55 protein-coding genes and 1 pseudogene (1 of these 56 cut by a window edge) are annotated in these 57,671 nt (G+C 44.9%); 50 read left to right on the top strand and 6 right to left on the bottom strand.

Features of this window, described 5'->3' with window-relative positions:
* Window positions 1-26: 26 nt before the first annotated feature.
* From iolM to P22_RS05805, 18 genes and pseudogenes are all read left to right on the top strand, one after another.
* Window positions 27-1,199 carry a scyllo-inosose 3-dehydrogenase gene (gene iolM / locus P22_RS05885; protein WP_054259288.1) on the top strand — a complete coding sequence of 391 codons (1,173 nt, stop codon included), beginning with the start codon at window positions 27-29 and terminating at the stop codon, window positions 1,197-1,199.
* 137 nt (window positions 1,200-1,336) lie between these two features.
* The gene (gene iolN, locus P22_RS05880) at window positions 1,337-2,296 is read left to right on the top strand and encodes a 3-dehydro-scyllo-inosose hydrolase (RefSeq protein ID WP_054259287.1); all 960 of its coding nucleotides are present in this window, start codon (window positions 1,337-1,339) and stop codon (window positions 2,294-2,296) included.
* A 79-nt stretch (window positions 2,297-2,375) separates the two neighbouring features.
* Window positions 2,376-3,449 (top strand): zinc-dependent alcohol dehydrogenase, encoded by a 1,074-nt coding sequence (locus tag P22_RS05875; RefSeq protein ID WP_054259286.1) that lies wholly within the window; start codon window positions 2,376-2,378, stop codon window positions 3,447-3,449.
* Window positions 3,450-3,557: 108 nt separating this feature from the next.
* Entirely contained in the window at window positions 3,558-4,379 is an 822-nt protein-coding gene (locus P22_RS05870; protein WP_054259285.1) for a sugar phosphate isomerase/epimerase family protein, read from the top strand.
* A gap of 67 nt (window positions 4,380-4,446) precedes the next feature.
* Window positions 4,447-6,213, top strand: coding sequence for a sugar porter family MFS transporter (locus P22_RS21105; RefSeq protein WP_069972764.1), 1,767 nt, complete (start codon window positions 4,447-4,449; stop codon window positions 6,211-6,213).
* Window positions 6,214-6,284: 71 nt separating this feature from the next.
* Window positions 6,285-7,555: pseudogene (locus tag P22_RS21540) on the top strand (sugar porter family MFS transporter).
* Between the two features lie 28 nt (window positions 7,556-7,583).
* Complete coding sequence (locus tag P22_RS05855; protein ID WP_054259284.1) at window positions 7,584-8,411, top strand: sugar phosphate isomerase/epimerase family protein; 828 nt, start codon at window positions 7,584-7,586, stop codon at window positions 8,409-8,411.
* A 43-nt stretch (window positions 8,412-8,454) separates the two neighbouring features.
* On the top strand, window positions 8,455-9,474 hold the full coding sequence (iolG, locus tag P22_RS05850) for an inositol 2-dehydrogenase (protein ID WP_082378414.1): 1,020 nt from the start codon (window positions 8,455-8,457) through the stop codon (window positions 9,472-9,474).
* Window positions 9,475-9,505: 31 nt separating this feature from the next.
* On the top strand, window positions 9,506-10,285 hold the full coding sequence (locus P22_RS05845) for a DeoR/GlpR family DNA-binding transcription regulator (protein ID WP_172675810.1): 780 nt from the start codon (window positions 9,506-9,508) through the stop codon (window positions 10,283-10,285).
* Between the two features lie 96 nt (window positions 10,286-10,381).
* Window positions 10,382-11,533, top strand: a complete 1,152-nt coding sequence (locus P22_RS05840; protein ID WP_054259283.1) for an iron-containing alcohol dehydrogenase — start codon at window positions 10,382-10,384, stop codon at window positions 11,531-11,533.
* Window positions 11,534-11,584: 51 nt separating this feature from the next.
* Window positions 11,585-11,779 (top strand): class II fructose-bisphosphate aldolase, encoded by a 195-nt coding sequence (locus P22_RS21350; RefSeq protein ID WP_255351781.1) that lies wholly within the window; start codon window positions 11,585-11,587, stop codon window positions 11,777-11,779.
* 2 nt (window positions 11,780-11,781) lie between these two features.
* Window positions 11,782-12,432: a class II fructose-bisphosphate aldolase gene (locus tag P22_RS05835; protein WP_255351780.1), complete on the top strand. Its 651-nt coding sequence runs from the start codon at window positions 11,782-11,784 to the stop codon at window positions 12,430-12,432.
* 15 nt (window positions 12,433-12,447) lie between these two features.
* Window positions 12,448-13,479 (top strand): 5-dehydro-2-deoxygluconokinase, encoded by a 1,032-nt coding sequence (gene iolC / locus P22_RS05830; protein ID WP_054259282.1) that lies wholly within the window; start codon window positions 12,448-12,450, stop codon window positions 13,477-13,479.
* Window positions 13,480-13,890: 411 nt separating this feature from the next.
* The gene (locus P22_RS05825) at window positions 13,891-14,934 is read left to right on the top strand and encodes an ABC transporter substrate-binding protein (protein ID WP_054259281.1); all 1,044 of its coding nucleotides are present in this window, start codon (window positions 13,891-13,893) and stop codon (window positions 14,932-14,934) included.
* Window positions 14,935-14,939: 5 nt separating this feature from the next.
* Window positions 14,940-15,725 (top strand): ABC transporter permease subunit, encoded by a 786-nt coding sequence (locus P22_RS05820; RefSeq protein ID WP_235814562.1) that lies wholly within the window; start codon window positions 14,940-14,942, stop codon window positions 15,723-15,725.
* A 12-nt stretch (window positions 15,726-15,737) separates the two neighbouring features.
* Window positions 15,738-16,508: an ABC transporter ATP-binding protein gene (locus P22_RS05815; protein ID WP_054259279.1), complete on the top strand. Its 771-nt coding sequence runs from the start codon at window positions 15,738-15,740 to the stop codon at window positions 16,506-16,508.
* Between the two features lie 24 nt (window positions 16,509-16,532).
* A complete protein-coding gene (locus P22_RS05810) occupies window positions 16,533-17,708 on the top strand; it encodes a mandelate racemase/muconate lactonizing enzyme family protein (RefSeq protein WP_054259278.1) in 1,176 nt (391 codons plus the stop codon).
* Window positions 17,709-17,748: 40 nt separating this feature from the next.
* On the top strand, window positions 17,749-18,402 hold the full coding sequence (locus P22_RS05805) for a DUF1847 domain-containing protein (RefSeq protein ID WP_054259277.1): 654 nt from the start codon (window positions 17,749-17,751) through the stop codon (window positions 18,400-18,402).
* Between the two features lie 443 nt (window positions 18,403-18,845).
* Here the strand turns inward: P22_RS05805 and P22_RS05800 are convergent, their stop codons facing one another.
* Window positions 18,846-19,808: an AEC family transporter gene (locus P22_RS05800; RefSeq protein WP_054259276.1), complete on the bottom strand. Its 963-nt coding sequence runs from the start codon at window positions 19,806-19,808 to the stop codon at window positions 18,846-18,848.
* A gap of 298 nt (window positions 19,809-20,106) precedes the next feature.
* Here P22_RS05800 and P22_RS05795 point away from each other — a divergent pair, with 298 nt between their 5' ends.
* The 23 genes from P22_RS05795 to P22_RS05685 all read left to right on the top strand — a co-directional run bounded on the left by P22_RS05795 (window position 20,107) and on the right by P22_RS05685 (window position 42,727).
* A complete protein-coding gene (locus tag P22_RS05795) occupies window positions 20,107-20,547 on the top strand; it encodes an RrF2 family transcriptional regulator (RefSeq protein ID WP_054259333.1) in 441 nt (146 codons plus the stop codon).
* Entirely contained in the window at window positions 20,540-21,742 is a 1,203-nt protein-coding gene (gene nifS, locus P22_RS05790) for a cysteine desulfurase NifS (protein WP_054259275.1), read from the top strand. The genes P22_RS05795 and nifS overlap by 8 nt, the downstream gene beginning before the upstream one ends.
* On the top strand, window positions 21,732-22,163 hold the full coding sequence (gene nifU / locus P22_RS05785; protein WP_054259274.1) for a Fe-S cluster assembly scaffold protein NifU: 432 nt from the start codon (window positions 21,732-21,734) through the stop codon (window positions 22,161-22,163). Before nifS ends, nifU begins: the two co-directional genes overlap by 11 nt.
* 367 nt (window positions 22,164-22,530) lie before the next feature.
* The gene (gene rfbF, locus P22_RS05780; RefSeq protein WP_054259273.1) at window positions 22,531-23,313 is read left to right on the top strand and encodes a glucose-1-phosphate cytidylyltransferase; all 783 of its coding nucleotides are present in this window, start codon (window positions 22,531-22,533) and stop codon (window positions 23,311-23,313) included.
* Complete coding sequence (rfbG, locus tag P22_RS05775) at window positions 23,310-24,386, top strand: CDP-glucose 4,6-dehydratase (RefSeq protein WP_054259272.1); 1,077 nt, start codon at window positions 23,310-23,312, stop codon at window positions 24,384-24,386. The genes rfbF and rfbG overlap by 4 nt, the downstream gene beginning before the upstream one ends.
* A gap of 48 nt (window positions 24,387-24,434) precedes the next feature.
* Window positions 24,435-25,664 carry a class I SAM-dependent methyltransferase gene (locus P22_RS05770; RefSeq protein ID WP_054259271.1) on the top strand — a complete coding sequence of 410 codons (1,230 nt, stop codon included), beginning with the start codon at window positions 24,435-24,437 and terminating at the stop codon, window positions 25,662-25,664.
* Entirely contained in the window at window positions 25,665-26,195 is a 531-nt protein-coding gene (gene rfbC / locus P22_RS05765; RefSeq protein WP_054259270.1) for a dTDP-4-dehydrorhamnose 3,5-epimerase, read from the top strand. It begins immediately after the preceding gene.
* A complete protein-coding gene (locus P22_RS05760) occupies window positions 26,192-27,133 on the top strand; it encodes an NAD-dependent epimerase/dehydratase family protein (protein ID WP_216598031.1) in 942 nt (313 codons plus the stop codon). Before rfbC ends, P22_RS05760 begins: the two co-directional genes overlap by 4 nt.
* Entirely contained in the window at window positions 27,130-28,317 is a 1,188-nt protein-coding gene (locus P22_RS05755; protein WP_054259268.1) for a class I SAM-dependent methyltransferase, read from the top strand. The genes P22_RS05760 and P22_RS05755 overlap by 4 nt, the downstream gene beginning before the upstream one ends.
* Window positions 28,314-29,084: a cephalosporin hydroxylase family protein gene (locus P22_RS05750; RefSeq protein WP_054259267.1), complete on the top strand. Its 771-nt coding sequence runs from the start codon at window positions 28,314-28,316 to the stop codon at window positions 29,082-29,084. Before P22_RS05755 ends, P22_RS05750 begins: the two co-directional genes overlap by 4 nt.
* A 55-nt stretch (window positions 29,085-29,139) precedes the next feature.
* Window positions 29,140-30,045, top strand: coding sequence for a glycosyltransferase family 2 protein (locus tag P22_RS05745; protein ID WP_054259266.1), 906 nt, complete (start codon window positions 29,140-29,142; stop codon window positions 30,043-30,045).
* Between the two features lie 112 nt (window positions 30,046-30,157).
* Window positions 30,158-30,991: an FkbM family methyltransferase gene (locus P22_RS05740; RefSeq protein WP_054259265.1), complete on the top strand. Its 834-nt coding sequence runs from the start codon at window positions 30,158-30,160 to the stop codon at window positions 30,989-30,991.
* Window positions 30,992-31,009: 18 nt separating this feature from the next.
* Window positions 31,010-33,010 (top strand): glycosyltransferase family 4 protein, encoded by a 2,001-nt coding sequence (locus tag P22_RS05735; RefSeq protein ID WP_054259264.1) that lies wholly within the window; start codon window positions 31,010-31,012, stop codon window positions 33,008-33,010.
* Window positions 33,011-33,066: 56 nt separating this feature from the next.
* Complete coding sequence (locus P22_RS05730) at window positions 33,067-33,876, top strand: methyltransferase domain-containing protein (protein ID WP_054259263.1); 810 nt, start codon at window positions 33,067-33,069, stop codon at window positions 33,874-33,876.
* A gap of 269 nt (window positions 33,877-34,145) precedes the next feature.
* The gene (locus tag P22_RS05725; RefSeq protein ID WP_054259262.1) at window positions 34,146-35,135 is read left to right on the top strand and encodes a Gfo/Idh/MocA family protein; all 990 of its coding nucleotides are present in this window, start codon (window positions 34,146-34,148) and stop codon (window positions 35,133-35,135) included.
* Window positions 35,136-35,166: 31 nt separating this feature from the next.
* Complete coding sequence (locus P22_RS05720; protein WP_054259261.1) at window positions 35,167-36,087, top strand: GNAT family N-acetyltransferase; 921 nt, start codon at window positions 35,167-35,169, stop codon at window positions 36,085-36,087.
* 11 nt (window positions 36,088-36,098) lie between these two features.
* Window positions 36,099-37,061, top strand: coding sequence for a CgeB family protein (locus tag P22_RS05715; protein ID WP_054259260.1), 963 nt, complete (start codon window positions 36,099-36,101; stop codon window positions 37,059-37,061).
* 10 nt (window positions 37,062-37,071) lie between these two features.
* Entirely contained in the window at window positions 37,072-37,917 is an 846-nt protein-coding gene (locus P22_RS05710) for a UDP-3-O-acyl-N-acetylglucosamine deacetylase (protein ID WP_054259259.1), read from the top strand.
* Window positions 37,918-39,000, top strand: a complete 1,083-nt coding sequence (locus P22_RS05705) for a DegT/DnrJ/EryC1/StrS family aminotransferase (RefSeq protein WP_054259258.1) — start codon at window positions 37,918-37,920, stop codon at window positions 38,998-39,000.
* 12 nt (window positions 39,001-39,012) lie between these two features.
* Window positions 39,013-39,699, top strand: a complete 687-nt coding sequence (locus tag P22_RS05700; protein ID WP_054259257.1) for a WbqC family protein — start codon at window positions 39,013-39,015, stop codon at window positions 39,697-39,699.
* Window positions 39,696-40,721 carry an ATP-grasp domain-containing protein gene (locus P22_RS05695; RefSeq protein WP_054259256.1) on the top strand — a complete coding sequence of 342 codons (1,026 nt, stop codon included), beginning with the start codon at window positions 39,696-39,698 and terminating at the stop codon, window positions 40,719-40,721. Before P22_RS05700 ends, P22_RS05695 begins: the two co-directional genes overlap by 4 nt.
* A gap of 300 nt (window positions 40,722-41,021) precedes the next feature.
* Complete coding sequence (locus tag P22_RS05690) at window positions 41,022-41,519, top strand: cation:proton antiporter regulatory subunit (protein ID WP_054259255.1); 498 nt, start codon at window positions 41,022-41,024, stop codon at window positions 41,517-41,519.
* Between the two features lie 2 nt (window positions 41,520-41,521).
* Complete coding sequence (locus tag P22_RS05685; RefSeq protein ID WP_054259254.1) at window positions 41,522-42,727, top strand: cation:proton antiporter; 1,206 nt, start codon at window positions 41,522-41,524, stop codon at window positions 42,725-42,727.
* Between the two features lie 69 nt (window positions 42,728-42,796).
* Here P22_RS05685 and P22_RS05680 read toward each other — a convergent pair whose 3' ends face one another.
* Window positions 42,797-43,558 (bottom strand): DeoR/GlpR family DNA-binding transcription regulator, encoded by a 762-nt coding sequence (locus P22_RS05680; RefSeq protein ID WP_054259253.1) that lies wholly within the window; start codon window positions 43,556-43,558, stop codon window positions 42,797-42,799.
* A gap of 217 nt (window positions 43,559-43,775) precedes the next feature.
* Here P22_RS05680 and P22_RS05675 point away from each other — a divergent pair, with 217 nt between their 5' ends.
* Complete coding sequence (locus P22_RS05675) at window positions 43,776-44,678, top strand: glycyl-radical enzyme activating protein (RefSeq protein ID WP_054259252.1); 903 nt, start codon at window positions 43,776-43,778, stop codon at window positions 44,676-44,678.
* A 25-nt stretch (window positions 44,679-44,703) separates the two neighbouring features.
* Complete coding sequence (locus P22_RS05670; RefSeq protein ID WP_054259332.1) at window positions 44,704-47,112, top strand: glycyl radical protein; 2,409 nt, start codon at window positions 44,704-44,706, stop codon at window positions 47,110-47,112.
* 144 nt (window positions 47,113-47,256) lie between these two features.
* On the opposite strand, the gene P22_RS21535 is transcribed toward P22_RS05670, so the two are convergent.
* The 3 genes from P22_RS21535 to P22_RS20410 form a co-directional block, all read right to left on the bottom strand.
* Window positions 47,257-47,712: an MATE family efflux transporter gene (locus P22_RS21535; protein WP_072169780.1), complete on the bottom strand. Its 456-nt coding sequence runs from the start codon at window positions 47,710-47,712 to the stop codon at window positions 47,257-47,259.
* 17 nt (window positions 47,713-47,729) lie between these two features.
* A complete protein-coding gene (locus tag P22_RS05660; RefSeq protein WP_054259250.1) occupies window positions 47,730-48,590 on the bottom strand; it encodes an MATE family efflux transporter in 861 nt (286 codons plus the stop codon).
* Between the two features lie 122 nt (window positions 48,591-48,712).
* Window positions 48,713-48,862 carry a hypothetical protein gene (locus P22_RS20410; RefSeq protein WP_156318864.1) on the bottom strand — a complete coding sequence of 50 codons (150 nt, stop codon included), beginning with the start codon at window positions 48,860-48,862 and terminating at the stop codon, window positions 48,713-48,715.
* 409 nt (window positions 48,863-49,271) lie between these two features.
* Between P22_RS20410 and P22_RS05655 the strand changes: the two genes are divergently transcribed.
* From P22_RS05655 to P22_RS05640, 4 genes are read left to right on the top strand one after another with little or no spacing between them, the layout of a single operon-like run.
* Window positions 49,272-50,033 carry a DeoR/GlpR family DNA-binding transcription regulator gene (locus P22_RS05655; RefSeq protein WP_054259249.1) on the top strand — a complete coding sequence of 254 codons (762 nt, stop codon included), beginning with the start codon at window positions 49,272-49,274 and terminating at the stop codon, window positions 50,031-50,033.
* 22 nt (window positions 50,034-50,055) lie between these two features.
* Window positions 50,056-50,805 (top strand): N-acetylmannosamine-6-phosphate 2-epimerase, encoded by a 750-nt coding sequence (locus P22_RS05650; protein ID WP_054259248.1) that lies wholly within the window; start codon window positions 50,056-50,058, stop codon window positions 50,803-50,805.
* A gap of 1 nt (window position 50,806) precedes the next feature.
* Entirely contained in the window at window positions 50,807-52,378 is a 1,572-nt protein-coding gene (locus P22_RS05645) for a pyruvate formate lyase family protein (protein WP_054259247.1), read from the top strand.
* On the top strand, window positions 52,362-53,042 hold the full coding sequence (locus P22_RS05640; RefSeq protein ID WP_054259246.1) for a glycyl-radical enzyme activating protein: 681 nt from the start codon (window positions 52,362-52,364) through the stop codon (window positions 53,040-53,042). The genes P22_RS05645 and P22_RS05640 overlap by 17 nt, the downstream gene beginning before the upstream one ends.
* Before the next feature lie 158 nt (window positions 53,043-53,200).
* On the opposite strand, the gene P22_RS05635 is transcribed toward P22_RS05640, so the two are convergent.
* Complete coding sequence (locus P22_RS05635; RefSeq protein ID WP_054259245.1) at window positions 53,201-53,950, bottom strand: PHP domain-containing protein; 750 nt, start codon at window positions 53,948-53,950, stop codon at window positions 53,201-53,203.
* 165 nt (window positions 53,951-54,115) lie between these two features.
* Here P22_RS05635 and P22_RS05630 point away from each other — a divergent pair, with 165 nt between their 5' ends.
* The 3 genes from P22_RS05630 to P22_RS05620 all read left to right on the top strand — a co-directional run.
* Window positions 54,116-54,946, top strand: a complete 831-nt coding sequence (locus tag P22_RS05630; RefSeq protein ID WP_054259244.1) for a MurR/RpiR family transcriptional regulator — start codon at window positions 54,116-54,118, stop codon at window positions 54,944-54,946.
* Between the two features lie 180 nt (window positions 54,947-55,126).
* Window positions 55,127-56,149, top strand: a complete 1,023-nt coding sequence (locus P22_RS05625; protein ID WP_054259243.1) for an ABC transporter substrate-binding protein — start codon at window positions 55,127-55,129, stop codon at window positions 56,147-56,149.
* Window positions 56,150-56,171: 22 nt separating this feature from the next.
* Window positions 56,172-57,671: the 5' portion of an ABC transporter permease gene (locus tag P22_RS05620; protein ID WP_054259242.1), read on the top strand. 216 nt of this gene lie beyond the right edge of the window; only the first 1,500 of its 1,716 coding nucleotides appear in the window; it begins with the start codon at window positions 56,172-56,174; its stop codon lies off the right edge, out of view.

Genomic DNA, 57,671 nt, shown 5'->3' with positions numbered 1-57,671 from the left:
GCAGGACATGAAAAGGAGGATACAACATGAGAGCTTTCTATGTGGAAGCAGACTGGGCTCCAAGGCCCGGTTATCAGCTTTCCGAACGCGAGCTGAGTACTAAACGGGCATTAAGAGGCAATTCCATCTGGAAAAATATTAAGGGGGCGGTGATTGATCGCCCTATGCCGAAAGGCAACGATGATCAAGTATTGATCAAAGTCGGGGTGGCCGGTATCTGCGGGACGGACGTCCATCTGCTGCGCCGGGATGAGGAGGGTTATTCCAAATATGACGGTCATTCCAAGTATCCGATTATTACCGGCCATGAGTTTTCCGGGGAAATCGTTGAGGTGGGGGAAAACGTTAAAAAACTGAAAGCCGGCGATCTGGTCGGTGTGGAATCCATGCATTGGTGTGGCGAATGTGACGCTTGCCGCCGGGGGATGTTCAACCAGTGTAAGGAATTGGATGAACCGGGACTTACCTATGACGGTGGTTTTGCCGAATATGCTGCTGTAAGGGCCAAGTATTGTTATCCGCTTAATGACATTGTCAGTTATTATGGCGATAAAATGACGGCCTTTGAGCTGGGTGCCATGATTGAACCGACCGGTGTGGCGTACAACGGCTTGTTTGTGCGCGGCGGCGGTATCCGTCCGGGCGGTCATGTGGTGGTATTCGGGGCAGGGCCAATCGGGCTTGCGGCGATTTCGCTGATGAAAACGGCCGGTGCGGCCAAATTGATCTGTTTTGAAAGTATTCCGGAACGGATTGAGCTGGCGAAACAATGTGGTGCCGACGCAGTTTACAATCCGCTGGAGTTTACATCGCCGGACGAGCAGGCACAGCTGCTCCTGGATCTCACTAATGGAGCGGGAATTTCCCTCTTTGCCGAATGCGCGGGAGCTACGAAATTCACCTATCCGGTAATGGGGAAGGCACTGGCCATCGGCGGTAAAACCGTGCAAATCGGGCATACCATCGGCATCACGCCGGTTGATATTTATAACTGGCAATGGAATGCAGCTACCATCAGCGGTTCCAACGGGCAATCCGGTCAGGGGATTTATCCGGATGTCATTGCCCTGATGGCGTCAGGACGTATTGATATGCGCAAAATGGTTACAGGACGCTATCATCTGGAAGATATTGAGGAAGGAATGAAGATTACGGCTGGTAAGGTTTTGGTTTCGACTGCGTATGAAAAGCGGAATTAGGAAAGTGACTGTTTAGCGATTAAGATTGGACGATACAAAAAGTCACCGGTCAGGGAGAAAGACGCTATACAGAGGCCAGCCGGAGTGCAAGATCATAAAAAATAAAATAGACAAATAATGCTAGGAGGAATGTAATTATGTCAAAATGGCAGATACCTGCAAAAGGTGGCAACATGGAAGCGGACAATGGAATCTACTACCAGAACATGACGAACCGGGAGGTGGAAGAACGGCTGAAACAGAACGACGTTATTTTGATTCCGGTCGGTTCCACGGAAAATCATGGACCGAATTCTCCGTACGGTGAGGACACCTATCTGGATACCCGTCTTTGCGAACAGGTAGCCAAGGCAACCGGTTGTACGGTGGCGCAGCCCATTTGGTACGGCTCCCATCCCTATCATCATCTGGGGATGCCCGGCACCATCATGATACCGGAAGAAACGCTGGCAGATTACCTTTGCTATGTCTTCGCCGGCTTCTGGAATACCGGTTTTCGCAAGATGATTGTCGTTAACGGCCATGGTCAGGATTATGTGATTCCCCTGGCTATTCATAAATTTGGCAAGAAATTTCAGGTTCCCGGTATTATCCTGTATGTTCATTTCTGGAATTGTGCTAAGGAACAGCTTGATGTCAAAGACAATGGCGGTCCCTATAATACACCGTTTATTCATGCCGATGAGGTGGAACAATCCTGGTCACTGGCATTATTCCCGGAATTCTGCAAGCAGGAATATGCTGTTGCCACTAAACCGGCACCGATGCTGCCGCCGGGACATATCAACAATTCCGCCGAACGCGGCGTGGGCCCGATCAAATGGTACAATGCTTTCGGTTCGGTAGGTATGGAGTGCATCTGCACGCCGGAAGGGGTGATCGGTGACCCTAAACTGGCCGATGCCGAAAAGGCCCGTAAAGGGGTGGAAAGGACCCTGGACTATCTGGAAAAACTGGTAAAGGATATTTTGACAACCTATCCGGCCGGCGAACTTCCGCCTATTGAAAAAGTGACCCAGCGTAAGCGCGAGGACATTGAAGCCGTTATTAAAGGACCGGCGAAGGGCGGCCGCCACATTTACACATTGACTTATTAATACCGGAATTTCTTATTGGTTTACCTTGTCAAAAGCCTGACCTATTTATAAATTTTAAGATTAAGAGGAGATATAAATCATGAAAAAACGTCCAACGAAGTGTAAAGCAGCTTTTATGTACGGCCCTGAAGATCTGAGAATTGAGGATTTGGAGCTGCCGCCGCTGCAACCCAACCAAGTGTTGATCAAACTTAAAGCCTGCGGCATCTGCGGTTCCGACGTGGAATGCTATGAAGGCAAATCCGCCGAGGGCCGTTACGATATAGCACCGTATGTGCCAGGACATGAATGGGCCGGGCAGGTTGCCGAAATCGGCAGTGCTGTAACTTCAGTAAAGGAAGGCAATAAAGTGGTTGGTGACTGCGTATTGCCCTGCAATAATTGCGCCAATTGCAAAGATGGCAAAATGCCTTCCGCCTGCCTGAATATGCGGGAGCTTGGCTTCCGGCCGGATTCTCCCGGCGGTTGGGGCGAATATATGATTCTGGAAGAGCAATATACCCATGCAATCCCTGATGATTGGGACTATGAGCTGGGTGCCTGGGTGGAAACTTTTAATGTCGGCTATTGGGGAGTATGGGGCAACGGTTGCAGTCCCGATGCTTCCGACGATATTGCCATCATCGGTGCCGGGCCGATCGGTATGTGTGCGGCTATGGTGTGTGCGACTTCCGGAGCAAATGTGATCGCCATTGATCCTTTGGAAAAAAGACGCCAGAATATCTTGCATTATGGCGCGAATCAGGTGGTTGACCCGACTGCCGGCAATGTGGAAGAAAAACTAAAAGAACTAACCAACGGCCGTGGTCCGTCCGTCGTCATTGAATGCTCGGGAAATGACATCGGGATCGCCTCGTTGTTTGATATTGCCGGCCATTCTGCCCGGGTCGGTGTGGTAGGGCACTCCATCGGGCGTAAAGTTCCTGTGGAAATCGGCAAAACCATCTGGAAAACGCTGCGCCTTTCCGGTTCAGGCGGTACAAACAAGTGGTTTCCCAGAACGATTCGTTTTATGTCCCGCATTAAAGACAAATATGATTTTGCCGCCTTAAATTCCCATCATTTTGATTTTTTCGATTTAGACAAAGCCATGGATCTTGCCTGCCACCATAAGGATATTGCCCGTAAAGTTATGCTGACCTTTAAGGACTAGGTGTCTGCTTTACCTGGTTTGACAATAAACGGAAAGGGTGGCCGCTAGCTGTCGCCTTTTCCGTCTGTTAACTGGAGCAAACTGTTGAGAGAAAGGAGTAGTGGGAGCATGAAACCTTGGAGACTTGCCGTATCCTCCGCCGATGAAGCACCGGCTACCGCCCCGATTTTACTGCACGGTGATATTTGCAGCAATTTACGGGCGGCAGCCAGTTTAGGCTATGATGCGATTGAAGTCCATACCAGAGAAGACGCGGCTTTGGATTATCCGGCAATTGAACAAACGATGCACGAATGGGGCACGAAAGTTTGTATGGTGATAACGGGGCGGTTAAATACGGAAGGACGCTGTAATTTAATTGATGATACGCCGTATGTTGTCAGGGCTGCGATGGACGGCATGAAACAGTATATCGATATGGCGCAACAGCTTCACGCCGACTTGGTAATCGGCTGGGTTAAAGGCAATATTCCGCCCGGTGGCAAGCGCGGCAAATATCTGGACCGGCTGGCAAAAAATTTAAGAGAACTTGCCGGTTACGGAGGCGAGCGCAATGTAAAGCTGAATCTTGAAGTGATTAACCGCTATGAAGTCAATTTGTTTACGACAGCGGCTGAAACTATGGAATTTCTGGAGCACTATCAAATCGAAAACTGCTATGTCCATTTGGATACCTTCCATATGGGGATTAGTGAATGCGATCCGGCGGCGGCGATCCGGCGGTGTAAGGGCAAATTGGGGTATATGCACCTTGCCGATAATTCCCGTTGTTATCCGGGAAGTGGCCAGCTTGATTTTCAGAAAATTCTGGGATCATTAAGTGAAATTGCCTATAACGGGTATCTGTCCGTAGAATGTTTGCCGGAGCCTGATGGTTGGACCGCCGCAGAAAGAGCCGCCGCTTATTTGAAAAATTTACTTGAAAAGTAAGTCTGACCGAAAATAGCTGAAATTAAGCGCTTTACGCGTTTGCGTAGAATAGAAAGGATGGAATTCTATGAATAAGCGAAGTCTGTTTATCGGTATGATTTACTTTTTCGGTGCATTGGGTGGTCTGCTGTTTGGTTTTGATACAGGCGTAATTTCCGGCGCTCTTCTTTATATCACAAATGATTTTCAGCTTACGCCTTTTTCAGAGGGGTTGGTGGTCGGCGGGCTGCTAATCGGCGCGGCAATCGGGGCCGGCTTTTGCGGTATGCTTTCTGATAAAATCGGCCGGAAGAGATCTATTATTCTCTTAGGTGTACTCTTTACGATTGGCGCCTGGGGAACGGCCTTTGCCCCCGAGGTTACGACACTGGTGTTATTTCGGGTGGAATTGGGCATTGCTGTCGGCGGGGCGTCAACGCTGGTGCCGTTATATTTGTCGGAGATGGCACCGGCCGTCATGCGCGGCCGCATTGCCGCATTGAATACAGTCATGTGCGGCATTGGGCTATTATCGGCGTACCTTGTAAATTATTATTACTCAAGTACGGGAAATTGGCACTATATGCTTGCTTGGGCGGTTCTCCCTTCTGTCGTATTAGTGGCGGGCATGTTTTTTGTTCCGGAAAGTCCGCGTTGGCTGTTAAAAAATAAAGGATTGCAGCAGGCTCGAAAAGTATTGGCTTTAACCCGGGGCGAAGATATGGTAGACGCAGAAATTGAAATGATCCAGCATATTAACAAACAAAAAGAAGGTACTTTCCGGGAACTGTTTCAACCTAGCGTGTTTCCTATTGTCCTGATCGGCATCGGCGTGGCTGTAGGCCAGCAGGTCATAGGAACCAATACTATATTTTATTATGCGCCGACCGTGCTGGCCAAAGCCGGTTCCGGTTCTTCCTCGGCAATCCTGGGAACCATTATGCTGGGTGTGGCGAACCTTATTTTTACCATTGTCGGGATTCTTCTTGTCGATAAAATCGGACGCCGGCTGCCGCTGATGCTTGGCAATATCGGCATGTCGCTGGCATTGGTTTTATTAGGAGTTGGCGTAAACTTTTTCAGTGCACCAGCTTGGTTTTTAACCGTTTGCCTGGGGCTGTTTATGATGTCGTATTCAGCTAGCTGGGGGATGATTGCCTGGATTGTACTGGCGGAAATTTTGCCGTTGCGGATCCGTGGTAGGGCGATGGGAGTTGCCGGCATTATTCATTGGTGCTCTAATTTTGCGGTGTCGTTTACTTTTCCGTTGCTGCTTGCGTCCCTCGGTATCGGCTATGTCTATTTTATGTATGCCGCGATAGGGATCATTGCCTTTCTCTTTGTATATAAATATGTCCCGGAAACCAATGGAAAAACACTGGAAGAAATTGAGCTGGAACTTGCCCAAAAATATGGCCCGGCAGCGGGTGAAGCTTTTGCCGCCACGGATACACAGGCCTGTGCCTGGCAAGAGCCGTTAGGTAAGCCCGAACACGTCAAGTATGAAAGTACAATCACTGAAATTGGAAAATTCACCCTGGATTTTCTGAAAAATGAGAAAAAAGTGATTTTGTTCAATGGTGATGAGGTGCCGCCTGAATTGGTCAACATGGTTGTACAACATACGGAGAGCTGTCTACATGAAAGCATACGGGTCGGGGATGCGTTCACCATAGGAAATCAGCAATATACGGTTGCAGCTATTGGCACTATAGCTTTACATTCATTGCGGGAAAAAGGACACTGTACCTTGGTGTTTTCAGGAAAAAACAAAGTGGAGCTGCCGGGACAAATTGTCCTTTCGGGAAAATTAGAACCCCGGTTTATGGTTGGTGATACGATATGGTGCTCTTAACCAGCAATATGCAGCTGCAGCCTGGCTAAAGTTACATGGCGACAGTAATAAAAAAGGAGACGATAAACCTCATGGACAATCTAAGCTGCCCAAACGGGACTCTCCCGGAATCGAGTCAAGTATTACAGCCAAATAAACGCACCCCCAAAGTATTTTTAAGGATTATCACTATGGTGTCGACGCTGGGGGGCCTGCTCTTCGGGTATAACACCGGCGTGGTCAACGGCGCCTTAGTATATATGGCGCGTCCGGATCAATTAAACCTTACCCCGTTTATGGAAGGGGTTTGGGCGTAGGCAGCGCATCGGTTACAGTGCCGACTTATTTAGTGGAAATGTCGCCGGCCGAACACCGGGGCCGGATGGTTACGCAAAATGAATTGATGATTGTAACCGGGCAATTTCTAGGGTTTCTCATCAATGCAATTATGGGGACTGCATTCGGGTCCTACGGGAATATCTGGCGCTACATGCTGTCGGTTGCGTCCCTGCCGGCCGTGGTTTTGTAGCTGGGCATGCTGACCATGCCGGAAAGCCCGCGCTGGCTGCTGTCAAAAGGAAAGGTGAGCGAGGCGCTGCAGGTATTAAAACGCGTGCGGGACGAAGCGCATACCGTTGCCGAATTTAATGAAATGCAGGACCATATCGCCGCTGAAGCGCATCTGAAGAAAGCCACCATAAAAGATTTTGCAGCACCCTGGATTCGCCGGCTGTTATTCATTGGGATCGGTGTCGGGATTGTCCAGCAGATTACGGGGGTAAATTCGATTAACTATTATGGAACGCAAATTCTGCGCGAAGCCGGTTTTAATACGCAGGCTGCTTTAATTGCCAATACAGCAAATGGCATCATTTCCGTAACGGCAACGTTGGTCGGCATGTGGCTGCTGGGAAAATTCGGCCGGCGGGCAATCTTTCTGACCGGGTTGACCGTCACCAGCATTGTGCAATGTTTTATTGGAATTTTTTCGATGACATTGTCTGAGCAAGCCTTTTTTCCTTACCTTATTCTTTCACTGACAGTTACCTTCATGGCCTTTCAACAAGGCTGCAGCGCACCGGTCACCTGGCTTATCATGTCGGAAATATTCCCATTGCGTTTGCGGGGACTGGGCATGGGCACGGTAGTATTCTTTTCGTGGATAGCTAATTTTACAGTCGGCTTATCTTTCCCGGTTTTGCTGGCCAGCGTTGGTTTGTCAAAGACTTTCTTTATATTTGCCATTTGCGGATTACTGGCCGTTATCTTTGTTGCCAAATGGGTTCCGGAAACCAAAGGGCGCTCTCTCGAACAGTTGGAACAGAGCTTCAAGAATTATAAAAAGTCTGAAGCTACCAATTGAAATTAAAAGTTAGGAGATGAACAGGGCTGTGAAACTTGGTATGAATGAGGCCACTTGTAAAGAAAATTCCACCTTGGAGCAAGACCTGAGACTTTGCGAAAAGTATCATTATAGCTACATCGAGATTCGCCTGGATATGTTGAAAGCTTATTTGCAGCATCATTCCATAGCAGAGCTGCAGCATTTTTTTGCCAATAGCAAAGTCAAACCCTATGCTTTTAACTCTATCGAGGATATTAACTTTTGTACCGAAGAACAATGGGCAAAGGTAGTCGAGTTATTTACTTTTGCCTGTGAGATGGGGCGGAAAATTGACAATCCCTATCTCATTGTTGTTCCCACGATGAGCGATGCCATGCTGAAAAAGACTGATAGGGAAATATTTGAAGATAGTTTAAAGGTATTGCGAAAGTTGTCCGATATCGCCAAACCGTATGGAGTGAAACTGGCTTTTGAACCGATCGGCAATCCCCGCTGGTGCGTACGGAATTTAGAGCAGTGCATGGCTATCATTGATGCCGTAGACCGGCAGAATGTAGGAGTGGCATTGGATGCTTTCAATCTTTTTCTCTACAATAAACTGCAGAACATAGATGCCATCGATCTGGTTCCGGCAGAAAAAATTTTTGTTTATCATATTGACGACAGCGAAGATCTGCCGCTGTCGGTGTTGGATCATTGTCATCGGCTGTTCCCCGGTGACGGGGTTATCCCACTGGGGGAAATCACCCGGAGGCTTCATAAGAAAGGCTATGACGGTGTTGCATCGGTAGAACTTTTCCGGCCGGAATACTGGGCGATGGACCCGGATGATGTTTTTCGGCTGGCTGCAGAAAAGACGCGCAATTTTTTATGAGCGGTAATGTGGTTATACATTATTTTTAAAGGAGGAGAAAATTATGTCGGAAATAGTAAAAATAGGTATTATCGGTACGGGAAGGATTGGTAAATTGCATGGTAACAACTTGGCGTTTGCAGTGCCTAACGCCAAACTGGAAGCCGTTGCCGATTTGTATATGAATGAGGAGATGCGCGCTTGGGCGCAGGGGTTAGGGGTGAAAAAAGTGTACAATAACCCCGCACAAATTTTTAATGATCCGGAAATTGATGCCGTCTTTATATGCTCGTCCTCGGAGGCCCACGCCGATTTAATCATTCAGGCGGCAGCGGCTCAAAAGCATATTTTTTGTGAAAAACCGCTTCATACCGATGCAACGAAAATTCAGTCCGCGCTGAATGCTGTTGAAAAAGCAGGCGTAAAACTCCAGGTGGGTTTTGTGCGCCGCTTTGATCACAATCATAAAAAAGTCAGGGATATTGTAGCTTCCGGCCGGTTAGGAAAGCCGCACATTATTAAAGTGACTTCCCGGGATCCGGAACAGCAGCCAATGGAATATATTCGTAACTCAGGCGGAATTTTTCTTGACATGACCATCCATGATTTTGATATGGTGCGCTATCTTTCCGGCAGTGAGGTGACCGAAGTTACTGCGATCGGCACCGTAAAAATTGACGACCGTATTAGCGAATTCAATGATGTGGATACGGCCATCGTGATGCTCAAATTTGCCAATGGTGCGATCGGTGTTATTGAAAATAGCCGGGCAGCCCGTTATGGCTATGATCAACGCGTCGAAGTACATTGTGATAAAGGCTGTGTGCAGGACTATAATGACCTCATTGATACGGCCATGATCAGTACAAAAGAGGGAGTTTATACCGAAAAACCAAAATGGTTTTTCCTGGAACGTTATAACGAAGCCTTTATTGCGGAAGCGCGTGATTTTGTCGCCATAATTTTACAGGATACTTCCCCCTCTGTTACCGGTATTGACGGACTGATGCCTGTTCTCATTGCCAAGGCGGCACAAAAATCATTGCAGGAAGGACGGACGGTTAACATAGCGGAATTGACCTGAAACCGTTGTGGCGGAAGGGGGGATCTTGCTTATGATGAGAGTGGATCGACTGAATAAAATGGAAGAACTACTGGAAGAAGTAGAAAGCGTTTCTATGGATAAACTCAATGAAATCTTTCAGGTTTCATTGAGCACGCTTCACCGTGATCTGGCTGAATTGGAAAAGCGCGGTCTGATCAAAAAGACGTACGGCGGTATCGTGCTGAAGCGTCATCAAGCTCCGGAACCGTTTTCTTTACGGAACATTAAGCATCAAAAACAGAAGATGATGATTGCCAAGGTGGCCAGCAGGCTGGTTGCAGATGGTGATGTGATCTACATCGATTCCGGTACAACGACGATGCACCTGATTCCCTACCTTGCCGCCAAAAAGAATATAACGATTATCACGGCCAACGTTCACGTGATTAATGCATGTACTTTGTATCAGCAAATGAACGTGATTGTCACCGGCGGTTTGTTTTATCCTCCTGCCAACACCTTTGTCGGTGCAGACGTTATTCGTTGTTTAAGAAACTACAATATTTCCAAAACTTTTTTTGCAGCCGCTGGCTTTTCCATTGAAAATGGGGTGACCAGTGATTCGCCTCTCGAATGCGAAATCAAGCAGTATCTTGCGGAAATAGAACAAGAGAAAATTTTGCTTGCCGGCTCTTCCAAAGTAGGCACAACCTCTCTGATGACTTTCTGCCAGCTGAAAGATATAGATTATTTGATTATGGACCAGAAACCGCCGCAAGCCTATCTCGAACATTTTGCCAGGCATCAGGTAAAGCTGCTTACCAGTGATACTGAGGAAATAGACAGCTAGAATAGGACAAAGCATTAAAACCGTTGAATAGCGCTGATAACTAATCCTATTCCATTGCAATAAACCCAATATGTAAAGTCATAAGGAGTGAGAAGCATGGGAAATGAATTTTTAGTACCGGCCAAAATCCTGTCAGGTGCCGGTGTCATCGGCGAACTGGGTGAATACATACAAGGAAAGGGAGGCAAAGCATTACTGGTTACCGATCAATTTATGGTTCAGCTTGGCAATGCGGCCAAGGTAACCGCCGCCCTGGATAAAGCCCATATTGCCTACGCCATCTATGCCGGCGCCAACAGCGAACCAACCGATATCATGGTGGCGGAGGGCGTTGCGCTGTACCGGGAGGAAGGCTGCGACTTTATCATTGCGCTCGGTGGCGGCAGTCCGATCGATGCGGCGAAAGCCATCGGTTTTATGGCGGAAAGTCCGGGTAAAATCAGCGATTACCTGCACAAAACCATCCAGACGCCGGTGCCCTACCTGGCAGCCATCCCGACAACGGCGGGTACCGGCTCGGAAGCCACGAAATTCACCATCATTACCGACACAAAAAAGAATGTGAAAATGTTGCTGGCCGGTCCGTCGATCCTGCCGGCACTGGCCGTAGTGGACCCGGACTTCACGCTGACGGCTCCGCCCCAAGTAACGGCAGCAACCGGAATCGACGCGCTAACCCATGCGATTGAGGCCTATACCTCGCGCAAGGCACAGCCGCTGTCCGATACCTTTGCCTTAGCGGCTATCAAGAAGATTCACCGGAATCTGCCGGTTTGTTTCCAGGACGGCAAGAACGAAGCCGCAAGGCTGCAAATGGCCATCGGAGCCCATGAGGCCGGCATTGCCTTCAATAATGCATCCGTTACTCTGGTACATGGTATGAGCAGGCCTATTGGAGCACTGTTTCACATTGCCCATGGTATATCCAATGCCGTGCTGCTGCCGGCCTGCCTTGCCTTCGCCAGCTCTGGCAATACGGCCCGATTTGCTCAAATCGGCTGGGTAATGGGAGTAGCTGACGAACATAGTCCGGACGGTGAAGCCGCAACAGCTATGGTACTAGAAGTCGAGCGTTTATGCCGGGAACTGGAGATCCCGCCCTTGGCACAACTTGGTGTAAAGAAGGACGAATTTTTTGCACAGCTTGATAAAATGGCAGACGATGCTTTGGACAGCGGCAGTCCGGCCAATACTTTCAGAATACCGACAAAAGAACAAATCATTGAAATATACAAGCAGTTATGGTAAGCCGCAAGAAGTATTCAAGATAGACGCTGCGAGCAGAGAAGGAGGAGGAAGATGGCTTTAGTTACACTGGAGCAAATATTGAAACAGGCAAGGGCCGGGCGGTATGGGATTGGCGCTTTTAACGTTGCGAACATGGAGATGATTATGGGGGCCGTTGAAGCGGCGGAAGAGCTTAACTCACCGCTGATTATTCAAGTGGCGGAAGGCCGTATGCGGTATTCTCCCCTGCCGCTTATTGGGCGGTGACGGTGGCGGCGGCCAAGGCGGCAAAGGTTCCTGTTGCCGTGCATTATGATCATGGTTTTGATCTCGCTTTGATCAGGCAGGCGTTGGAGCTGGGTTTTTCTTCGGTGATGTTTGACGGCTCCCATGATCCCCTGGACAAAAACATAGCAACAACCAGGAAGGTTATGGCGATGGCGGCGGAATTCGGCGCTTCGGTAGAAGCCGAGATTGGCAAGGTCGGCGGCAGTGAAGGCGATTATGCCGGCGTGGAAATTATGATTACTTCGGTAGAAGACGCAAAACGGTTTTATGCCGAGACAAAGATCCATGCCTTGGCGGTAGCTATTGGTACGGTCCATGGGGAGTATAAGGTCGAGCCTAATCTGCGGTTTGACCGTTTGCGGAAAATTCATGACGAGGTAGCCGTGCCGCTGGTGCTGCATAGCGGTTCCGGTCTTTTGGCCGGAGATTTTAGAAGAGCCATCGCTCATGGTGTTTCTAAAGTGAATATTGCTACCGCCTCGTTTCAAAGTATAGTAAAGCAAATGTATGCTATATTTTTGGATAACCGGGGAGTTACGTATTTCCAGCTTCATGACGCTATACGGCAGGCGACTTATGAAAATGTGAAAGAGCATATTTGCATTTTTGGCAGTAACAACCAGTGTAAATAAAGGAGGATACCGGACATGAATCACATCCAGTTTGAGGCGGCAAAACCGATGGACATTATACCTGTAGGCAGAGCGACTATTGATCTTAATCCCAACGAACTTCATAGACCGCTGTTTGAAGTAGCCACCTTTTCCATGTATCTGGGCGGATCACCAGCCAATATTACAGTGGGAATGGCCCGGTTAGGGAAAAAAGCGGGCTTTTTGGGCAAAGTATCGGATGATCAGTTTGGCGAGTTCATCAAAGGCTATTTTAGTAAAGAAGGCGTCGATATTTCTCAGATTTCGGCGGCGAAAAACGGCGAGTGCTTAGGTTTGACTTTCACGGAAATTCTGACTCCTACCGAAAGCCGTATCCTGATGTACCGCAATGGTGTGGCCGACCTGCAGTTATTGACCGAAGATGTTTCCGAAGAGTACATTAAAAACTCAAAGATTCTGTTGCTATCAGGTACTGCCTTGGCAGCCAGCCTTTCCAGGGAAGCTTGCTTTTTAGCCATGAAATATGCCAAACAACATGGAACCATAGTTATCTTTGATATTGATTACCGCAGTTATACCTGGAAATCCAAAGCGGAAATCTCTGTCTACTACTCGCTGGCCGGTAAAATGAGCGATATTATTATCGGTTCCCGCGAAGAATTTGATTTGATGGAAATGCTTGATGCGAAAAATACCGTCAAGGGCTATCAACTGGCGGAGCAGTATTTAGGCTATGGCAATAAAATTGCGATTATCAAATACGGGAAAAAAGGTTCTATTGCTTATTGCAGCGATCAGCGGGCTTATAAAGTGGATTCATTTTCTATTAAGCTGTTAAAGTCTTTCGGCGGCGGAGATGCTTATGCGTCCGCTTTTATCTACGGGCTTTTGGAGAATTGGGATGTCTCCAAGGCGCTGGAATTTGCCACGGCTTCCGCATCGATGGTGGTAGCCAGCCATAGTTGTTCGGCGGCGATGCCTAAAGCAGCGGATATTCAAAAATTTATTGCCGGACGGACTGAAAAGGTGATTACAGAAATAGGCTGGAGAGATGATGTCGAGTAATTGGCTGCTGGGGCGGTGTGATTGCCTGCCGGGCTTCTTAAAGAATTTGCATATTGACAAATAAATTTAGGTGGTATATTATAACAAAAAAAGAATTTTTGGATTCATATTTGGTTGACTAGATAGCTAGAGACCAATTCCGAGAGGAGTTGGTCTTTTTTATTTTGTCTGTATGCCGGCAATGCAGGGATTCCGGCCAGCTATCCCGACAATAATTAAATAAACGAGAGTTTAAGGTGAAGGTGGTGAGGCTGGGAGTGCCGGCGTGCTGGTTATAGTCAACCGTCTGGGAAATCTGGAACTGACTTAAAAATGGGCTGCGGCTGTGGTTTTAGACTGCGGACCGAAGCCTGAGGATGTAACTGGGGTGAATCGTTGCTATTTTATTTTAGGATAGGAGAGGTTGGTAAATTGAGACAGTATAGAATGGTTTTATTAGCTTTATTTCTGGTATTTTCACTGCTCATGGCGGGATGCGGCAGTTCCCGGACAGAACAGGAAAGCGGCAAAACAACGACTGCCGCGGCAGGGACTGATTTAGACCTTTCAGGAGTTGTTCTGCGAATAGGGGCAGCAGAGGGGAAAAACGGGCAGGCTTTTTTGGAAGCTGCCGGACTGGATAAAACACCGTATAAAGTGGAATTCCATGTAATGCAGGGTGGAAATCTTGTATTAGAAGCAATGGCGGCAAATCAGCTTGATTTAGGGACTGGCAGCCAAATTCCACCGATTTTTGCTTCCCAGGCCCGAAATGGTGGAAATCTGAAAATTATTGCAACTAAAAAATCAACGACACTCAACCAGGAATTAGTTGTTTCGGCCAATTCGCCAATTCAATCGGTGAAAGACCTAAAAGGGAAAAAGGTTGCCTATGTAAAGAGTACAACCGCGCATTATTTTTTGGCAAAAATGCTGGAAAATGCCGGCCTTTCCTGGAATGAAGTGGAAACAATAGCTATGTCGACTTCGGATGGGTTGTCGGCGCTGCTTACAGGAGAGGTCGACGCGCTTGCCAGCTACGGCAACGCGATACGTTCCGCTCATGCCAGGGGAGCGGTAACCCTGCAGTCGGCAGCCGATATTCTTTCCGGTGATTTTTACTGGTATGCAACACCGGAGGCCATTAAGGATCCTAAAAAGCATGCGGCTATCGTGGATTATCTGTCACGCTTTCATGAAGCCAATGAATGGGCAAGACAGCATCCGGCGGAATGGGCGGCATATTATGCACCGCAAATTAACCAGCAAACTCAGGAATATTTGGATCAATACAAGGAAGAAAACCAACAAACCCAAACAATCATTGTTCCCCTTGACGATAAGACCATTGCCTCTGAGCAGGATATTGTAGATACTTTTGCCAAACTGGGCCTGCTGCAGGCAGGGATTGACATCAGTAAGATTTTTGACCGTTCCTTTGATGCCGACATTAGTAAATTTAAAACATATGAGTAAGGCAGGTGACGAATGATTTGCGCAATCCGTTTAAAGTTACCGATTTGCTGCTTGCGTGGAGTATTCCGGTTACAGTGCTTATCCTTTGGTATATTATGACACTGGGGCAAAGCAGCACCAGTCTGTTTCCGCCTCCGGGGGATGTGGGGAAAGCTGTCGTACGGCTTATTGCCGACGGCACATTGGCAAAAAATATTGAAATTAGTACGGCCAGAGCGGCGGCGGGGTTTGTTATCGGCGGCCTGATCGGCTTTTTACTGGGTGTCGTCAACGGGCAGTTCCGGCTGGCGGAAAAGATTCTGAACACGCCGATACAAATGATTCGTAATGTTCCCCACCTGGCTATGCTGCCATTAATTCTTATCTGGTTTGGCATTGGAGAAACTGCTAAAACGGTATTGATTTCCCTGGGCACGTTTTTTCCCATTTATCTTAATACCTTTCATGGCATCCGCTACGTTGATCATAGCTTGCTGGAGATGGGAAAAACCTATGGCCTGACCCGGTTCGAGTTATTCAAAGATATTATTTTTCCAGGTTCCATGGCATCCATCATGATCGGTATCCGCCAGTCGCTTGGGCGTATGTGGCTAACCCTGATTGTAGCCGAGACGGTTGCGGCGAAATCCGGGATAGGGTTTATGGCTACCAATGCCAGGGAATTCATGCTCATGGATGTTATTGTGCTTAGCCTGATTATCTATGCTTTTTTAGGAAGCCTTTCCGATTTTGCCGCCGGTTTGATTGAAAAACGGGTGTTGCGATGGCATATAAATTACAGAAAAGGGTAGCGGGAGAATAGCATGAGCGATACGATAAAAGGATTTGCGATTGAAATACAAAATGTAAGTAAGTGTTTTGGGACTGTCCAGGTCTTAAAAAATTTAAATCTCAGTATAGCGCCGGGGGAGTTTGTTGCATTGGTGGGACAGAGCGGCTGTGGCAAAAGTACGCTGTTACGGCTTATTTCTCATCTGGAAGTTCCCACAACGGGCAGCATTGTCCTGCACGATGCGCCGGTGCGGCAAATTAATCCGGAGGTCAGATATCTTTTTCAGGAGGCAAGGCTGTTGCCCTGGAAGAAAGTGTGGGAGAATGTCGCATTAGGATCGAAGGAGCGCAGCAGGGAGCGCGCTATCGGCGCTTTGGAAGAGGTTGATTTGGCAAATAAGGCGGAGGAATGGCCGGCGGTTTTGTCGGGCGGGCAGAAGCAAAGAGTGTCGTTAGCGCGGGCACTGGCCGGAGAACCCAAATTGTTACTCTTGGATGAACCCCTTGGTGCCCTGGATGCCCTGACCCGGATTAATATGCAGGTGTTAATTGAAAAATTGTGGAAAGAACAGGGCTTTACGGTTGTTTTAGTGACCCATGATGTGGGCGAAGCTGTCTATTTGGCGGACCGGGTTGTGCTGATCGAAGAAGGCAGAATAGCTCTGGATAAAAAGGTGACCCTTGCCCGGCCCAGGGTAAAAGACAGCAGCTTTGCCTATTTCGAAAGATTGATTTTAGCTAGAGTCCTAAAGCAGGAACAAAAGGGTGCGCAGGAAATTTCCGATGAAATTTATGCCATTTAGAGAATATAGAAAGAAGGATTCGTAATGAAAATAACGCAGGTGGAAGTATTTCATGTTCATTTACGTAAGAACTCCGGACAGCGTCCTGTCTTAGTGAGAATTGATACCGATGAAGGAATATATGGCGTGGGGGAGGCCGGTATGGCTTACGGTGTTGGCGGAAGTGCCGCGGCCGGCATGATTAAAGATCTCGCCAAGCTGATTCTGGGCTTGGATCCGTTCAATACGGAGTTTATATGGGAAAAATTTTTCAAGAAAACATTCTGGGGACAGGGAGGAGGGACGGTTGTTTTTTCCGGAATGAGCGCAATTGATATGGCATTGTGGGATATTAAAGGAAAAGCATTAGGTCTGCCCCTGTATCGGCTTTTGGGCGGAAAGTGCAGAAAGGATCTTAGGGTCTATGCTTCCCAAATTCAGTTTTCCTGGGGAACGGAGCGGAAGCCGAGAGGAAAGAAGGAAGAATATGCCGAGGAGGCTTTAAAAGCCGTTGCTGAAGGGTATGATGCCGTTAAAGTGGATGTTCTGGCGCTTAACCGGAGTGGCACTACCGAAAATGTACACTTAGAGGGACCGCTTCCCAATTCGGTTATTCAGCTTGGCGTGGAACGGGTCAAAGCCATTCGGGAGGCTGTTGGTCCGGATGTCGATATTATCATCGAAAATCATGCGAATACGGATATGGTCAGCGCCATTCAGTTTGCCAAGGCCATTGAAGAATATAATATTTTCTTTTATGAAGAGATTAACACGCCTTTGAATCCTAAGCTGCTGCAAAAAGCCAAGGAGAAAATCAGCATACCCATTGCTTCCGGGGAAAGAATATATACCCGCTGGGGATATCTGCCCTTTTTTGCCGATCGTTCTATCGACATCATTCAACCGGATATTGGTTCCTGCGGCGGTTTATCCGAATTTAAAAAGATTGCGGACTTGGCGCATGCCTACGAGGTTACCGTGCAGGCTCATGTGGCAGGAACCGGCGTAGCAGAAGCGGCAGCTTTGCATGCCGAAACGGCAATTCCTAATTTCTGTATTCATGAACACCATCAAAAGACACTGCTGCCGGAGTATGCTGAATTATGCGTTCATAACTATCAGCCGGTAAACGGGCGCTATACTGTGCCGGAGTTTCCGGGGATAGGGCAGGATTTTACCGAAAAGGTCTATACCGATTCGGACAGAGTTTTGATTAAATAACCCTAACAGAGGCGTAGTTGATGTTTGGAGGAACAACAATATGAAATCAAAAGACAAACTGAATTTTACCTGTGCCGACTGCGGTACAGGCAGCTGCAGCAAGGGAGACGGACATTTTCCTGAATTTTGTCTGACAACCCAACTGACCGAAGAAGAGATTGCGGATATTGTTGAATTGTACAACAAAAATGAAGAAGTGCGTAAACTGGCGATTGCCGGAGCGGAGGTAGAAGGCGGCTTTTATGGAAAATATACGCGTGTGGAAGAAATCATGGAATTTGCCAGAAGAATTGACGCCAGGAAAATTGGTATTGCCACCTGTTCCGGATTATTAAATGAAAGCAGAATTTTTGCGCGCATTTTAAAAGTTCATGGCTTTGAAGTATTCGGGGTTGCCTGTAAAGTAGCTGCCATACCCAAAACGGAAATTCATATTGGCAGCGAATATATTAGAAGAGACGGTGAACCACTGTGCAATCCGGTATTGCAGGCTAAATTATTAAATAGGAATGAAACGGAGCTTAATGTTGTGGTTGGGCTATGCGTAGGGCATGACAGTCTGTTTTATAAATATTCCCAAGCACCGGTAACTACTTTGGTGACTAAAGACCGGCTTACGGGTCATAATCCGGTAGCGGCACTCTATACGGCACAAAGTTATTATACAAGATTATTAGATGGAAACTGGCAATAAACCTGAAAATACTTAGACGGCACCACCTGCATGATTAGTTTGAGGTAATCTTTTAAAATCAATGACTTCAGTACTTATAAAAAAATGTCTGACTTAAACAGGTTTATTAATCTGTTTAAGTCAGACGCTTTAACAACACAGGGAAAAACGTAAGACCATCGCAGGGGAAAGGTTAACCAACGAGTTTTCAGGTGTTTGGATGATTCGGTTTTTCCATATATTTGTCATAGTTGGTATTCTTTTTTTCTTGGTTTTGGGCTTTGGCGTTTTTTTGCTGCTTTGCGGCAGACGGTTGCTGTGCCATAGATAATCACCTCCCGGCCATAGTATGTACGCATGGTGATTACGCTATGCAATTAGCAATTTGTTTTTTCCTAAAAAGAGGTGTTCCTGGGCAGTGGTACACTGCAAAGTACAATGTGCTGTATTTTGTCATCGGACGTTTATACAGGAAAGAAAATCCGTGCTGCATAGATGGCAAGTGACAGTGTCACCGCACTGAAGACGGTGGACACCATAACTGCCTGTGCGGCGAAATTCTGGCAGCTGTCACATTCAATCGCAATCAAAGCGGTGTTCACCGCGGTTGGTACTGAATAGGCTATCAGGATGGTTTGCGCCACTACTCCGGTAAAACCACCAATATGGATAAACAGGACAGCCAGCACCGGTCCGATGATGAGACGGGTAAAGGCCGAAAGATGTACATCGGGATTTTTGAGATCGAATTGCGTTTGCGAGAGTTGAACGCCAAGGGTCAACAAGGCGACAGGCACCAGTCCGTCCCTTAAATATTCGAGTGCAGGCCAAATTAAGGTTGCAGTGAAATCAAAGGGAATGCTTTTACAAAAGAAGGCCGTAGGTATGATGTAGATAGCAGGCATAGTAAAAATTTGCAAAATGGATTGCCGGACATTTCCATGAGCACGGCCGGCATTAAAAAAGCCAAGAGTATTGGTGCTGATATTTTGTATAACCAATATGACAATCTGTGTAGCAATAGCCTGCTGAAGATAAGGAGTTTTGCCATCGAATACAAAGGGCGTGCTGGTAAAGACCAGGGTAATCAATGACAAGCCGATATTTCCGGAATTATTAAACATGATAGAATTTTTAAAGGCGTTGGTCATACCGATATCATAATGACGAATGCGGGCTATGATTCGGCCCAGCAGATCATTGGTGAACAGCATTGCTCCGGCACACAAAAATACTTTGAACATATCAAAGCTCAAGGTTGTGGTATATAAATTTACAAAGATAAATGCCGGTACAAATAAATAAAAATTTAATTTGCTGAGAGTCAGTATATCCAATTCAAATTTTTTACCCAAAATATACCCAAGGGTGATAAGTATAAAAATTGGCAGGATATTATAACCTAAAATATGAAAAAAAATAGACATAGCAATTCCCTATTATTAATAATAAGATAGTTGTATTATAGTGGAATTTTATGTTTTTTTCAAATGAGTTTAGAAACTGTTTCTTTAATGAAAGACGATCATGGGTATGTAAACACTGATAAATCAGTTATGAAAGAAATTGTTAAGCTACAGAGCAACACCGTTTTTACTGTACGCAAGGATGAAAAATCTTGTTGGTTTATTGCAGGGGAAACGAGTAAGTTTAATGTTGACAAATCCGATAGGATTTATTAGAATTAGCTTAAGTCAAAATGATCATTATTTAGGTGTTGATGAAATGAAACTATCAACAAGAGGGCGCTATGGAGTAAAGGCTGTCCTGGAACTTGCCACTCATTATGGGAGAGAACATGTGTCCATCAAAGCAATTGCTGCAAAACAGCGTGTATCGGAGTATTATCTGGAACAGCTGTTTGCACAACTGCGGAGAGCGGGTATTATCAGGAGCATGCGCGGGGCCTATGGGGGGTATGCACTGAGCAGACCGCCCAGCGACATAACCGTTTATGATGTGATTGAAGTTCTTGAGGGAACTATTGAAATATCCGATTGTATTGCGGATACGACCTGTAGTAATAGTGACTGCTGCGCCACAAGACTTCTCTGGGTAAGAATTAAGGACAGCATTGATGATGTGCTGAAATCAACCACATTTCAAGACATGGTTGATGATTACAATAATATGAAGACGAATAAGGACGGTGTAAAGGGTGACTGACAAACATATTTATTTGGATCATTCGGCGACAACGTATATCAAACCGCAAGTTTTTGAGGAAATGCTTCCTTATCTGCAAATGCATTATGGCAACCCATCATCTATTTACGCCATGTCGCGGGTGACGGAAAAGGCCGTTGAGCAAGCCAGGGAGAAAGTGGCTGCTGCCCTTAACGCGGACAAGGGCGAAATCTTTTTTACCGGCGGCGGTTCCGAGGCTGATAATTGGGCTTTAAAGGGTGCTGCATTTGCTCACAAAAAGAAAGGAAATCATATTATCACCACGCAGATTGAGCATCATGCCATTCTACATACTTGCCAGTTCCTGGAGAAAAACGGGTTTGAAGTAACTTATCTTCCGGTTGATGCCGAGGGATTTGTAGATCTTGATGCATTACAGCGGGCTATAACCGATAAGACCATTCTGGTATCCGTCATGTTTGCCAATAATGAAATTGGTACCATTGAACCGATTAAAGAAATCGGCAGAATCTGTCGAGAGCGGAAGGTACTGTTCCACACTGATGCCGTTCAGGCAGTCGGGCATATACCAATTGATGTTAAAGATATGAATATTGATTTGCTTTCTTTGGCTGCTCATAAATTTTATGGCCCCAAGGGAGTTGGCGCACTGTATATCCGAAAAGGCGTCAAAATTGAAAACCTTATCCATGGGGGCGGCCAGGAAAAGGGAAAAAGAGCAGGTACGGAAAACATTGCCGGCATCGTTGGTTTAGGAAAGGCCCTTGAACTTGCGGTAAAGGAAATGCCTGAAGAAAATAAACGTCTGGTGCATTTGCGCGATAAACTCATCGCAGGACTTACCGGCATACCTCATACGAAACTGAATGGTCCGGCCGGTGATAAGCGGGCGCCAGGTAATGTGAATGTATGTTTTGAATTTATTGAAGGTGAGTCCATGCTGCTGCTGTTGGACCATAAAGGCGTAGCGGCTTCCAGCGGCAGTGCCTGCACCTCCGGCTCTCTTGATCCGTCTCATGTGCTGCTGGCCATCGGGCTGCCTCATGAAATTGCCCATGGTTCACTGCGACTCAGCTTAGGAAGCGCGACGACTGAACAGGATGTAGATTATGTTCTGCAGGTTTTACCTGATATTGTTCAGCGGTTAAGAGATATGTCTCCTTTGTGGAAAAATTATTTAGAGAAAAAGAAGGTGGATAGTTATGCAGTATAGTGAAAAAGTTATGGACCATTTTATGAATCCAAGAAATGTTGGTGAAATTGCCGAAGCTAATGGCATAGGTGAAGTGGGAAATGCTGTTTGCGGTGATATTATGAAAATTTATTTAAAAGTCGAAGATAACCGTATTATAGATGTGAAATTTAATACATTTGGCTGCGGTTCTGCTATCGCTTCTTCCAGCATGGCTACAGAAATGATTAAAGGCAAAACGCTGGAAGAAGCCTGGGAACTGACTAATAAGGCCGTTGCAGAGGCCTTGGACGGTTTACCGCCGGTTAAAATGCACTGTTCTGTTTTAGCGGAAGAAGCGGTGCATAAGGCCATCAATGATTATAGAGTTTCGATTGGTCTTGAACCGTGGAGTTATAGAAACCATGACGACATTCATGCTCAGGTGCATGGAGAACAGTAATTTGCAGGTGTGAGCAAGAAAGCCCTACAGGTAGAAATGTCTGTAGGGCTTTCTTGGGTTTTGGGCAATTTTGGAATGACCGTAAACCCGTTTCCTTGTCTTGTAGCATGGAAGCGGGTTTTTATTTTTCTAGAAATAGCAGTGTTTCTAGATGCCCGTAAACTGCGGCCGGCAGGGAGGAATGATTTCCCCTTGGTTTTGAGGAATTTTGCTGTTTGGCGGTATTTTTTCTTACAGAGAACAGTATGATGTGGAGAGATTGAATGGGAAATCATCGGTTTATTGTCGCAAAGCAGTGCCGTTTTCTAATGAACAGCATAAGATAATGTAGTTTATGCTGCAGGCAGTACCCAAGGGGGGGAGCAATATGAAAGCGGTTATTTTAGCCGGCGGTTTTGGGACGCGGATCAGTGAAGAGACACAGGCGCGGCCCAAGCCCATGGTTGAAATAGGCGGCAAGCCCATTCTCTGGCATATCATGAAATTGTATTCCTTTTATGGTATCAATGAATTTGTTATTTGTTGTGGGTATAAAGGTTATATGATTAAGGAATATTTTGCCAATTACTTTCTGCACATGTCTGATATCACGTTAAACATGCAGAATAATGCCATGGTGGTACACCAGAAACATGCCGAACCATGGGAAATTACATTAGTGGACACGGGCAGCAATACCATGACCGGCGGCAGATTAAAGAAAGTGAAATCCTTCATTGGCAAGGAGACCTTCTGTTTTACCTATGGTGACGGACTAAGCGATATCAATATCAAGGAGTTAGTGGATTTTCATAAACAGCAGGGCATTCTTGCTACCGTGACCGCGATACAACCTCCGGGCCGTTTTGGAAGATTGCAAATTAAAAATAACAGAGTACACGGGTTTGAGGAAAAGCCCCAGAGCGACGGGACATGGATTAATGGCGGATTTTTTGTTCTGGAACCGGATGTTTTTGCATTGTTGGAAGACGATAAAACGGTTTGGGAGGGAAAACCTCTGGAAGAGCTGACAAGGCAGGGACAGTTGGCCGCCTATAAATATCACGGCTTCTGGCGTCCTATGGATACCTTGCGGGACAAAATGTACCTTGAGGAATTGTGGAATAGCGGTAAAGCACCTTGGATGGTTTGGGGTTGTGAAAATCCATGATACATACAGCGTTTTGGCAGGACAAAAATGTGTTTGTTACAGGGCATACCGGGTTTAAAGGGGCCTGGTTATCCCTATGGCTGCATCGCTTGGGGGCAAAAGTCACGGGTTATGCCCTTGCTCCGCCAACTGTTCCCAATATGTATGAAATTTGTCAAATGGATCAGCTGATTTCCTCCACTACTGCAGATATCCGGGACGGCGAACGGTTAACACAGGCATTGGCGGCTTCAAAAGCGGAAATTGTTTTTCATCTGGCTGCGCAGCCACTTGTCAGCGTGGCGTATAAGACACCAAAAGAAACCCTGGAAACAAACATACTGGGGACTATCCATATGTTGGAAGCCATACGGACCGGTAAACAGGTTAGGGTTTTGGTCAATATAACTTCGGACAAATGCTATAAAGACCAAAAATGGTTGTGGGGCTACCGGGAAAATGATGCTTTGGGGGGATACGATCCTTATTCCGCAAGTAAAGCCTGTGCCGAACTGGTTATTGCCGCTTACCGGGATTCTTTTTTTCATACGAAGGCTTATGAAAGCCACCGGGTGGGGATTGCTTCGGCACGGGCGGGAAATGTCATTGGCGGAGGGGACTGGGCCCCAGATCGTCTTGTTCCCGATTGTTTTCGGGCGGTTGAACAGAAAAAGCGGATCCTATTACGTCAACCGCAGGCGACGCGGCCCTGGCAGCATGTGTTAGATCCTCTGAGCGGCTATTTACTATTGGCGGAAAAATTATGGGAAAACGGGCCGGAATATTCCGAAGCCTGGAATTTTGGACCTGAAGCCAGGGAGACTAAAAGTGTTGAGTGGCTGGTCAACCGGTTATACCAGCGTTTAGGGATTCAGGAAATACCGGTTATTCAGCAGGTTGGCGGTTTCCATGAAACGGCATGGTTGCAACTGGATTGCTCCAGGGCAAAACGGAAGCTGGGCTGGTGCCCCCAATGGGATGTGGGAAAAGCTGTAGATAAAACGGTGGAATGGATGCAGGCCTATTATGACCGGCAATCCATGCGTACGGTTTGTTACCGGCAGATAGAAGAGTATCTGGCGGAAAACGGTTAAAGAATATCGGTGGCAGAGTGGATCTGCCGGTTGAAGCAGGTGAATACAATGAAAAGACGATGCCGGTGCTGCGGGGCACTGTTGGAGCAAACTTTTGTTGACTTGGGTTTATCACCTTTGGCCAATCAATATATTACCCGGGAACAGCTCAATCATAAGGAGATTCTCTATCCCCTGCATGTTTTTGTATGTCATCATTGCTTTTTAGTGCAACTGGAGGAAATGGAGTCGCCGGAACATATTTTTTCAGAGTATGCCTATTTTAGTTCTTGTTCGCAGAGCTGGCTGAAGCACGCAGAAAACTATGCCGAGACCGTCATAAACCGGTTCGGTTTAAACGGTCAATCACAGATTATTGAAATTGCCAGTAATGATGGTTATTTATTGCAATATTTTCAAAAGAAAAAGATTCCCGTGACAGGAATTGAACCGGCCGGGAATGTGGCAATGCTGGCACAGAACAAGGGAATACCCACCTGGGTGCGCTTTTTTGGGCAGAATTTGGCGCAGGAACTGGTCGACCAGGGGATTAGCGCCGATCTCTTAATTGGCAATAACGTTTTGGCTCATGTTCCTGACCTGCATGATTTTATCAAAGGTATGAAAACCATCTTAAAACTGCAAGGCGTCATTACAGTGGAGTTTCCTCATTTACTGCAGTTAATGCAGCACAACCAATTTGATACTATCTACCATGAGCATTTTTCCTATTTTTCTCTGGAGGTAGTTAAGCGTATGTTTGCAACCCATGGACTATCTGTATTTGATGTGGAGGAGATTGATACTCATGGCGGGTCTTTACGGATTTATGCCTGCCATCAGGGTTGCAGCCTATATCCTATAAGACCCAGCGTAGAAAACTTGTGTCAAACAGAGCGTGTTTATGGATTACAAAGCCTCTGGACCTACCGGCAGTTTGAAGAACTAGTGAAAAAGACTAAACGTGATATTTTAACTTTTCTTATTCAGTGCAGGGAAAGCGGACGGCATATTGTAGGGTACGGGGCACCGGCTAAAGGGAATACATTGTTAAATTATTGCGGTATCCGGAGCGATTTTTTGGAATATACGGTAGACTGCAATCCTTATAAGCAGGGGAAATATTTGCCGGGAACCCGGATTCCTATTGTAAATCCTGAACGAATTTATCAGACACAACCGGAGTATGTATGGATACTTCCCTGGAATTTACGGGAAGAAATTGCCGGGCAAATGAGGGGAATTCGTGACTGGGGAGGAAAGTTTTTCATTACTATACCCCAAGTGCAGGTGTTTTAGATGCTCTATCAGGAAACAGAGCTGACCGGCGCCTTTATTCTGGAGTATGAGCCGATAAGGGATGAACGGGGATTTTTTGCCCGCACCTGGTGCTGCCGGGAGTTTGCCGGACGGGGTCTCAATCCGGCGCTAGTCCAGTGCAATATATCCTACAATAAGAAAAAAGGGACGCTGCGTGGAATGCATTATCAGGCAGACCCTTATGCGGAGGTGAAGTTGATACGGTGTACCCGGGGATCAATTTATGATGTCTTTATTGACCTGCGGCCCGGTTCCCCGACGTTGAAGAAATGGTTGGGCATTGAGTTATCCGCTCAAAATCATAAAATGGTATATATTCCTGAAGGCTTTGCCCATGGGTTTATCACTTTGGAAGACAATACCGAGGTGTTTTATCAAATGTCTACGGAATATCAGCCCAAAGCAGCACGCGGCTTCCGTTGGGACGATCCGGCATTTTCAATTTGCTGGCCTATTCCCGTAGAGAGAATCTCACAACGCGACATGAGTTATGAAAGGTGTACGTTATGATGAAAAAAGTGCTGTTAACCGGTGCCACCGGGGTCGTTGGCCGCCAGGTCATTCCTCTGTTGCTTGACCGCCGGTATGAGGTGCACGCAGTATGTCACAAAACCAGGAGCTCTCTGCCGTACTGTAATCAAGACGGCGTTTGGTGGCATCAATGCAACCTATTGGATCATCATGCCCAGAAAGTATTGTTGGCGGAAGTTTACCCTACTCATTTGCTGCATTTAGCGTGGTATACAGAACATGGGAAATTTTGGGATGCAAAGGAAAACATAGAATGGGTTCAGGCGAGTCTGGCTCTGCTGCTGTATTTTAGGGAGGTTATGGGGCAGAGGGCTGTTTTTTGCGGTAGTTGCGCAGAGTATGACTGGCATTATGGATTTTGCTCTGAGACTTCTACTCCCAAAAGGCCGGTTTCGTTATATGGATGCTGCAAAAACAGCTTGCAGGAGATTGTTCGTTGTTTTAGTACCGCAAACCATATCAGCAGTGCGTGGGCCAGGATATTTTTTTTCTATGGCCCCTATGAATATCCGGGGCGTTTGGTTGCTTCGGTGATTACCGCTTTATTGCAGAAGACAGCGGTACCCTGCAGTCATGGCAATCAAATACGCGATTTTTTATATGTAAAAGATGTTGCGGAGGCACTTGCTGCCCTGCTGGACTGTGATGTTCAAGGGCCTGTTAATATTGCTTCCGGGCAGCCCCGTTCTTTACGGGAAATTGTCTGCGCTATCGGTGAACAATTGGGAGCTTCCGATCAAATCAAGTTCGGCGAACTGTCAACTGCTCAAGAGGCACCTGTTGTACTGGCGGATGTCCGGAGGTTGAGACAGGAAGTAAACTGGCAACCCCGCTATACGCTGGAAGCCGGTTTGGCGGAAACCATTTCCTGGTGGAAACAACAGCTAATCAGCAAGGGGATGGAGAAAAATTTATGAGGAGAATCATTCGGTGTCCGGTATGTAAAGTCTCCGATGGTGTTGTTTTCTTAGAACATAAGCAGGTTGCCACCTGCCAGCATACCTTAATCGCAACAGCAGAGGCAGCACGTAATGTCGAGCGGGGGGACTTGACCCTGGTTTGCTGCCGGCAGTGCAATTTTATTTTTAACACTGCTTTTGATGAACAAAAACTCGCTTATGGTGAAGCATACGAAAATTCCCAGTCCTATTCGCCCTATTTCAGTCAGTATATGGATGAAATTATTGATGAGTTAGTTAAGGAAAAGGAGACTAACGATTGCCGGGTGATTGAAGTCGGCTGCGGGCAGGGAACATTTTTAAAACGTCTTATCGACCGGGAACCAGGAATTTACGGCTATGGTTTTGATCCAAGTTATCGCGGCCCCCTTACCCTGCAAGACGGGCGAATTACGTTTTTTCAAAGCAATTACGGGCCTGATGCCGCTCATATTATGGCGGATATAGTCATATGCCGGCATGTAATTGAACATGTTTCCCAGCCGGTAAGCCTGCTGCAATCCATTCGTCAGGCTATAAAGGCTTCAGCCCAAGCCCGCCTTTTTTTGGAAACCCCCTGCAGTGAATGGATTTTACGCAACGAAGTATTCTGGGATTTTTTTTATGAACATTGCTCGTATTTTAGCAGGGACTCTCTGGCAAGAGCTGTGGAATTAAGCGGCTTTCGGGTGCAAAATGTGTTTCACCGGTTTCATGGGCAGTATTTGTGGCTGGAAGCAAGGCTTCATGCAGATGATAAACTAATTTCCGGTCCTTCCCAAGCAACGCCGCTTTATTTTTTGGCCAGGCAATTTGCATACCGGGAACGGGATTTGATTGCCCGGTGGAGCGAACTTATTCAAAGCAAGATAAAACAGGGAGAGAGGATAGCCCTTTGGGGAGCAGGGGCCAAGGGTGCCACTTTTGCCGGCTTGCTTGATCCGGCATGCCGCTACTTCCAATGTGTGGTGGATATCAATCCGCAGAAACAGGGGAAATACCTTCCTGGAACGGGCCATCCCATTATAAAGCCCGCTGAATTACCGGATCTTCAAATCTCATCCATTATTATACTAAATCCCAATTACCGGAATGAAATAGTAAATATTCTCAAGGGTATGCCCGGCAAAATTAATTTATTAGAATTGGAGAATGATAAATGAAAATTACGATAGATACGGATCAGAATTCTCTGTGCTGTCAGGATCAGGTGGCAGGAGAACGGAAAATACCGCTATATTCGCCCGAAGCTTTTTATCTATTATCCGAATGGTGGATAAAAATTGGCTGGAATGAGAAGTATGCCTATACTTTTAGCTGGCTTGGGCGTCCGATTATTCAATTGCCTGCCGATATGTTTCGCATGCAGGAAATTCTCTACCGGATACAGCCGGATGTGATTATTGAAACGGGCGTGGCCCATGGCGGGTCTGTAATTTTTTATGCCGGACTTTGTAAAGTGTCCGGTATAGGGAGAGTAATCGGTATTGATATTGAAATCCGGCCCCGAAACCGGGAGGCAATCGAAAATCATCCTTTAGCTTCCTACATTACGCTGTTTGAGGGAAATTCCACCGCAAGGGAATTGCTGGCCAAAGTGAAGGACTGTGTAAAGGAAAGCGACAGAGTATTGGTTGTATTAGACTCCTGCCACACCAAGCAGCATGTACGTTCCGAACTGGAGGCATACGCACCGTTGGTTTCCCCCGGTTCTTATATTGTGGCTACGGATGGCATTATGAAAGAAATATTTGCTGTCCCGCGGGGCATGGCGAATTGGCAGTGGGATAATCCCTGTACTGCCGTGAGGGAATTCTTGCAGGACCATCCGGAATTTGTTTTGGAAGAACCTGAATGGAATTTTAATGAAAGCCAACTGGTACGGGACGTTACTTTTTGGCCAAATGCCTGGCTGAAAAAGCGAAGCTGATATTTGTGAAATACAAGGGCAATTTAGTGCTTGCAGTGAAAGGAGTTAAAGCGTTTTGGCTAGGGGAAAGCTGCCGTTAGTTAGCATTGGGCTGCCTGTTTATAATGGTGAACGGTATATCCGGCAAACCATCGAAAATCTTCTTGGACAGGATTACCGCAATTTTGAACTTATTATATGTGATAATGCTTCTTCTGATTTAACCTATACGATTTGTCGGGAATATGCAACAAAAGATACACGTATACAATTGTATCAGAATTCTGATAATTTAGGATCGGCCCGCAATTTTAATAAAGTGTTTACATTATCCTCAGGAAAGTATTTCATGTGGGCTGCCCATGACGACGTATGGGGACAGTCATACATCGGAAAAGGCGTTGCCAAGCTGGAGGATAATCCGAGCGCGATTATGTGTACTACCGATACGCAGCATATTGATCCAGCGGGTAATAAGCTGGGGATTCAGATTGTCACTGAGACAGTCGGCATGGACATGGTGCAGCGCGTTCAACGTTTTATGTCCTACTTGGGAGGATTTATTATTTATGGATTGATACGTTCGGAAATACTTAAACAAACAAACTTGTTTCAAGCAAAATTTGGTCCCGATGTCATTTTACTTATGGAGTTGTTGCTTCTTGGAGAATTTGTGAAAGTCCCTGAGGTTTTATTTTGGTACCGGTATGTTGTTAAGCCGTTGGATCAGTACATGAACTTTATTGCGCCCGGAACAGTGCTTGTCAAAAAGCCCTGTACCGGATTGATGAGAGATATGTTTCAGGTGATTCGTCAGGCGCAATGTCCGGAAAGTGAGATCAAAAAAATGGAGAAGACATTTGTGGAAAATTTGCTTGCAGATAATCTGCATTGGAAGAAACAGATTATTTTGGAGAATAAGGATATCCTGAAGAAGCAAGGACTGACACAGGAATTTATCTACAGTTTTATCGCGAACTAAAAAGCGGACTTAAAAATAGGTAATACAATGAATTTCTGGCAAGCTGCCATATGCAACAAAAGAAATAACGGGGGTGTTGGTCTAATTGAGTGTGTGAAGGCGGGGTGCGGGAATGGCATTTATATCCTATGCGCAAAATCTGGAGGATGTTATGCTTTGGCGGGTATTCTCAGGTCTGGAAAAAGGCTTTTATATTGACGTGGGGGCCAATGATCCGGTTATTGATTCGGTTACAAAAGCTTTTTATGATCGTGGCTGGCGTGGAGTGAATATTGAACCCCTGCAATCATATTATCAACGGCTCTGTCAAGAAAGGACCCGGGATATAAATTTACAAGTGGCTGCGGGTAACTATACCGGTATGGTTGCCTTTTATGAAATTCCGGATACCGGGCTATCAACGATGAATTATGATATTGCGGAGCAGCATCGTTTACATGGATGGGAAATAAAGGAGACTAAAGTTCCGGTAATGACTTTACTTGAGATTTGTCAAAATTATGTCCGGGAAACCATTCATTTTTTAAAAATTGATGTGGAAGGAACGGAAAAACAGGTCTTGTTAGGCATGGATTTTCAACAATATCGCCCATGGGTCATTGTTATTGAAGCGACGATTCCTTTAGGGAAGCAGCAAAAGCATAGTGAATGGGAAGATATCTTATTGCGTCATGGATATCAGTATACTTACTTTGATGGCTTAAACCGTTTTTACATTGCGCAGGAAAAGGGAGATTGTTTGTCACATTTTTCTTCTCCGCCAAATCCTTTTGATGAGTACCTGCGCTATTCCGAGTTTTGCTTAAAGGAAAGAATCGATCATATCTATGTGCGCCGTCCATGGATTACAGCGCCTCTTTTTTCGACAGAATTACCACAGCAGGAACAACGGCAGATTTTAAAAAAACACCTGCAGGGTGCTCTTGCAGATGCCAATACATGTTAGGGAATGGGGCGGGATAGAGTGAGGATTGTTATCGATTTACAAGCGTGTCAGACGGAAGGCTCTTATAACCGCGGGATAGGACGTTATTCTTTGGCACTAGCCCAGGCTATCTCCAGGCAAAGGAAGGATTATGAAATCCGGCTGGTATTAAATGAACTCTATAGTGAACTAACAAAAAAGATCAAGAAACAATTTGACGGGCTGATCGATTCCCGTATGTTCAGCGGCTACCGGTATATTCCTTCCCTCTTGACTTATGGTTCGAAAGAGGATTATTACCGTCAGGTTGCCGAGATTTTGATTCGTCACCATTATGCTCAACTGCGTCCGGATATTCTTCACATATCCAGCGTTTTTGAAGGCTGCGGAGGGATGGCGGTAGTTCCGGGAATTTTATCAACCCTGCCTGGCACCGTGTGTTCGGCAACCCTTTACGATTTAATACCACTGTTAATGCCGGAGATATATTTGCCAAATGAAGTGTTGAAAAAATGGTATTTTCAAAAATTAATGGTCATTCGTTCCTGTGACCTATTGCTTGCTATTTCTGAATCAACCCGTAAGGATGCTATTCATCATCTGGGAATTGCACCGGATAAGATTGTCAATATTTCAGGAGCGGCAACTCCAAACTTTAAAGTCCTGGATATCTCACCACAAACGGAAAGAGAAGTCCGGACGAGGTATGGTATTGTAAAACGTTTTGTTTTATATACCGGTGGCATTGATCACCGGAAAAATGTAGACGGTGCAATCAGCGCGTTTGCAAAACTTCCCGCAGAAATTCGGCAGCAATACCAGTTTGTTATTGTATGCGGTACACATCAGCAGTATAGAACGGATTTGTTAAAGCAGGTAGTACGGGAAGGGCTGCAAGACGAAATTGTGCTGACCGACTATATTCCGGAAGAAGATCTGGTTTTACTTTACAATTTATGTGCTGTGTTTATTTTCCCTTCTCATTATGAAGGGTTTGGATTGCCGGTATTAGAGGCCATGTCTTGTGGTGCGGCGGTTATCGGGGCGAATAACTCAAGTATTCCGGAGATTATTGGACGAAGAGATGCCCTGTTTGACAGCAGGCGGCAAAGTGAAATCACCTCATTGTTATACCGGGCTTTGACTGACGGAGATTTTTTGCAGGATTTGAAGACATGGAGCCGCAGGCGGGCGAAAGAATTTTGCTGGGAATATTCTGCTGCCAAGGCATTGGAGGCTTTTGAGAAAACACTGGAGCGAACACGCGTCCGCGAGCCTTTGGTAACGGCCCGTTATTTGCAACGACGGAAGATGGCCTATTTTTCGCCTATTGTGAATTCTGATGATGATAAGATTGCTCAATATGGCAGAATTTTGCTACCGTTTTTGGCCCGTTACTATGACATTACTGTTTATACTGACCGAAAGCCCGATGAGACTGACCCGATCAGGCATACTTTTCCTGTTTTTTCATATCAGGAATTTGCCGATCATAGCATGGAGTATGAAATTGTTATATACAACCTGGAAGATATACTTTATCCTGCTATAATGCACGATATGCTAAAGAAATATCCGGGAATCGTCATTCTTCACGATAGTGCCATGCAAAGCCTAGCAATCCTTAAGCAGGACAAGGAGGATTGGATCGAACAGGAACCGGTAAAGTCAGCCATTGACTATTACGACCAGCAGCCGGTATTTACTATGGCAGTCGGGATATTTTTATATTCGCCGCAGTCAGGAAATTTGCTCCAGCAAGTATATCCTCATGGATTGGCGGCTCCGTTTACCTGCCTTACTCCAATGGGTACTCGCGCTGAATCTCTTTGCGGCCAAGAGCAGGCGGGCAGTGAACCGATCGAGAAAATAGCAGCCGAATTTGCACTTGCCGTGGAAAGAAATCTGCAGCAATATCTTGTTCAGCAGCAGATGGTGCTGATACAGGAACTGAAGGGAGTACTGGCCCATCGAAACCTGCCGAGAGAGGAGCTGGAAATATTGGTAAACTGTGCAATTGATCATATTCCTAAATTCTGAGGACAGTTTTCGTGGTATGGAGCGATAGGTTTTATCCAGAAGAACAGGAGGTATCCATGGAAGATTTATTAACATCTTGTATATGTACTCAAAGACAATTAGAAAGTCCCATATTTCAGTCCTGGTGTGAAAAAATTCATGAGCGAAAAAATCATATGCACCGGAAAATATGGGAGTGGTGTTTTATTGCACAGGCTTTATATGAGCGAGACATGTTAAGTGCTAATCGGAAAGGATTAGGGTTTGCCGTGGGGCGGGAGCCCCTGGTAGCCTTGTTTGCAAGTTTCGGATGCAAGCTGACTGCTACCGATCAGGATGAACAAAGTGCCCAAAAAAAAGATGCAAATTGGATTGCCAGCGGAGAGCATGCAGCAAATGTAGAGGTATTAAATGAACGGGGAATCTGCGATCCGGCAGTCTTTGCCGATAATGTAATCTTTCAGTCTGTTGATATGAATGCTATTCCGCCCGAACTCCGGGATTTTGATTTCTGCTGGTCTTCCTGTGCCTTTGAGCATCTTGGATCGATTCAATTGGGAAAACAGTTTATCTATAACATGTTACATTGCCTTAAACCTGGTGGGATTGCTGTTCATACCACCGAATACAATGTGACTTCGAACACTACAACAATGGACTATTCGTCCAGTGTGTTCTTTCGACGGTCGGATTTTGAAGAAATGGCCAAGCAGCTTCAAAGTATGGGCTGCATCATTGATATTGATTTTACGTTGGGGAATGCTCCGGCGGATTTGTTTGTCGATAGTCCTCCTTATCGGCATGATCCCCACCTGAAATTTTTCTTTAACGGATATGTTTCAACATCTATCGGACTGATTATTCAAAAAGGGGGAGATAAAAAATAGAACGATAGGCGGTCAGAAAAAAAGGCTTCCGTGAAAGTTTAGACCGTATCAAAGGTAATGGACAAACTTTAAAAGAGGTATCGTAAGATAGCAAAGATTTACGTAACCTGACGCCGTTTTTTTAGTGGCGTCAGGTTTGTTTATTAAGAAAACAAGCACCGCTATAACGACGTGAATGATGATAAATACTATCACTTTTTTCGTATTAAAAGAATAGTCTACAAATAAATAGTAAACTTTTTATTTAGACTTAAGCGAGGGTGGTGAGCATGATAAAAATTGGATTAGTAGGCTGTGGCACTTGGGGATTTAATTATATAAAAACTTTATGTTCCATACCGGAAGCGACAATTAAATATATATGTGATGTAAAAGAAGAATCTTTGCAAAAGGCTGGAAAAACTAATTCCAGTATAAAAAAAACCACAGACTATCATGAACTTTTACTTGATGATCAACTAGACGGTGTTATCATTACTACACCTCCACAAAGCCATTTTCCTATAGCAGCAGATTTTTTATCACGAAAAAAGGCGGTGTTAGTGGAAAAACCTTGCACTCTCTCCTATCATGAGGCAGATACCTTAATTAAACTGGCTGCAAAAAATAATACTGTTTTAATGGTAGGGCATTTAATGGAATATCATCCGGCGGTATTAAAGATGCAAGAATATATTAATCAGGGATTACTGGGGCGGTTGCGCTATATTTTGCTGGAACGTACCGGCCTTGGAGATCTTCGGCATGAAGTTAGTGTACACTGGGATCTCAGTGTACATGATTTTTCTATAGTCAGATATCTGGTTGATCAAGATCCAATATGGATATCTGCCCATGGAGAAAGCTATCAACAGCCAAATGTTTATGACCTGGTTATCATTACAATGAAGTTTCCCGGTGACTTGCTTGTACAAATACAGACAAACTGTATCAGTCTAATAAAAAAGCGGCATGCGGAAATTTCGGGAGAACAGATGACCATGGCCTTTGACGATGTCAAAAATACCAACGGAATACAGCTAATATCCAATACCGGTGAGATTGCCACAGCCAAATTTGAAAAAGAATTGCCACTAACCAAACAGTGCCTGCATTTTCTTGATTGTATAAAAACCAAGGCGCTTCCCAGAACCGGATCTACAGATATTCTTTGGGTAATAAAGGCAACTGAACTGGCAGAACAATCATTCTTAAACCATGGAGAAAGACTATATTGGGATTGGCACGGTGATATAAGTGTTAACGATAGAGAGATATGATCCATCTAACCAAAAGAGCTGGGATGATTTTGTGGCATCCTCCCGGAACGGTACGTTTATGCAGCAGCGGACTTTTCTAAACTATCACCCGCCAGGGCGGTTTGTTGATTGCTCTGTGATGGTTTACAAATCTCATGGAGAATTAATTGCTGTAATACCGGCAGCTCAGGTTATGGAAGGTCAAAAAAAAGTGTTTTCGTCTTACCCGGGAGCATCGCATGGCGGAATCATTGTTGACAAAAGGCTTGGCATCGCTGAAGCAACAGAGCTGGTAACTTTATTAACGGAATACTGTAAGTCCAATCTTTTTAACGCAATAGAAATTAAAATGGTTCCTCGCATTTATCATTCCTGGCCAAGTGATGAAATAGACTTTGTCTTACGGTATTCCGGTTTTTCTCTAAGCAGTTCCGAATTAGCGACGGCATTGCCGATAAAAGAGATTGCTAACGCATCGGAGAATTTGATTGAGAGTACCCGAAGGAATATCCGTAAGGCACAAAAGTACGGTGTAAACATAGAAGAAAGTAATGATTTTGCTGCTTATTGGCGTATTCTGGCAGAGAATCTGGAACAAAAGCATCATGCTCATCCTACCCACACATTGGCGGAAATCCTTGATTTAACAAATAGGTGCCCCGGGGCAATAAAGCTCTTTGCCGCTTTTCAGGAAGGAGAAATGATTAGCGGAGTAGTTGCCTTTCTGCTGAACAGCCGGGTTATTAATTGTTTCTATATTGCCAGTAATAGCAGATATCAAAATCTTCGCTCACTTGAACTATTATTTTACAGATTGATTGACTGGGGTAGGGAAAATGGCTACTGTTACTTAGACTGGGGTATTTCTACAGAAGCTAAAGGGATAAAGATAAATCAGGGGCTGTTTGAATTCAAGGAGAAATTTGGCGGGCGCGGTGTATTAAGGGAAGCGTACTGTCTTAATTTATCATAGGAGGTGGTTTTGTGAAGATACTTTTTATTGATGTGGATCATCAGTATTTGCTGGGGTTGCCAGTCGGTTTTGCAAGAAACGGATGTGAAGTAAAAATATTAACAAATATTGTAGAGAAAGAACTGGAGCAATTGCTGGCGGAATATCATCCAGACCTTGTGGTAACTGCCGGGTGGACCAAAATACACACCAATTCAAAGCTTAACTTACTGGGTAAAATTGTCGATAAACATCATTTAAAGCATGCATATTGGGCGACAGAAGATCCCCGCTGGACAGATGAATGGTCATTACCCTACATTAAAGCAGCAAAACCAGAATATATTTTTACAATCGATAGGGAAACAGTACCTTTCTATAACCAACTTGGTTTTAAAGCTTATTATTTGCCATGGGCCTGTAATCCTGAATTTCACCAGCCTGCCGAACCTGTGGAGAAGTATAAATGTGATATCGCCCTTGTAGCCACCGCAGGGGTAACCTGGAGTTCCTATCGCAGGGACAGTGCCCGGATATTGTTAAAGCCGCTAGTGGAGCGGGGGTATGATGTAGCCATCTGGGGCAAGCGGTGGGACAAATTGGACCCGGCTATTGTTGGATTTAACGTGGACTCCCGGCATTTTCGGGGAAATTTATCCTATCTGGAAACAAATCGCGTGTACAGTTCGGCTAAAATTATCCTCGGGTTTCAGAATGTAATAACAGAACTGACCTCACGAACTTACGAAATTCTGGGTGCCCGGGGATTTCTCCTGGCACCGGCCACTACTGCCGTTTTAGAAAAGTTTACGCCAGGAAAACATTTGGTAGTTGCTCAATCGGAAGAGGATACTTTACGTTTGGTGGATTATTACCTGAAACAAGGAAACGAGAGGGAAACAATTGCTTTACAAGGTCAGCGTGAAGTCTATTCTTACCAGAATACGTACACGGATAGGGCGGCCCAAATCCTCAAGATTACGAGCGAAAAGTAGGAGAGAAACCATGCAAAAAACTATAAAACGAACGGTCTGTTGTAGCGGCATTTGTATTACCGGACAAAGCGAATCCACAGTAACGTTTCACCCGGCGCCGCCGGATACGGGAATTGTTTTTGTCCGGGAAGATCTACCGGGGCATCCGGAAGTTCCCTGCCAGCCTGAACATGCAAGAGTAGATTTCCGTTGGACTTCGCTGGTTAAAAACGATATACGTATTGAACATACCGAGCACTTGCTGGCGGCCATTGCAGGGCTGGAATTGGATAATTTAAAGATTTGCCTGAACAGTCCCTGTATTCCGGTTGTCAGCAGCTTCAGCAGCCGGGGGTTTGTTCATGCTCTTTTAAAGGCAGAGCCTGTTTTACAAGATATGCCAAAAAAATGTTTTTGTCTGCAAGAACCGGTTTTTATCACAAACTCATTTTTTCATCAAGGAAGGCGTTATGACCGCTTTCTTATGGCTTTACCCGCACCGCAATTTACTCTCACGTACCTGCTTGACTATCCGGATAAGGAAATTCCTACCCAGTTGGCCCATTTCGCATTTGACGGTTCTTTTGATTTTGCTTCGGAACTGGCACCAGCAAGATCGTATATTCTGGAAAGCGAATATGAAGCAGTTGTCAAATTAATTGGTAAAAACATGGAGAATTGTCTGGTGTTTTCCAATGGGCCTGTAAATCTGCAATGGCATAATGAACCGGCCAGACATAAGGCATTAGACATGCTGGGAGATCTTTATACGTTGGGGATCCCCCTAAAGGGGCACTTTATGGGGATTAGGACAGGTCATAAAGATAACAATCAACTATGCCAGAAATTAAGAATGCAAATTAGGGAGGGTATTTAAATGATTCCCTGTGCGCGACCGTTATTAGGGAAAGAAGAGGAAAGTCGGGTTATTGAAGTTTTGCGCAGCGGTATGCTGGCAGCAGGCAGTTATGTTCATGAGTTCGAAGAGCAATTTAAGCAGTATCATAATTCCCGCTATGCCGTTGCTACTTCATCAGGCACAACCGCACTTCATGCAATTTTGCGGGCTATGGGTATCGGCGCCGGGGATAAGGTTATAACCACCCCCTACTCGTTTATCGCTACGGCTAATGCGATTTTATATACCAAAGCCACACCGGTGTTTGTTGATATTGACCCGGTAACTTATACTATCTCCCCTTCACAATTAAGTATTGCGGTGAAAGAGCACCCGGAAGCCAAAGCAGTAATCATAGTTCATCTCTTTGGATTGCCGGCGGACATGGGGGCGATTCTGGAGATTGCGAAACAAAATGAACTCATTGTTCTGGAAGATTGTGCCCAGGCGCATGGAGCTACTTATCAGGAGCAAAAGGTAGGCACTTTCGGCAAGGCTGCGGCTTTTAGTTTTTACCCTTCCAAAAATATGACTTCCGGCGAAGGCGGTATGGTATTGACCGATGATCCGGTAATCGAAGAAAAAGTAAGGATTCTAATTAATCAGGGACAAAGCAGGCGCTACTATCATGAAATGGTGGGATATAATTATCGGATGACCAATATTCATGCCGCTATTGGGGTAGAGCAATTAAAGAAGCTGGATATATATAATCAGAAAAGAAGGGAGAATGCAAAATTCTACGATGAAAATATAGCAAATCCATGGATCAAAAAACCGGTCCTGCCCTCAGATAGGAGTCATGTCTATCATCAATATACTTTAAAAGTAAAAAACAGGGAGGCTTTTACAGCTTCCCTGGAGGCTAACGGAATTGGCTATGGTATTTACTATCCGACAATCATACCTAAACAGCCTGCATATAAGAATCTGGCCTGCAGTTCCGGCATTTGGCCGGTTGCCGAGGAACTGGCCAACACCTGTGTTTCCATTCCGGTTCATCCGGCTCTTTTTCGAAACGATTTAACAACTATCGTTGAGGTAATTAATAATTATCGTTGAGGGGGACTGCATGTGATTATTAGTGGACATCAGCCGAATTATCTGCCATGGCTGGGATATTTTCATAAAATGATGTCCTGTGATTTATTTGTCATTCTGGATGATGTGCTGCTTTCAAGAAGAGAAGTAACCAAAAAAAACAAAATAAAAGGTCCCGAAGGAGAACGGATATTAAGCGTTCAAGTTGAAAGAAAAAAGAGTTTAATTAAAGATGCGGCCCTGCAAAATGATTTTCCGTGGTATTCCAATCACTGGGGATCATTACAAACCTGCTATGCACGTTCGCCCTATTGGCAGAAATACAAAAGCTTGTTTCTTCCCATTTATGAAGCGCCGGGAAGACTTTTGATTGATTTCAACTTGCGGTTGATCCATGTTATCCGGGAAATTTTAGAAATTGATACACCAATGATACGGGCCTCCGGAATAGCGGGAGTTGAAGGCCATAAAGGGGAACTTATTGTCAGTTTATGTAAACAATGTAAAGCCGATATTTATCTATCCGGTAACGGAGCCCGGGTGTATAATGACGAGGCGGCATTTGAGAATAACAACATTCGCCTGGTTTACCAGGATTTTAAGCATCCTGTTTACCCACAGGTCTGGGGAGACTTCATTCCTAATTTGTCGGCAGTGGATTTGATTTTTAACTGCGGACCTAAAAGCAAGGACTATCTTGTCAAGCAGGTGATCGTATGAGAACAGTAAATGTTTTGATATCGGGTTCCGGGTCTCTTTACGGGGTAGCCATTATCCAATCTTTACTGCGATCAGATTTAGATTTAAAGCTGGTAGCCTGTGATATAAGCGCCCGGACTTTGGGCCTGTATCTTGCTCACCAAGCTTATATTGTACCGCCTGCTCACCAGGAGAAACTATATCTAACTAATTTGTTACGTATTATTAAGAGGGAAAATATACAGGCTGTTTTTGTTGCGTCTTCCCAGGAACTTGCTTTTTATAGTTATAATAAACTGGATATTGAAAAAATGACAGGAGCCAAAGTGTTTATTAATTCTCCCGAGATCCTAGATCTATGTAATGATAAATGGCTCACGGTGAACTTTTTAAAAGAAAATAACTTCTTCTTTCCGGTTACCATTCGATATCCGGAAGACCAAACGAAAATTGACGAATTCATTAAAGCAGTGCAATTTCCTATCGTAATTAAACCGAGACGAGGTGCTGGGTCGCGGGGGATGTATATTGTTGACCGCTATGAAGATCTTCAGCCTTTACTCGAAAACAAAAAAGACATGATCCTCCAGCAATATTTACCGGATGACTGTGGCGAATTTACAACCGGTATTTGCACCGGGACCAACGGCAGGATTCTGTCAGGGATAACCTTAAAGCGGTACTTGCAGGAAGGCATGACGATGTCGGCGGAATCGGGCGATTTTTTGGAGATCACAGATTACTGCAAAAAGGTGGCCCAGGTTTTAAAGCCTTATGGTCCGAGCAACTTTCAATTGCGGCTTTTAAACGGTAATCCTTATATTTTTGAAATAAACCCTCGCTTCAGCAGTTCCACGGGAATGCGTTCTTTACTAGGTGTTAATGAGGCTGAAATTTTAGTAAGGGCGGAAATACTGGGTGAAGCAATTAGCCAAAATAAAATTTTGAAAAGCAGCGTGATAAGGCAGTATGTGGATTATCTGGTACCAACCGAAAAAATTGTTAAGTTACAGGAACTATTTAATAGAGAGCACGAAGAATAAGGATTCAGATACCAAATCAAAATAACAACGGGTGATGCTTTAGCTTTCTTATATCAGACATCATCCGTTGTTTACTGTTTAAACAGAATTGTTGAGATTAGGTGATTAAAATAGTAAAATCGATTATACTTTAAGTTGAAAAAGTTCAAATTTGTCTAGATTTTGCGATATTGGACGATTTGACTTTTATTAGGCAGTTAAATATAATAAAAACTAACTTAATATGTCATTTGCTTTATTTATCAATAAAATTTATCGTACTGACAAATAGTTAAGGTGCAAAATTTAGGAGGAAATTACATGTTTAGCATTAAAGAATCCGATCTTCCGGGTATTGGTAGAAAATATCAAATGTTAACTCGGGGAGGGGATTTATTGGTCCTTGTGGTTCATGATGATGGGCGCAGAGAGATTTATCATTATGATTCCAAAGATCCGGATGAAATGATCACATCCTTTACACTTGAGGATGATGAAGCCCGGCAAGCTGCTGCCATTATCGGCGGTATGACTTACAAGCCGAAAGCTCTGGAAACAATTGAAGTGGCTTTGGATGAACTAGTTATTGAGTGGTACAAGATAGAGAGCAGTTCACCTTGCATCGGCAAAAGCATTGGTGAGTTAAATATTCGCCAGCAAACAGGTGCAACGGTCATCGCGATTGTTGAGAAAGACCAGACACAGACGGTTAACCCCGGACCGGAGCAGGTTCTTAAGGCAGAGGCCACCCTGGTTGTTGCCGGGGAGAGAAAGCAAATCAAAGCTCTAAAAAATATTCTTGTTGACCGGGGATCCTAGTTATGGAGATACTCGTATTTGAAATTGGCATAGCCATTGCTCTCCTAGCCTTTGCCGGTTTTGTTTCCAACAAGCTTCGCTCTTCGATTGTTCCGTTCTATATCATTGTTGGCATGTTGGTCGGTCCCCATGCACCGCATTTTGGCATTTTGGATTTGCGCTTTATCCAAAGTGCCGACATCATTGAATTTATGGGAAGGATTGGGGTTTTATTCCTGCTGTTTTATTTGGGGCTGGAGTTTTCCGTCGGACGTTTGATTAAGGCAGGACGATCCATCGTCATTGGCGGCACCATCTATTTGGCGATTAATTTTACCTTGGGATTAGCCTATGCAATTGCGGCTGGATTTCCGGCAAAAGAAGTTATGGTTATGGCAGGGATCACGACGATTTCCTCCAGTGCCATTGTAGCAAAGGTTCTTGTTGATCTTAAACGTACCGCCAATCCTGAGACTGAGATGATTTTAGGGATTATTATGTTTGAAGATATTTTCCTGGCAATATATATATCCATTCTTTCCGGATTATTGCTAAGTGGTGCTACCTCGATTTTGGGAGTTATAGGATCGGCTGCGATTTCCCTTTTCTATATCCTGGGAATGCTGCTCATTGGCCGTAAAATTACGCCGTTTTTAAATAAGTTTCTGGCCGTACAGTCTAATGAGTTATTTATTCTGCTTGTTTTTTCGTCACTCTTTTTGATCGCCGGTTTTTCTGAAACCATTCATGTGGCTGAGGCTATAGGTGCTCTTTTAGCCGGTTTGATTCTTGCGGAAACCGAGCATATGAAAAGAATTGAGCATATGATTCTGCCGTTTCGTGATTTTTTTGGCGCATTGTTCTTTTTCAGCTTCGGCTTGTCGATTGATCCCTTTAATTTAGGCGGAGCCGTTTGGCTGGCCGTTGGAGCTGTTATTATCACTATTTTGGGCAATTTAATTGCCGGATTACTGGCCGGAAAAAGTGCCGGTTTATCTTCAAAAGCTTCTACCAATATCGGACTCACCATTGTTTCGCGCGGCGAGTTTTCCATCATTACCGCTAATTTGGGTAAGGCAGGAGGTTTACTGCCGATTTTGCAGCCTTTCGCCGCTTTATATGTTTTACTGTTGGCGATACTGGGACCTTTACTGACAAAAGAATCAAAAACCATTTACACCTGGCTTAACAAAATCTTTAAATTTGATAATAAAAGATTGGCTAAATAAGATGCAAGTCAATCGCATATATAGAAAAAAACTGCTTTCAAGCTGTCGGTCTGAAAGCAGTTTTTATTTTTAGAGTAAGGCAATACCCAGTTTTTTTATAGTATCGCATAATTTTGCAGCGGGAGTAGTCTGCGTAATAATGCCGCCAACATTCTCTAAACGGGCAAATTTATAAGTTCCATCATAATGAAATTTTTCGTTTTCCAGCAGAATATAAGTGGTTTTCGCAGCAGCGATAATGGCTTTTTTCGTATGCCCCTCTTCTACATCAAAATTACTGATGCTCTTGTCCAGAAGGTTAACTCCGCAGCTGCCGATAAATGCCTTATTGACCCGGTATTTTGCGATGTTTTCTATTGCCTCCGAGCCGGTTACGCCACCTAGTTTTTTATTATACAGTCCACCAATACAAATCATGCTGACTGTCTCATTATCCCGAAATAAAGAACTCAACTCAACCATATTGGTGAGCAGGGTTATTTTTTTTGTGCTTTTGGCAATGATTTCAGCCAAAATGAAATTAATGCTGGATATATCCAGAAAAACGGTATCCATTTCTTCGATTAAGGCGAAGGCTTTTTTGGCAATTTCCCGTTTAGAGTCCAGATTTTTAATCATTCTATTGCTGATACTGGTGTTTTCGGCCATATTTCTTTGCGGTATAGCACCGCCATACGTTCGTTTGATCATCCCGGTTTTTTCCAATTCTTTTAAGTCTTTCCTGATCATTCCCTCGCTAACGCCGAATTTAGCACTTAGCTCTTTTACAACAACCTTTTCGTCTTTTTTTAATAAAGCCAAAATTTCTTGCCGTCTTTCCTCGATAAACATGCCGTATCCTCCGCTGCAGATAAAATTACACTACTTTAATTATAGCTAAAAAGAATAATAAATAAAACTGATTTGGAAGGAAAATCGTTGACTGGGATAAAAATCAGGCATAAAATAATAATAAATAGTAATAAATGATAACAAATAGTAATAAATATTGCTAAGCAGATGATGCGGAGATAAGAAATGAAATGTGATAAAGGGGGATGACGAGCTGATGCTAAGCGCAATGGTTTGTGAAATTGAAAGATATGCGCTGCATGACGGTCCGGGCATTCGAAGCGTGGTGTTTTTAAAAGGCTGTCCTTTAACGTGTTTATGGTGCGCTAATCCGCAGACACAAAAAAAGGACAATGAACTGTATTATGACCGGGGAAAATGCGTTCAATGCGGCCGTTGTATGCAAGCTTGTGACTGGGGAACGCTGAACTTGGCAGATGACGGTATCCGGATTGACCGGAATCATTGCAGGCTTTGCGGTAAATGTATGCGGGTTTGTCCGGCGGGAGCTTTAACGTTAGCCGGCAGATGGATGAATGTGGAGGACGTTTTTGCAGAAGTAAGCAGGGATATGATCTTTTATCAGCAATCCGGCGGAGGTGTTACTATTTCCGGTGGCGAGGTGCTGATGCATGAAGCCTTTGTGAGCGCCCTATTAAAAAAATGTAAAGAACATTACTTTCATACGGCAATAGAGACCAGCGGATTTGGCAGTTTGCAATCACTTCTTGCCATAGTAAAATATTGTGATTTGATCCTGTTTGATATCAAACATGCCGATAACGAAATACATAAGAAACTGACCGGGGTGGATAATCAAGTCATACTGGAAAATCTAAGACGATTAGGTGAAAGCCATGGCAATATTATTATTCGTGTTCCCCTGATACCCGGTCTAAATGACGGCGAGGACAATATAGAACGTATTATGGAAATTGCAGGGACTAACAGAATTAAGGAAATACACATATTGCCTTACCATTCCCTGGGCCGGGAAAAATATAAACAACTGGGAAGAACGTATGGCCTGGAAACAACAGGGCCTCCCGAAAAGGAGCAGGTTGCCACAATAAAAAGAAAGTTGGAAAGGGGTGGTTTGTACGTCAATGTGGGAGGATGAGAAAAATAGGAAAGAGGGAGAGGGAATGCTTAAACAATATGAAATCAAAAGTGAGAGGGTAAAACGGTTAAGAGAGGCGGTTTTGGCCCGGACGCCGATGGTATGTGTTGAAAGAGCCCGTTATGCTACGGAGGCGTATCAGGAAAATGAAGCGCAGCCGGTCTATATAAAACGGGCACGGCTGGTGCAAAAGACACTGGAAAATATGTCCATTTACATCAAACCGGGTGAACTGCTTGTTGGCAACCAGGCTTTTGAAGAAAGAACAGCCCCGATTTTTCCTGAGTATGCGGTGGAGTGGATTGAAAAGGAATTGAGGCAAAGTGGAAATTTCAATCAGCGGGAAGGCGACAATTTTTATCTGCCGGAACAGCATAGAGAAGAATTGTTGCAGATCATTCAGTATTGGAAAGGAAAAACATTACGGGACAAATGCTATGGAATCATGCCGGAAGATGTAAAAAACGCAATAACAGTAAAAGTAATTCATGGCGAGGGGAACATGACTTCGGGAGACGGTCATATCATACCTGATTTTGCCAAAGCTTTACGACTGGGGTTGAAGGGATTTATCGCCGAGGCACAGCAGCAGTTGGATAGACTGGATGTCAGTGAAAACGGCGCTTTACGGAAGAAAGCGTTTTGGGAATCGGTTATCATAGTAAATGAGAGTGTAATAACATTTGCCCAACGTTATGCACAACTGGCCAATAAGCTGGCAGCAAATGAACAAGATCTTACCTGCAGGGAAGAACTTCTGAACATCGCCGAAATTTGTAGGCGGGTTCCGGGCGAAAGGCCGAGAAGCTTTTATGAAGCTGTACAAATGGTCTGGTTTATTCATCTGGTTATTCAGATTGAAAGCAATGGACATTCGGCTTCTCTGGGAAGAATGGATCAATATTTATATGAGATCTATAAACAAGATCTGCAAAAATCAGCGACAACCGCAGAGTTTGCCAAGGAATTACTGCAGTGCCTGTGGATAAAATTATTCTCGATCATAAAAATAAGGCCGACTTCCCATTCCGGCTATGGAGCAGGCTATCCAACTTATCAGAATGTCACGATTGGCGGTTCTAATGCTGATGGTTCCGACGCGGTAAATGAATTAAGTTACTTAATCCTGGAAAGTGTAGGCGAAATAAAGCTGACGCAGCCTAATTTGTCAGCGCGGTTACACGCCAACAGTCCGGAAAAGTTCGTAAGGGAATGTGCCAATGTCATTGCCACCGGGTTTGGCATGCCGGCACTTCATTCCGATGAGGTCATTATTACTGCCTTGTTAAATAAGGGTGTAGCATATATGGATGCCTACAACTACTCCATGGTGGGTTGTGTGGAAGTAGCTGTTCCCGGTAAATGGGGATATCGCTGCACAGGTATGAGTTTCCTGAATCTGCTGAAGGTCATTGAGCTGACCCTGCAGGATGGTGTTGATGAACGTACCGGAAAGACATTGCTTTCTGGAAACGGCCGGCTTACAGACTTTACAAGTTATGAAGAGTTATGGACAGCCTGGAAGAAAAATATAGCATATTACACCAAACTGTCGGTGGTTCTGGATAAAATTGCCGATCATAATTTAGAAGAATTTCCCGATATTCTGTGTTCCTCTTTGGTGAACAACTGTATCGAACGTGGCAAGAGTGTCAAGGAGGGCGGTGCCGTTTATGACATTGTCTCCGGCCTGCAGGTAGGACTGGCTAATGCGGCCAATTCTTTGGCGGCAATCAAAAAGGTGATATTTGAAGATAAAATGCTGACAGCGGAAAACGTATTGCAAGCTATAGGCAATGACTTTAGAGGCTTGGAAGGAGCCGGAATTCAAAAAATACTCCGGCAGGCACCTAAGTATGGTAATGATGATGATTATGCCGATGCAATTGCCAGAGAGATTTATGAATCCTATATTCATGAAATAGAGAAATATACCAATACCCGGTATGGGCGCGGGCCGATTGGCGGAATTTACGGACTATCAACCTCAGGGATTTCCTCCAATGTGCCAATGGGCTGCGTAACGGCAGCCACACCTGATGGCCGAAACGCCTGGACTCCCGCCGCTGAAGGAGCATCGCCTGCTCAGGGGACTGATGTCAAAGGACCGACTGCGGTCTTTCGATCCCTCGTAAAATTACCGACGATTTTAATGACCGGCGGGCAATTGCTTAATCAAAAACTTCCACCGGAACTGGTAAGAGGCGAAAGACAGTTTGAAAAGTTTGTTGCTTTAATTAAATCTTTTGTTGCTATGAAAGGGTGGCATATTCAATTTAATATTATCTCCAGTGAAACGTTAAAAGCTGCTCAAAAAGATCCTGAGCAATACCGGGATGTTATTGTCAGGGTGGCTGGCTATTGCGCACAGTTTGTTACCCTTGATCCTACTACGCAGGCAGATATTATTTCCAGAACAGAACAACGGTATTAAGCACGGAACGTAAGTGGAACCGCTTATATTTACTACCGGTTTGTATGTACAATTGCAAATAAGCGACCCGAAGCCTTCTAATTGAGACTTCAGGTCGCTTATTTTTAAAGTACAGGGTGATAACATTGATAAAGTAAACGATATCTAGGCTGCCGGTAAAACTTTGCGCCGGCTTTTTTGGCAGAACCTGAAAGTGAGTGCTGCACAATCAGTTATACACCACAATACGAAGGCCATATACCCTCCGTATATGCCGTAGTTTAATTTTAGTGCCAATATATAGGCCAGCGGCAGAAAGACTATATAGCTGGAAAACAAGCCTTCGTAAACGATAAAACGGGTATCCCTGCAGCCGGTAAGCGCACCACGCATTACCATGTAAACAGAAGAAAATAATTGACCCAGACAAACCAGTTTTAGTGTATGTGACGCTTGTTCTGCTACTAGTTTGTCAGAGGGGCTGAAAAAGCTGCTAATCGTTGATGCAAAGAAAAAGATTAGGCTGCTTGCAAGCAGGACCGTTCCAAGACTCATTTTCGCTATTCGATTTATTGTGGGCCGCAAAAGATGTTCCTGTTTGGGCTCCGATAATTGCGGCACGATAATTGATGCTGTAATTAAAAAACCATAGCCGGAAGATAAGCAAGGTTGAAAACCTGCAGGGTAATTTGATGCACCGCCAAAGCAGTAACTCCCAGCGGCTTTATTACATAAACAAAAAGCAGCAAGGCCAGAAGGGTAAAACCGGTGTTTAACCCAACATCCACGGCAAGAGAAACATATTCCGGAATATGCCCGAAAAACGGTTGTTTTAGGTTAATATATTGGTTTGTTAGTGGTTTTTTAAATGCCAGATATATTATAACTAGTAAACCGGCCAGATTGCCGATCATAGTTGCCAGAGCCGATCCTTTAACTCCCAGACTGGGAAAACCAAAGCCGCCATAGACGAAAAGGTAAGCAAATACAATATTCAGCAAGCAAATTACAAGGGTGCTGCATAACGGTGTTGCCGTATCATTCAATCCCCGGAAGAAACCGACTAGCACGTAGGAACATAAGATCAATGGCATGGTCCACAGCCATATTTTAAGATAATCCAGCCCCTGATATTTGATTTGCTCATTGCCGGCAATAGCGTAAACCATATTGCTGATATACGGGGCAAAAACAGCCAATAATATACCAATCATAAACGCCAGAAATAATCCGGTTTTTAGTACGGCTGTTATTCTTGATGCATCGTTCGCAGACGAAGCTTTGGCAACTAGGACTGTTGTGCCAACACGAAATCCTTCCAGAAAATTAAAGAGGGTAGCGCATAACGAATTCGCTATGGATACGGCAGCAATGGCAGCGGTCCCCAAGGGGCCAATAAAGGCCAGGTCAATCACGCCGTTCATTACAATGACGGATTGAGCCAGGATCAACGGCAATGCCAGCCCGGCAATTTTTTTATAACTAATGATTTGTTCCAATTCATTTACCTCCTGTGAAAAGACAAAAAGACACCTGACCGGCGTCTTTTGACAGTAGTATTATGCTCCGGAAAGCGTAACCGCTTTCTGAATGCGGCAAGCAGTGATGACTCGCTTGACCTTTACTTATTTATTGCCAAGAGTATCCGGTACTTATTTCCGGTATGGGTTGTTTGCTTAAAAAAGGACATACGTATCCCCTGAATGACTAATTTGACTGCGCAAACAGGTGATTTTGCTTCATGTAGCATATAGCCGGAAACAAAACGCATACTCTTGGCCTCCTCTCACAGTGAACTTAATTTACATTTTATGGGGGATATAGTGGTTTGTCAATAGAAAACGCATAGAACAAAGATGTTCCCTGTTTTTCAACGGTAATTAAGTCAGCACTTCCAATGAATTTCGATCATCAGTTTTTTTTGAGCACTTCTTTCGAAAGTTGTTTTTCCCTGGCACTCTTGCCAAGTATGCTTTTCTTAAAATAGAAAAGGGAAGATGTTGTTAATGCGTATTATGAAATACATCCCGCGATATATTTCGCCGTCCTTGAGTAATCAGCGGCAGAGGCTTATTTGTTGAATTAAAATGAATTGTTTAGATATATTTTGAATTAAAATGAACAGAAATGATTGATTGAATGGGGGCAGAATAGTATAATGAAAAGAAGAGGTGAGGCGAATGCTGGCAAAAGAAAGACTGTTATTTGTTCTCGAAAGATTAAACAGACAGCCTTCCGTATCCATAAAAAAATTGTCTGATGAGCTAAAAGTCTCGGTATCGACCATTCAGAGAGACCTGAAAATATTGGAAGAACAGGGGAAAATACAAAGGGAACGCGGCGGGGCGATAAACAAAGAATTGACCCATACCTTGTCAAGTATTACGGAAATACCTGTCGGCGAAAAAGAATCGATTAATGTTGCGGAAAAACAATTGATTTGCGCGAGGGCAGCCGAAGTCATTAAAAACGGCGATTGCATATTTATTGATTCCGGCACGACACCAACCCATCTTATCCCTTTTCTAACCGGTAAGGAAATCAAAATAGTCACCAATAGTAATTTTTTGCTTTGCAAATTAGCAAAAGAATTCCGGGGAGAAATTTATGTGCTAGGCGGTCAGTTCCAGGTAAAATACGATATGAATCTTGGACCGGTTACGCTGGATGAAATCGGCAGGTTCCGCTTTGATCATGCCTTTTTGGGTGCAAGCGGCGTAGACTTCGATCATGGTGAAATTTTTACAGTGGATTTTGATATAGGGGCGATAAAAACTGCTGTTATGAAACGCTCCAATCACAAACATCTTCTGGTGGATGACTCCAAATACATGGTAAAAGGGATAGCCACTTGGGCTGAAGTAACGGACTTTGATACTTTGTTTGTAAATAGTTTTCCGGCGAACAAGAAAAAGCCTAACAACATGATTATTTGTAAATAAAAGATCAGTGAGGAGAGAGGGTATGAAAACAGCGGAAGTAAATAAGAGAAATTTGCTGGAAAGTATGAAAGGGGGATTAATCGTATCCTGCCAGGTGCAAAAGGATGATCCGATTTATACGGAAGATATGGTGGTAAAAATGGCGGAAGCCGCTCAGTGGGCCGGTGCTGTGGGCATTCGTGCCAACACGCCGGAACAGATCAAGGCGATTAAGGGCAAAGTTGATTTACCGCTAATCGGATTATATAAAATCTGGCGTGAGGATACCGATGTGTTTATTACCCCGACGTTAGAGGCTTGTAAACAGGTTTGGGAGGCAGGGGCCGAGATTATTGCCTTAGACTGCACCAGCAGGATTACACGGGAGGGAAGGCCGGCTTATGAGTTGCTGCCGCTGGTAAAAAAAGAAATACCGGCAGCCATTGTTTTTGCCGATATTTCCACTTATGACGAGGCGAAACGGGCGATCGCTTTAGGCGCCGATATTGTAGCGCCCACTTTATATGGTTATACGGAGCAAACCAAGCATATCGAACAGCCGGATCTAAGAGAATTTGCCCGTATGTGCCGGGATTTCGGCGATGAGGTGTATATGATGATGGAAGGGCATGTCTATACGCCGGAAGATGCGATGAAATGTATTTTTTTAGGGGCCCACGCCGTCGTGGTAGGTAGTGCCATTACCCGGCCGCATCTTACGGCAAAACGGTTTGTGGATTTATTGAACGGATTTAAAAGCAACTGGCGCGAAGCCGAAAGGAGTAAACATTGATATGAAAAGGGTTAATGTCGATGGCGTGCAAAACGTTGAGGTCAGCAAAAAGCTGCCGTGTGAAAAGCCATTGCTGACCCAGTTGGAAATTATGGAGAATTATACCCGGGTGCACAGAGAAACCGCTGCCTTGCCGAAAGAACTACGGGAAGTGCAATGCCTAAGGACGATATATCCCGTATTATTTAGAGAAATGGAAGCTGAGGATATGATTGTCGGGCGTTTGGATTTTTTGCCGGTTGGTTTTGGTTGTGTAACCTCGGTTGGCGGCGTTGGACATTATTGCGTTTTCCATAAATTGAGAGAATTTCAAGAGCAGTTTACCGATGACGGTATAAAACAACGTATCGATACGCTTTATAATTACTGGAGTGAAAATGATACCAAGGTTTTATACGGTAAAGATGTTTTGACGGAGGCTACCATTGGCCGGTTTGTTGACTGTGAGTATCCGCTTATTGCTACGGCAAGGCTAAGCGGTATGATGCTTGATTATCCCAGGTTACTGACATTGGGCGTTGGCGGCTTGAAGCAGCTTATCAATAACCACTTGCAGGAAGATTCGGCTAATTATTTTTATATAGCAGCCTTACAGGCGCTGGATTTATTGGTGGAATGCATGGAATATTTGCAGCAAATGGTAGAAAGGCATTGCGTAGCGGCAAATGCGGCCAGGAATAAAGAACTGCAGCTAATTCATACCAGTTTAGAAAAAATAAAAAATAACAAACCGGAAACCTTCCATCAAGCCTTGCAATTAGTTTGGTTATATGCATTACTGGCGGGAGTTATAAACTACGGAAGGCTGGATGATTACCTGGGCCCATACTTAAAGCAAGATCTGGAGAATGGTGTAATTACGGAAAAAGAAGCACATGGTTATCTAAAAACCTTGTGGACGTTAATTGAAAATAGAAGGACGACTGTTAACGGCCGGATTATCGTTGGCGGCAGGGGGCGGAAGAATCCCGATGCAGCCGACCTGTTCGCCAGACTGGCAATGCAGGTAACCAAAGAATGCAGATATGTAGAACCACAATTTACACTAAGAATAACGAAGGATACGCCGGAGGATATCTTTGACCAAGCGTTGGATTTACTAGGGGCGGGAGTAACCTATCCGACTTTGTATAATGATGAAGTAAATATTCCGGCAGTTATGTATGCTATGAATGTAGACGAAAAAACGGCTGAGCAATATGTCCCCTTCGGCTGCGGGGAATTTGTCATCCAGGGACAGAGCACGGGAACTCCCAATACTTGTATTAATCTTTTGAAGCTCCTGACGATAGCTTTAAATGAAGGCATTGATCCGGTAGATCATGTAAAAAAATCCGGACCTGTCAGCATGAAGCCGGTAGAAGCATTTACAACGTTTGCCGAATTTTATAATCAGTATACAAGACTGTTGGATTACTATTTTGATTTAGCGGCACAGGCACAAGTGCACTCCTATAAGATCATGAATGAGCAAGCTTCTTTTTTGTTCACAAGTATTTTGACGGATGACTGCATCGCCAGAGGAAAAGCCTTACTGGACGGCGGGGTGCGTTATCTTGGCGGCACGAATTAACCGGGGCTTATGCGGCGAATGCCAGATATGCGGGGATTTATGCCCGCATAATGCCATACGCTTTGCCGGTATAAACAGAACGATAGCTGAAATAATAGCCGAAGTAATGAAAGACATGGAGTATTATCAGGAATCCAATGGCGGCTTAACTATTTCCGGCGGAGAGCCTTTCGTGCAATATGAGGGATTTTTAACTCTGATCAGGGAAAGCAAGCAACAAGGGCTGCATATCGCAGTTGAAACCACAGGCCATGTAGATATGGCTAAAATGGTTGAAGCTGAGCCCTATATCGATTTATTTTTATTTGATCTTAAGCATACAGACCGGAGGGTATTAAAAGAAGTTACCGGAGCAGAATTAGATAAAGTGCTGAAAAACCTTGAATACATTGCAGCCCAAAGTCCGGCTAAGCTTATCCTGCGCATTCCTGTAATACCTACGTTTAACGACAACGGCGAAACATTGCGGCAGATGTTTGCACTGGCAGTCCAATACCAAGTGAGAGAGGTACATTTACTACCGTACCATACATTGGGAAAAAATAAGTATAATCAGATTGGGAAAAAATATAATTTTATTGATGGTAACATAGATAAAAAATTGCTGAATACGTTTTTGGATGCAGCGGAAACAAAGGGCTTAACCATTGTGATTGGCGGATGAGTGGTTTGATTAAGGCAACGTAACAACGATATTAGAGACGTGCTGCTATACGGTCGATGCCTCTATTCGATTTTAACAGCAAAATCCCGCTTCAAGGCATTTGCCGGAAGTGGGATTTTTTTGAGTGTAAGCGGTGTAACGGTATTCTATTTTCAAGGTTAGGAAGGACAGGGGTGCAGGAAGGCCCGTTTAGCTGCCTCTGCAGCTTGGACTTTAGCTTCCAGCTTGGGTGAAATATGGTTTGTATACTTTTGTTTGACAACCATATCCTTTAGCTGGGTAACGGTGCGGCAATCCTCGTGCAGTCTGCTGACCACGCAGCCATATTGCAGATAATGATGTGTATCGCTGCCGGCAACCATCGGCTTTTTATATTTGGCGGCAAAGGAACGGAGATGTGCCTGATAATGTTGCCCGTTATGGGACAGGTCGCGCCCGTTAAGATCAAAGGCATCCAGCTTTTCCAGTATTTTTTCCGGCAACTGCTGCAGTGGTGTACTTTGTCGTAAAGGATGGGCACCGATGGCAAGCAGATTATAGGAAGCAGTCCAGTCAAGCAACAACCCGGCCGGGATAAAGTCTGTATTTTCGTAGGGTATCAGCCGGGTCCGCAGCTCAATAATAGCCGCTTTATGTCCAATTAATAGCAGATGGCCTGTCTCCCGGATGTCCACTTCCATGCCGCAAAACACTTTTAGCCCGTTAACCAGATAGTATTCATTTTCGTAGGGATAGATTTTGTCCAGGAGGTTATAGATGGCAAAAAACTGACAGGTGTTAAAATGTTCGGTCAGGCAAAGCGCATCCAGTCCGCTGCTTTGTGCTTTGGCAAACATAGTTTGACAGTAGGTAAGCGAAAAAGATGTGCTTTTGGAAATTTTAATATGAGTATGAAAATCAATGTTCATATATAGGCCTCCAGTCAGGTACAACCTTTACTGCATAGTTTGATTTTAATTTTATACCAACTGGTTGTGATGTAAATATACTATCATTAGAATTAACATGAAATTAATATTACAGGTTGAGAAATGTGCTATGCTGGAAGTGGGATGTAGGGAGGGAGGATCATTATGAATTTTGAATGGGACGTAGGTAAAATGTCACCTAAGCAACAGAAAATTGCCGATTTCATTCAAAAAAACCAGCAACGGGTTTTATTTTTAACCGAACAACAGATTGCCGATGAACTGCAGCTTAGTATTGCTTCTGTTTCCCGTTTCTGGAAAGCAGTGGGATACAAGAATCTGAAGGACTTTAAAAGCAATTTGCATGAGATGACGGTAATACCGCCGGCCAACAAATTGAAAAACTTTATAGACAATCTGGAAAGACCGGCAATGCTTGGCCAGATGCTGGAAGTTTGCATTCATCATTTACAGGAGACGTTGAGCAATTTGTCAGCATCGGTTTTTGAAGATGCGGTGGAGGCGTTTGCGCTCGCCCGCAGAGTATATCTGTATGGTCCGGGGCCGAGTGAGGGAATAGCCAGGCTGATGCAGTTCCGCATGGCCCGTTTTGGCATAGATATCCGGATGATGCCGAAAAGCGGGCATGAATTGTATGAAAGTCTTATGCATGTATCAAAAGAGGATCTGGTGGTTGTGATCTGTTTTGTCCAGCTACTACCGGAAACTATGGTATTATTGGAACATGCACAACAAGCCGGGTACAGAACCTTACTGATTACAGACCGGCTGGTCGGTGACTTTATTGCCAATGCCGATTTGGCGCTGTTTGCCAGCCGGGGGGAGCTTTGGGAGTTCCATTCCATGGTTGCGCCTACCTTTTTAGTGGAAGCGTTAACCATTGGCCTGTGCATGCGCGATGAGCAAAAAAATTTGCACAAACTGGATGATTTAAGCCGGCTGCGTAAGCGTTACGCCGATCTATTGCCCAAATAGGCCGTTGCGGAAGTAAATGATTGTAAAAAAAATTACATAAGATAGAATTGGATGAAAATTTTACAAAGAGTTTACCGTTTGATAACCTAAAGGCTGTTGTTACGCTTTACAATAATAACAAATAATCGTCTAAGTTGTTTAGTAACTGACGGTTAGTTAGAGTTTGAGGAGGCGTATAACATGCGAAACAAATGGTTGATATTTGGTTTGCTGTCCGGTTTACTGCTAACCGGCTGCAGTCAATCCGGAGAACATGACCAAGCGGCAGTGAAAAACAGCGGAACCGGACCTGCGGGGAAGCTGGTGCTGTACACATCCCAGCCGGACAGTGATATAGCAACCTTGATCAAAGCCTACAATCAGAAAAACCCGGAGGTAAAGGTAGAGGTCTTTCGTTCGGGAACGGAGGAAGTAATCAGCAAAGTTCAAGCGGAAAAGCAGGCGGGCGGTACGAAGGCGGATGTATTGCTGGTTGCCGATGCCGTTACCTTTGAAGGATTGAAAAGTCAGGGGATACTGACGGCTTATAAGTCTCCGGAAGCAGAGAAGATTCCGGCTCAATTTGTTGATCCTGATCAGATGTATACCGGGACCAAAGTCATTGCAACCGTAATTGCCGTACATAATTCCGTGACCAGCAGACCGGACTCCTGGAAAGACTTGCTCAATCCTGCCATAAAGGGGCAAACAGTCATGCCCAGCCCGTTTTATTCAGGAACTGCCGCTTATAACTTAGGTGTTCTTACCCGGCTTGGTGATTTCGGCTGGGACTATTATAAGGCCCTGAAAGCCAATGCGATTACCGTTGTCAAGGGGAACGGCGGTGTTGCCAATATGGTGTCCAGTGGCGAGAAAAAGTATGGGATGATTGTTGATGCCAATGCTGCCCAGGCCAAAGCCAAAGGAGCTCCTATTGATCTGATTTATCCCAAAGAAGGAGTTACGGTTATTACCGAACCGGTTGGTATGTTAAAGAATGCCCAAAATCCGGAAGCGGCTAAGTCGTTTATTGATTTTATTTTATCGGAGGAAGGGCAAAGGGTAACCAGGGAAATTGGCTATACGCCGATTCGTACAGGCATGCCGGCACCGGAAGGACTTAAAACCTATGACCAGATCAAAGTGCTGGATTATGATGTAAAATCCCTGTTTACGGCACGTGAAGCCGATAAAAAAACATTCTCGGAAATTTTCCAACAATAGTAACTAGTAGGGGAGAGACGATATGCTTACTCAGGAAATCAGGAGAATAAGGTCTCTTCCTTTTCTCCTTTCGCTCCGTTGGTATGAGTCTATTCCGATTGGCTTAGGGCTTGCCGCCGTATTTGTTTTGTTTTTACTGCCGATAGGAAAGTTGGTTGCGCTTAGCTTTGCTTCTCCCAACGGATTATCTTTCGTAAATTACAGCGAATTGTTTCAGCAGGCCAGAACCTGGACAACCATTGCCAATACATTGCTGATTACCGGAGCTTCCACATTATTCGCCGTGCTAATCGGTGTTGGCATGGCCTGGCTGGTTGCGTATAGCGATGTGCGCGGGAAAAAGGCCATTACTATGCTGGTGATACTTTCCTATATTCTGCCTTCTTATATCGTGGCTTTATCCTGGTCACAACTGTTGGGCCCACAGGGCATGCTGGCAAGCTATCTGCCCCACGAATTTCTTTGGAATGTATACAGCTTGGGCGGCATTATTTTTGTCATGTCTCTGCAGCATTTCCCGTTGGTTTTTTTACTGACGGTCCCGGTCTTACGTAAAATTCCCCGTGAAGTAGAGTGGGCCGGCCGGATTTTCGGTGCCGGACCATGGCAAACGTTTTGGAAGGTTAACCTGCCTTTAGCGCTGCCGGGTATCGCCGGGGGAGGACTGCTGGCATTTTTGGCAGGGCTGGACAATTTTGGAATTCCTGCTTTTCTGGGAATTCCGGCCGGTATCCGGGTAATGAGCACTGCCATTTATGAAGAAGTCATCGGTCTGGGGCCGTCCGCTTTTTATAAAGCGGCAGCCTTATCCGTGCTGTTAGGGGTCATTGCGCTTATCGGGACAACCTTGCAATGGCTGCTGCTGCGCCGCAGTAAACTGATGGAAACCGCGCAGGAAGACCGGCGGCCAAGGTTTTTCTTCGGCCGGTTTCGCCTGTTAGCCGAGGTATTGGTATTGGGGATATTGGCAACGGTTACTTTTATTCCTTTACTATCGCTCTTGGGCATTTCCGTAGTGAAAGCCTATGGATTACCGTTAACCCCGGAAACCTTTACCCTGCAGCACTACCATTTTATTTTACAGGAAAGTGCCAAAGTGCAGAGCGCGTTGAGTAACAGCCTATGGCTGTCGATTATTACGATGGCCTTTTGTGTAATCGTTGGCACTGTTATCGCCTACTACCGGACGAGACATATGGGTATTGTAAGCAGGGGGGTTGAACTGTCTGTCGGACTGCCGTTCGCCCTGCCGGGGGTGGTCTTTGCCCTGGCGATGATTTTTACCTGGATGGAACCGGTTCCGGGCTGGAATCCCGGTATATATGGCACGGTCACCATCCTTTATATTGCCTATGCAGCCCGGTTTATGACCTTGCAGGTGCGCAGCAGTGTAACCGCCCTGCTGCAGGTTGACCCGACGATGGAAGAGGCAGCTCGGGTAAGCGGCGCCACCAGGGGAGTCAAATGGCGGAGAATTTTACTGCCTCTCTTATTTCCCGGTATGCTGGGCGGTGCTTTTTTG

It is taken from the genome of Propionispora sp. 2/2-37, from assembly GCF_001298735.1.
Lineage (GTDB): Bacteria > Bacillota > Negativicutes > Propionisporales > Propionisporaceae > Propionispora.
The sequence above is the reverse complement of the archived record's forward strand: the minus strand, read 5'-3'. Positions and strand labels throughout refer to the sequence as shown.

What these genes read in the sequence shown, in the direction of transcription:
- P22_RS05795 (WP_054259333.1), top strand. Translation starts at nt 20,107, where the DNA reads ATGAAACTATCAACAAGAGGGCGCTATGGAGTAAAGGCTGTCCTGGAA.
- P22_RS05805 (WP_054259277.1), top strand. Translation starts at nt 17,749, where the DNA reads ATGAAATCAAAAGACAAACTGAATTTTACCTGTGCCGACTGCGGTACA.
- P22_RS05685 (WP_054259254.1), top strand. Translation starts at nt 41,522, where the DNA reads ATGGAGATACTCGTATTTGAAATTGGCATAGCCATTGCTCTCCTAGCC.
- P22_RS05875 (WP_054259286.1), top strand. Translation starts at nt 2,376, where the DNA reads ATGAAAAAACGTCCAACGAAGTGTAAAGCAGCTTTTATGTACGGCCCT.
- P22_RS05870 (WP_054259285.1), top strand. Translation starts at nt 3,558, where the DNA reads ATGAAACCTTGGAGACTTGCCGTATCCTCCGCCGATGAAGCACCGGCT.
- P22_RS20410 (WP_156318864.1), bottom strand. Translation starts at nt 48,862, where the DNA reads ATGCGTTTTGTTTCCGGCTATATGCTACATGAAGCAAAATCACCTGTT.
- P22_RS05630 (WP_054259244.1), top strand. Translation starts at nt 54,116, where the DNA reads ATGAATTTTGAATGGGACGTAGGTAAAATGTCACCTAAGCAACAGAAA.
- iolN (WP_054259287.1), top strand. Translation starts at nt 1,337, where the DNA reads ATGTCAAAATGGCAGATACCTGCAAAAGGTGGCAACATGGAAGCGGAC.
- nifU (WP_054259274.1), top strand. Translation starts at nt 21,732, where the DNA reads ATGCAGTATAGTGAAAAAGTTATGGACCATTTTATGAATCCAAGAAAT.
- P22_RS05740 (WP_054259265.1), top strand. Translation starts at nt 30,158, where the DNA reads ATGGCATTTATATCCTATGCGCAAAATCTGGAGGATGTTATGCTTTGG.
- P22_RS05725 (WP_054259262.1), top strand. Translation starts at nt 34,146, where the DNA reads ATGATAAAAATTGGATTAGTAGGCTGTGGCACTTGGGGATTTAATTAT.
- P22_RS21350 (WP_255351781.1), top strand. Translation starts at nt 11,585, where the DNA reads ATGGCTTTAGTTACACTGGAGCAAATATTGAAACAGGCAAGGGCCGGG.
- P22_RS05645 (WP_054259247.1), top strand. Translation starts at nt 50,807, where the DNA reads ATGAAAAGGGTTAATGTCGATGGCGTGCAAAACGTTGAGGTCAGCAAA.
- P22_RS05675 (WP_054259252.1), top strand. Translation starts at nt 43,776, where the DNA reads ATGCTAAGCGCAATGGTTTGTGAAATTGAAAGATATGCGCTGCATGAC.
- iolG (WP_082378414.1), top strand. Translation starts at nt 8,455, where the DNA reads ATGTCGGAAATAGTAAAAATAGGTATTATCGGTACGGGAAGGATTGGT.
- P22_RS05695 (WP_054259256.1), top strand. Translation starts at nt 39,696, where the DNA reads ATGAGAACAGTAAATGTTTTGATATCGGGTTCCGGGTCTCTTTACGGG.
- P22_RS05770 (WP_054259271.1), top strand. Translation starts at nt 24,435, where the DNA reads ATGAAAAGACGATGCCGGTGCTGCGGGGCACTGTTGGAGCAAACTTTT.
- rfbC (WP_054259270.1), top strand. Translation starts at nt 25,665, where the DNA reads ATGCTCTATCAGGAAACAGAGCTGACCGGCGCCTTTATTCTGGAGTAT.
- P22_RS05800 (WP_054259276.1), bottom strand. Translation starts at nt 19,808, where the DNA reads ATGTCTATTTTTTTTCATATTTTAGGTTATAATATCCTGCCAATTTTT.
- P22_RS05650 (WP_054259248.1), top strand. Translation starts at nt 50,056, where the DNA reads ATGAAAACAGCGGAAGTAAATAAGAGAAATTTGCTGGAAAGTATGAAA.
- P22_RS05760 (WP_216598031.1), top strand. Translation starts at nt 26,192, where the DNA reads ATGATGAAAAAAGTGCTGTTAACCGGTGCCACCGGGGTCGTTGGCCGC.
- P22_RS05710 (WP_054259259.1), top strand. Translation starts at nt 37,072, where the DNA reads ATGCAAAAAACTATAAAACGAACGGTCTGTTGTAGCGGCATTTGTATT.
- P22_RS05705 (WP_054259258.1), top strand. Translation starts at nt 37,918, where the DNA reads ATGATTCCCTGTGCGCGACCGTTATTAGGGAAAGAAGAGGAAAGTCGG.
- P22_RS05755 (WP_054259268.1), top strand. Translation starts at nt 27,130, where the DNA reads ATGAGGAGAATCATTCGGTGTCCGGTATGTAAAGTCTCCGATGGTGTT.
- P22_RS05670 (WP_054259332.1), top strand. Translation starts at nt 44,704, where the DNA reads ATGCTTAAACAATATGAAATCAAAAGTGAGAGGGTAAAACGGTTAAGA.
- P22_RS05730 (WP_054259263.1), top strand. Translation starts at nt 33,067, where the DNA reads ATGGAAGATTTATTAACATCTTGTATATGTACTCAAAGACAATTAGAA.
- P22_RS05690 (WP_054259255.1), top strand. Translation starts at nt 41,022, where the DNA reads ATGTTTAGCATTAAAGAATCCGATCTTCCGGGTATTGGTAGAAAATAT.
- P22_RS05625 (WP_054259243.1), top strand. Translation starts at nt 55,127, where the DNA reads ATGCGAAACAAATGGTTGATATTTGGTTTGCTGTCCGGTTTACTGCTA.
- P22_RS05655 (WP_054259249.1), top strand. Translation starts at nt 49,272, where the DNA reads ATGCTGGCAAAAGAAAGACTGTTATTTGTTCTCGAAAGATTAAACAGA.
- P22_RS05680 (WP_054259253.1), bottom strand. Translation starts at nt 43,558, where the DNA reads ATGTTTATCGAGGAAAGACGGCAAGAAATTTTGGCTTTATTAAAAAAA.
- P22_RS21105 (WP_069972764.1), top strand. Translation starts at nt 4,447, where the DNA reads ATGAATAAGCGAAGTCTGTTTATCGGTATGATTTACTTTTTCGGTGCA.
- iolC (WP_054259282.1), top strand. Translation starts at nt 12,448, where the DNA reads ATGAATCACATCCAGTTTGAGGCGGCAAAACCGATGGACATTATACCT.
- P22_RS05845 (WP_172675810.1), top strand. Translation starts at nt 9,506, where the DNA reads ATGATGAGAGTGGATCGACTGAATAAAATGGAAGAACTACTGGAAGAA.
- P22_RS05815 (WP_054259279.1), top strand. Translation starts at nt 15,738, where the DNA reads ATGAGCGATACGATAAAAGGATTTGCGATTGAAATACAAAATGTAAGT.
- P22_RS05750 (WP_054259267.1), top strand. Translation starts at nt 28,314, where the DNA reads ATGAAAATTACGATAGATACGGATCAGAATTCTCTGTGCTGTCAGGAT.
- P22_RS05635 (WP_054259245.1), bottom strand. Translation starts at nt 53,950, where the DNA reads ATGAACATTGATTTTCATACTCATATTAAAATTTCCAAAAGCACATCT.
- P22_RS05810 (WP_054259278.1), top strand. Translation starts at nt 16,533, where the DNA reads ATGAAAATAACGCAGGTGGAAGTATTTCATGTTCATTTACGTAAGAAC.
- iolM (WP_054259288.1), top strand. Translation starts at nt 27, where the DNA reads ATGAGAGCTTTCTATGTGGAAGCAGACTGGGCTCCAAGGCCCGGTTAT.
- rfbG (WP_054259272.1), top strand. Translation starts at nt 23,310, where the DNA reads ATGATACATACAGCGTTTTGGCAGGACAAAAATGTGTTTGTTACAGGG.
- rfbF (WP_054259273.1), top strand. Translation starts at nt 22,531, where the DNA reads ATGAAAGCGGTTATTTTAGCCGGCGGTTTTGGGACGCGGATCAGTGAA.
- P22_RS05840 (WP_054259283.1), top strand. Translation starts at nt 10,382, where the DNA reads ATGGGAAATGAATTTTTAGTACCGGCCAAAATCCTGTCAGGTGCCGGT.